The organism is Acidovorax lacteus (assembly GCF_039540375.1).
GTDB classification, from domain to species: Bacteria; Pseudomonadota; Gammaproteobacteria; order Burkholderiales; family Burkholderiaceae_C; genus Acidovorax_G; species Acidovorax_G lacteus.
The window spans coordinates 1-57,671 of the sequence record NZ_BAABEX010000002.1; the positions used below are offsets into that span (position 1 = coordinate 1).

At 64.3% G+C, this 57,671-nt stretch carries 48 protein-coding genes and 2 tRNA genes (1 of these 50 running past the window's edge); 26 read left to right on the plus strand and 24 right to left on the minus strand.

The features are described 5' to 3' along the window. Positions 1–50 precede the first annotated feature (50 nt). The 3 genes from ABD866_RS00870 to ABD866_RS00880 form a co-directional block, all read right to left on the minus strand. Positions 51–127: transfer RNA gene (locus ABD866_RS00870), tRNA-Pro, on the minus strand. Positions 128–196: 69 nt separating this feature from the next. Next, positions 197–454 (minus strand): translation initiation factor IF-1, encoded by a 258-nt coding sequence (infA, locus tag ABD866_RS00875; RefSeq protein ID WP_345060283.1) that lies wholly within the window; start codon positions 452–454, stop codon positions 197–199. Positions 455–698: 244 nt separating this feature from the next. Continuing rightward, positions 699–1,175: a MerR family transcriptional regulator gene (locus ABD866_RS00880; protein WP_345060284.1), complete on the minus strand. Its 477-nt coding sequence runs from the start codon at positions 1,173–1,175 to the stop codon at positions 699–701. A gap of 92 nt (positions 1,176–1,267) precedes the next feature. On the opposite strand from ABD866_RS00880, the gene ABD866_RS00885 reads away from it, so the two are divergent. From ABD866_RS00885 to ABD866_RS00935, 11 genes are all read left to right on the plus strand, one after another. After that, positions 1,268–1,948, plus strand: coding sequence for a cation efflux transmembrane domain-containing protein (locus ABD866_RS00885; RefSeq protein WP_345060286.1), 681 nt, complete (start codon positions 1,268–1,270; stop codon positions 1,946–1,948). Further along, positions 1,935–2,336, plus strand: coding sequence for a DUF3703 domain-containing protein (locus ABD866_RS00890; protein WP_345060288.1), 402 nt, complete (start codon positions 1,935–1,937; stop codon positions 2,334–2,336). The genes ABD866_RS00885 and ABD866_RS00890 overlap by 14 nt, the downstream gene beginning before the upstream one ends. Before the next feature lie 68 nt (positions 2,337–2,404). After that, on the plus strand, positions 2,405–3,040 hold the full coding sequence (locus ABD866_RS00895; protein ID WP_345060290.1) for a YitT family protein: 636 nt from the start codon (positions 2,405–2,407) through the stop codon (positions 3,038–3,040). Positions 3,041–3,427: 387 nt separating this feature from the next. Beyond that, complete coding sequence (locus tag ABD866_RS00900; RefSeq protein WP_345060292.1) at positions 3,428–3,550, plus strand: hypothetical protein; 123 nt, start codon at positions 3,428–3,430, stop codon at positions 3,548–3,550. A 96-nt stretch (positions 3,551–3,646) separates the two neighbouring features. After that, complete coding sequence (locus ABD866_RS00905) at positions 3,647–4,087, plus strand: hypothetical protein (RefSeq protein WP_345060294.1); 441 nt, start codon at positions 3,647–3,649, stop codon at positions 4,085–4,087. A gap of 23 nt (positions 4,088–4,110) precedes the next feature. Continuing rightward, positions 4,111–5,556, plus strand: a complete 1,446-nt coding sequence (locus ABD866_RS00910) for a TolC family protein (protein WP_345060460.1) — start codon at positions 4,111–4,113, stop codon at positions 5,554–5,556. Between the two features lie 111 nt (positions 5,557–5,667). Beyond that, on the plus strand, positions 5,668–7,056 hold the full coding sequence (locus ABD866_RS00915; RefSeq protein ID WP_345060296.1) for a multicopper oxidase family protein: 1,389 nt from the start codon (positions 5,668–5,670) through the stop codon (positions 7,054–7,056). Between the two features lie 14 nt (positions 7,057–7,070). Then, positions 7,071–7,580 carry a cupredoxin domain-containing protein gene (locus tag ABD866_RS00920; protein WP_345060298.1) on the plus strand — a complete coding sequence of 170 codons (510 nt, stop codon included), beginning with the start codon at positions 7,071–7,073 and terminating at the stop codon, positions 7,578–7,580. A 145-nt stretch (positions 7,581–7,725) separates the two neighbouring features. Next, complete coding sequence (locus ABD866_RS00925) at positions 7,726–8,187, plus strand: DUF411 domain-containing protein (RefSeq protein WP_345060462.1); 462 nt, start codon at positions 7,726–7,728, stop codon at positions 8,185–8,187. Positions 8,188–8,218: 31 nt separating this feature from the next. Then, positions 8,219–8,653: a copper-binding protein gene (locus ABD866_RS00930; protein ID WP_345060299.1), complete on the plus strand. Its 435-nt coding sequence runs from the start codon at positions 8,219–8,221 to the stop codon at positions 8,651–8,653. A gap of 76 nt (positions 8,654–8,729) precedes the next feature. After that, a complete protein-coding gene (locus ABD866_RS00935) occupies positions 8,730–9,740 on the plus strand; it encodes a P1 family peptidase (RefSeq protein ID WP_345060301.1) in 1,011 nt (336 codons plus the stop codon). Positions 9,741–9,808: 68 nt separating this feature from the next. Here the strand turns inward: ABD866_RS00935 and ABD866_RS00940 are convergent, their stop codons facing one another. From ABD866_RS00940 to ettA, 3 genes are all read right to left on the minus strand, one after another. After that, complete coding sequence (locus ABD866_RS00940; RefSeq protein WP_345060303.1) at positions 9,809–12,130, minus strand: DUF1631 family protein; 2,322 nt, start codon at positions 12,128–12,130, stop codon at positions 9,809–9,811. A gap of 189 nt (positions 12,131–12,319) precedes the next feature. Continuing rightward, entirely contained in the window at positions 12,320–14,740 is a 2,421-nt protein-coding gene (locus tag ABD866_RS00945) for a DUF1631 family protein (protein ID WP_345060305.1), read from the minus strand. Between the two features lie 53 nt (positions 14,741–14,793). Beyond that, positions 14,794–16,455, minus strand: coding sequence for an energy-dependent translational throttle protein EttA (ettA, locus tag ABD866_RS00950; protein WP_345060307.1), 1,662 nt, complete (start codon positions 16,453–16,455; stop codon positions 14,794–14,796). A 238-nt stretch (positions 16,456–16,693) separates the two neighbouring features. On the opposite strand from ettA, the gene ABD866_RS00955 reads away from it, so the two are divergent. The 8 genes from ABD866_RS00955 to ABD866_RS00990 all read left to right on the plus strand — a co-directional run bounded on the left by ABD866_RS00955 (position 16,694) and on the right by ABD866_RS00990 (position 32,963). Then, a complete protein-coding gene (locus tag ABD866_RS00955; protein WP_345060309.1) occupies positions 16,694–18,412 on the plus strand; it encodes a DEAD/DEAH box helicase in 1,719 nt (572 codons plus the stop codon). A 476-nt stretch (positions 18,413–18,888) separates the two neighbouring features. Then, a complete protein-coding gene (locus tag ABD866_RS00960) occupies positions 18,889–20,367 on the plus strand; it encodes a M14 family zinc carboxypeptidase (RefSeq protein ID WP_345060311.1) in 1,479 nt (492 codons plus the stop codon). A 698-nt stretch (positions 20,368–21,065) separates the two neighbouring features. After that, complete coding sequence (locus ABD866_RS00965) at positions 21,066–22,616, plus strand: class I SAM-dependent DNA methyltransferase (RefSeq protein WP_345060314.1); 1,551 nt, start codon at positions 21,066–21,068, stop codon at positions 22,614–22,616. Between the two features lie 139 nt (positions 22,617–22,755). After that, a complete protein-coding gene (locus ABD866_RS00970) occupies positions 22,756–23,949 on the plus strand; it encodes a restriction endonuclease subunit S (RefSeq protein WP_345060316.1) in 1,194 nt (397 codons plus the stop codon). A 38-nt stretch (positions 23,950–23,987) separates the two neighbouring features. Beyond that, positions 23,988–24,767 carry a hypothetical protein gene (locus tag ABD866_RS00975; protein ID WP_345060318.1) on the plus strand — a complete coding sequence of 260 codons (780 nt, stop codon included), beginning with the start codon at positions 23,988–23,990 and terminating at the stop codon, positions 24,765–24,767. Positions 24,768–25,036: 269 nt separating this feature from the next. Then, the gene (locus ABD866_RS00980; RefSeq protein ID WP_345060320.1) at positions 25,037–28,492 is read left to right on the plus strand and encodes an AAA family ATPase; all 3,456 of its coding nucleotides are present in this window, start codon (positions 25,037–25,039) and stop codon (positions 28,490–28,492) included. Then, positions 28,489–29,841, plus strand: coding sequence for an McrC family protein (locus tag ABD866_RS00985; RefSeq protein ID WP_345060322.1), 1,353 nt, complete (start codon positions 28,489–28,491; stop codon positions 29,839–29,841). The genes ABD866_RS00980 and ABD866_RS00985 overlap by 4 nt, the downstream gene beginning before the upstream one ends. Then, entirely contained in the window at positions 29,838–32,963 is a 3,126-nt protein-coding gene (locus ABD866_RS00990) for a type I restriction endonuclease subunit R (RefSeq protein WP_345060324.1), read from the plus strand. Before ABD866_RS00985 ends, ABD866_RS00990 begins: the two co-directional genes overlap by 4 nt. A 242-nt stretch (positions 32,964–33,205) precedes the next feature. On the opposite strand, the gene ABD866_RS00995 is transcribed toward ABD866_RS00990, so the two are convergent. From ABD866_RS00995 to ABD866_RS01020, 6 genes are all read right to left on the minus strand, one after another. Next, complete coding sequence (locus tag ABD866_RS00995; protein WP_345060326.1) at positions 33,206–33,775, minus strand: DUF6998 domain-containing protein; 570 nt, start codon at positions 33,773–33,775, stop codon at positions 33,206–33,208. Between the two features lie 538 nt (positions 33,776–34,313). After that, positions 34,314–34,997, minus strand: a complete 684-nt coding sequence (locus ABD866_RS01000) for a hypothetical protein (protein ID WP_345060328.1) — start codon at positions 34,995–34,997, stop codon at positions 34,314–34,316. Further along, positions 34,972–35,301, minus strand: coding sequence for a hypothetical protein (locus tag ABD866_RS01005; RefSeq protein WP_345060330.1), 330 nt, complete (start codon positions 35,299–35,301; stop codon positions 34,972–34,974). Before ABD866_RS01005 ends, ABD866_RS01000 begins: the two co-directional genes overlap by 26 nt. A 188-nt stretch (positions 35,302–35,489) precedes the next feature. Further along, the gene (locus tag ABD866_RS01010; RefSeq protein ID WP_345060332.1) at positions 35,490–37,904 is read right to left on the minus strand and encodes a DUF3987 domain-containing protein; all 2,415 of its coding nucleotides are present in this window, start codon (positions 37,902–37,904) and stop codon (positions 35,490–35,492) included. 210 nt (positions 37,905–38,114) lie between these two features. Continuing rightward, entirely contained in the window at positions 38,115–38,432 is a 318-nt protein-coding gene (locus tag ABD866_RS01015) for a helix-turn-helix transcriptional regulator (RefSeq protein ID WP_345060334.1), read from the minus strand. 861 nt (positions 38,433–39,293) lie between these two features. Next, positions 39,294–39,974, minus strand: a complete 681-nt coding sequence (locus tag ABD866_RS01020; RefSeq protein ID WP_345060336.1) for an SOS response-associated peptidase — start codon at positions 39,972–39,974, stop codon at positions 39,294–39,296. A 151-nt stretch (positions 39,975–40,125) separates the two neighbouring features. Between ABD866_RS01020 and ABD866_RS01025 the strand changes: the two genes are divergently transcribed. Continuing rightward, entirely contained in the window at positions 40,126–40,602 is a 477-nt protein-coding gene (locus tag ABD866_RS01025) for a LexA family protein (protein WP_425549525.1), read from the plus strand. A 22-nt stretch (positions 40,603–40,624) separates the two neighbouring features. Further along, on the plus strand, positions 40,625–41,929 hold the full coding sequence (locus ABD866_RS01030; protein ID WP_345060340.1) for a Y-family DNA polymerase: 1,305 nt from the start codon (positions 40,625–40,627) through the stop codon (positions 41,927–41,929). A gap of 136 nt (positions 41,930–42,065) precedes the next feature. On the opposite strand, the gene ABD866_RS01035 is transcribed toward ABD866_RS01030, so the two are convergent. From ABD866_RS01035 to guaB, 5 genes are all read right to left on the minus strand, one after another. Beyond that, entirely contained in the window at positions 42,066–43,094 is a 1,029-nt protein-coding gene (locus ABD866_RS01035; protein WP_345060342.1) for an LPD3 domain-containing protein, read from the minus strand. Positions 43,095–43,540: 446 nt separating this feature from the next. Beyond that, positions 43,541–44,782 (minus strand): tyrosine-type recombinase/integrase, encoded by a 1,242-nt coding sequence (locus ABD866_RS01040; protein WP_345060344.1) that lies wholly within the window; start codon positions 44,780–44,782, stop codon positions 43,541–43,543. Between the two features lie 175 nt (positions 44,783–44,957). After that, positions 44,958–45,034 (minus strand) — tRNA-Arg (locus ABD866_RS01045). 134 nt (positions 45,035–45,168) lie between these two features. Further along, positions 45,169–46,788 (minus strand): glutamine-hydrolyzing GMP synthase, encoded by a 1,620-nt coding sequence (gene guaA, locus ABD866_RS01050; protein WP_345060346.1) that lies wholly within the window; start codon positions 46,786–46,788, stop codon positions 45,169–45,171. Positions 46,789–46,855: 67 nt separating this feature from the next. Further along, positions 46,856–48,325 (minus strand): IMP dehydrogenase, encoded by a 1,470-nt coding sequence (gene guaB / locus ABD866_RS01055; protein ID WP_345060348.1) that lies wholly within the window; start codon positions 48,323–48,325, stop codon positions 46,856–46,858. 104 nt (positions 48,326–48,429) lie between these two features. Between guaB and ABD866_RS01060 the strand changes: the two genes are divergently transcribed. Next, positions 48,430–48,951: a DUF4124 domain-containing protein gene (locus ABD866_RS01060; RefSeq protein ID WP_345060350.1), complete on the plus strand. Its 522-nt coding sequence runs from the start codon at positions 48,430–48,432 to the stop codon at positions 48,949–48,951. A gap of 54 nt (positions 48,952–49,005) precedes the next feature. On the opposite strand, the gene ABD866_RS01065 is transcribed toward ABD866_RS01060, so the two are convergent. After that, the gene (locus ABD866_RS01065) at positions 49,006–49,455 is read right to left on the minus strand and encodes an RnfH family protein (RefSeq protein WP_345060352.1); all 450 of its coding nucleotides are present in this window, start codon (positions 49,453–49,455) and stop codon (positions 49,006–49,008) included. Then, a complete protein-coding gene (locus ABD866_RS01070) occupies positions 49,358–49,798 on the minus strand; it encodes a type II toxin-antitoxin system RatA family toxin (protein ID WP_345060354.1) in 441 nt (146 codons plus the stop codon). The genes ABD866_RS01065 and ABD866_RS01070 overlap by 98 nt, the downstream gene beginning before the upstream one ends. Before the next feature lie 121 nt (positions 49,799–49,919). Here ABD866_RS01070 and smpB point away from each other — a divergent pair, with 121 nt between their 5' ends. The 4 genes from smpB to ABD866_RS01090 all read left to right on the plus strand — a co-directional run bounded on the left by smpB (position 49,920) and on the right by ABD866_RS01090 (position 52,401). Then, positions 49,920–50,393: an SsrA-binding protein SmpB gene (gene smpB / locus ABD866_RS01075; protein WP_345060356.1), complete on the plus strand. Its 474-nt coding sequence runs from the start codon at positions 49,920–49,922 to the stop codon at positions 50,391–50,393. 108 nt (positions 50,394–50,501) lie between these two features. Beyond that, positions 50,502–50,906, plus strand: a complete 405-nt coding sequence (locus tag ABD866_RS01080; protein WP_345060358.1) for a hypothetical protein — start codon at positions 50,502–50,504, stop codon at positions 50,904–50,906. Between the two features lie 41 nt (positions 50,907–50,947). Continuing rightward, the gene (locus ABD866_RS01085) at positions 50,948–51,505 is read left to right on the plus strand and encodes an RNA polymerase sigma factor (RefSeq protein ID WP_345060360.1); all 558 of its coding nucleotides are present in this window, start codon (positions 50,948–50,950) and stop codon (positions 51,503–51,505) included. A gap of 41 nt (positions 51,506–51,546) precedes the next feature. After that, positions 51,547–52,401 carry an anti-sigma factor family protein gene (locus tag ABD866_RS01090; protein WP_345060362.1) on the plus strand — a complete coding sequence of 285 codons (855 nt, stop codon included), beginning with the start codon at positions 51,547–51,549 and terminating at the stop codon, positions 52,399–52,401. A gap of 58 nt (positions 52,402–52,459) precedes the next feature. Here ABD866_RS01090 and ABD866_RS01095 read toward each other — a convergent pair whose 3' ends face one another. From ABD866_RS01095 to rbfA, 5 genes are all read right to left on the minus strand, one after another. After that, entirely contained in the window at positions 52,460–53,554 is a 1,095-nt protein-coding gene (locus ABD866_RS01095) for an enoyl-CoA hydratase/isomerase family protein (RefSeq protein WP_345060364.1), read from the minus strand. Beyond that, complete coding sequence (locus ABD866_RS01100) at positions 53,551–54,390, minus strand: DMT family transporter (RefSeq protein ID WP_345060464.1); 840 nt, start codon at positions 54,388–54,390, stop codon at positions 53,551–53,553. Before ABD866_RS01100 ends, ABD866_RS01095 begins: the two co-directional genes overlap by 4 nt. Before the next feature lie 88 nt (positions 54,391–54,478). Next, positions 54,479–56,308: a translational GTPase TypA gene (gene typA / locus ABD866_RS01105; protein WP_345060366.1), complete on the minus strand. Its 1,830-nt coding sequence runs from the start codon at positions 56,306–56,308 to the stop codon at positions 54,479–54,481. Continuing rightward, positions 56,305–57,366: a tRNA pseudouridine(55) synthase TruB gene (truB, locus tag ABD866_RS01110; RefSeq protein ID WP_345060368.1), complete on the minus strand. Its 1,062-nt coding sequence runs from the start codon at positions 57,364–57,366 to the stop codon at positions 56,305–56,307. Before truB ends, typA begins: the two co-directional genes overlap by 4 nt. Positions 57,367–57,369: 3 nt before the next feature. Further along, positions 57,370–57,671, minus strand: the 3' portion of a protein-coding gene (rbfA, locus tag ABD866_RS01115; protein ID WP_345060370.1) for a 30S ribosome-binding factor RbfA. The gene runs 70 nt beyond the window's last position; 302 of the gene's 372 nt are visible here — the last part of the coding sequence; its start codon lies off the right edge, out of view — the gene reads right to left on this strand; it ends in the stop codon at positions 57,370–57,372.

Genomic DNA, 57,671 nt, shown 5'->3' on the forward strand with positions numbered 1-57,671 from the left:
AGTTAGACAAAAGGCCTGCAGGGGAAATCCTCTGCAGGCCTTGTCATTTATGGTCGGAGCGGCGGGATTCGAACTCGCGACCCTCTGCTCCCAAAGCAGATGCGCTACCAGGCTGCGCTACGCTCCGAAGCCTCACATTCTACCCTGCGCAAACGGGGTTTTCCGAAATACGCAGCGTTTTATCGCGTAATTGCCCTCAGCGGTTGCCACCAGAATTGGGACCCGGACCACGACCGGCCAAGTGGCGGAACGTGATGCGGCCCTTGGTCAGATCGTAGGGAGACATCTCGAGCGACACCTTGTCACCCGCCAGAATGCGGATGTGGTGCTTGCGCATCTTGCCGCCGGTGTAGGCGATCAACTGGTGCCCGTTGTCCAGGGTTACGCGGAAACGCGAATCCGGCAGCACTTCTGTCACGCTGCCCTGCATCTCAATCAGTTCTTCTTTGGCCATGGTTCCTCGAATCTTCCAAATATGCGTTCTGTGGTCGGCCCCAACACCCTTGCAAGGGCACGGCACGGGGCGTGCCTGCGGAGTCCCGTCGTGGGACACCCGTGCGTAGTGAAGCGGTGGGGGTCACTGCACCCGAGGCGCAGATCAGGCAGACGGCCGCGAAGGCTCCATCAGCAGCAGGCGTTGCGCTGCGCTCGAACCCGTGATTGTATCGCGGCGGCACCGTACTTGTATTGCAAGCCGCTCAGACGTGGCGTCCCCCGGCACGGCCACCCGGGGCCACAGGCTCGGCATCGGCTCGTGCGTGCAGCGCCTCGATGATGCCGCAGCGCCCTCCAGTTCCATCGCAGTGGTAGCGCAAGGCTTGCAGGTCCTGCTCCAGCGTTTGCAGCTCGGCCAGCCGATCTCTCACATGCTGCAGGTGCGCATCGAGCGTCGTGCGCGCTGCCTCGCAGTCGCTGCGCCGCCCCCAATCAAGATCCAGCAGCGCCCGCACCTCTGGCAGCGACATGTCCATGGCCCGGCACAGCCGGATGAACCGAAGCCTGTGGACATCGGCCTCGCTGTACAGCCGGTAAGCGTTGTCGGCGCGACCGGCTCTCGGCAACAAGCCCTCGCGCTCGTAGTACCGGATGGTGTCGGTGCTGACTCTGCTGTGGCGCGCGGCCTCGCCAATGCGCCAGATAGCGGTTTTTGAACGCAGATCGGCAGAGGATGGCATGGCTTGACCTTGGAGTGGCTTTAAGGTTTCCAATGATGCCATGCCCACCAAGGCCCTGCGCCGTTGGCCCCACCCGCACTCTGAGGATTGCCATGCACGACCACGCACTGCACGCGGCCCCGCCCGCCTCCCAACCACACCGCGATGGCTGTGGTTCACACTGCCACACAGCGCCCTCGGCCACTGCAGACCCGCGCTACCGGCGTGTGCTGTGGGCCGCCCTGATGGTCAACGCGCTGATGTTCGGCGTGGAACTCTGGGCCGGTGCGCAGTCCGGATCGGCGTCGCTGCTGGCCGATGCCATCGACTTTTTGGGCGATGCAGCCAACTACGCGGTATCGCTCCTTGTGCTCTCCATGGCCCCGGCTTGGCGCGCCCGCGCCGCGCTGCTCAAGGGCGCCACCATGCTGGCGTTCGGCCTGTTCGTGGTGGCACGGGTGGCCTGGGGTGCCTGGACTGGCGCGGCGCCCGAGCCCATCACCATGGGCACTGTGGGTCTGCTGGCGCTGGCGGCCAATCTGGGCGTGGCCGTGCTGCTTTACAGATGGCGCCAGGGCGATGCCAACATGCGCGGCGTGTGGATCTGCACCCGCAACGATGCGCTGGGCAATGTGGCGGTAATGGGCGCAGCCCTCGGGGTGTTCGGCACTGGCACGGCCTGGCCAGACCTCGTGGTTGCGGCCGTCATGGCCGGGCTGGCGATATCAGGCGGCGCAGCCGTGATGCGGCAGGCCCGCGCCGAACTGCGGGAGGCACGCCATGAACCTGAATGAACCATGGCGCACAAACGACCCGCAGGCGCACACGCGCGCCGTCGAGTGGCTGCTGGCCCAGGGCCGTGCGACCGATAGCCCGGCCGCCGAACGCTGGCGATGGCTGGAGGCCGCGCACGTGCTCGGTCAGCCGGTGTGGCGCCTGCATGCGCGTACCCACGCCGCGATGGCCCGGCAGGCGTTTGCAGACCGGGACGCGCGGGAATGTGGAGGCCAGTGGCTGCGCTGGATATTGACCGTCCCTGGCCACGCCCTGCGCAGGCTCCCCGCAGGCAACCTGGGCCGCGCCCGGATATCGCCGTTTGCGTCCATGGAGGTGCCTGCGGAGCTGACAGACCGCATCCGCCAAGCACTGGTGGCCGCAAACGCCGTCCCGCCATCGGCTTGACGCACAGCAAGACGGATGCCCTGTGGGCATGCTCCAATCGGCGCTCGCCTCCTTCGCCCGCACACCGCATGTCCACCTCGCCCGCCCCATCGCCCGCACTGCCTGCGGCCACGGTTCCCCACTCTGTGACGGAAGACCTGGTCGCGCTGTTCAGTGGCGTGATGTTGATTTCCGTCGGGGTGGCCTTCTTCACGCAAGCCGGGCTGCTCACGGGCGGCACGGCCGGGCTCGCGTTTCTGTTGCACTACGCCACCGGCTGGGGCTTCGGCAAGATCTTCTTCGTGCTCAACCTGCCGTTCTATTGGCTGGCCTGGCGCAAGCTCGGCCGCTCGTTCACGGTCAAGACCTTTGCCGCGGTCTTGCTGCTGTCCGTCATGGCGGAATGGCAGCCGCATTTCCTGTCGCTCGGCACGATTGCGCCCGCCTATGCGGCAGTGGCTGGCGGCTTGATCACCGGCACCGGGTTTCTCGTGCTGTTCCGGCACCGCAGCAGTCTGGGCGGCGTGGGCATTGCCGCGCTGTACCTGCAAGACCGCTACGGCTGGCGCGCAGGCACAGTGCAGATGGCGGTGGACTGCGCCATCGTGCTGCTGGCGTTGTGGACGGTCGAGCCTGTGCGCGTGGCCTGGTCCATCCTGGCGGCTGTTGCCTTGAACCTGGTGCTGGCCATGAACCACAGACCCGGCCGCTACATGGGGCAGTGACCCGACTGCGCTTGGCCCTACGGACTGGAACCTTTGCGCACACAGCCTATCATCCACACCATGCGGCGCTTGCTTTCGTCTGGCCTGGTGCTCCTGCTGGTCCTGCGCGGGCTGGTGGGCAGCGCCATGGCGGCTGGCATGGTGCCCATGCTGCCATCCACATCGCCAGATGTTGCCAGTTTGGCGGCGCAAGCGGCAGCACATGCACATGTATCGCACGGAGGGGCGCATGCGTCGCATGATGCCCACCCGATGGGCCGCGCGGCGGCCTCGGGCCATCACCCCTGTGCAGACGCTGCATCGGATGCGACACCATGCCCGGCCCTCGCAGCCCATGGCGAACATGCGGGCGGCGGCTGCTCGGCCTGCGAAATCTGCCATTCGGCCATGCTGACCCCACCGGTGCTCAGCCTGGCGCTGCCAAGCTCGGAGCACGCAGGCCCCCTGCGCCTGCCTGCGCGCTTCTCGAGCGCTCCGATGGCACCGGCCATCAAACCTCCCATCGCCTGATCTCCCTCGCACGCACCGTGCGGCCCGGTGGCCGTTGCGCCTGATGGCGGCGCAGCGCTGCCCGGCTGCGTCCGATTCGTTTTCACGGAGATCGACATGTTCTTGTCCCGATCCAGGGCCCTGCGCCCTGCGGGTTGTGCCGCCGCTATCGCGCTGGCCTGGATACCCCAGGCCTCTGCGGCCGATGCGACGCCCGCGCAAGCCCCGGCGGCCGACGCCCGGCACGCAGGCGCCCCGCTCGCGCACCGCCCCCTGTCCCCACGCCCACTGCCCAACGCGCAGCCCACCGACAGCGACTGGCACGCCGCCAACGCCTCCGTTGGGGCGTTTCCGCGCGGGCATGCCGACATCGTGGCCTGGGAAGCACAGCACGGAGCCACACCCGCCGAGCCCCCAAAGGCGGCATCGCACTCGCACACACCAGCCGCCCACCCGATGCAGGGCCACGGCCACCACCAGCACCACCGCCCGGGCGGCCACACCACGACTGCGCCCGGCATGCCGCCATCACACGCCCCGGCAGGAGATGCACGATGAACCGCTACCCCATCGCAACGCCGATGCGGCGCCGCTCTGTCGCCCGCCCGCTGCGCATCGCGCTGGCCAGCCTGGCGGCCGTGGCACTGACCGGCTGCGCCACAGTGGCCCCAGACGGCCTGCGCTCGCAGGTCGCCTCGCATACGGCCGGGCGCACGGCCGGGGTGGCGGCTGCGTTGCCCGCCACCGACCCCGCTGCGCGCGCCGCCGCCCAGCAGCAGATCCAGGCCTGGCTGGCCGAACCCCTGACGGCCGACCGGGCTGTGCGCATTGCCCTGCTGCAGAACCCGGGGCTGCAGGCGCGCCTGGCCGGCCTGGGCATGGCCGACGCCGAGCGTGTACAGGCCCTGACGCTGCCCAACCCGCACCTGTCGCTGGCCCGGCTGGTGAGCCCGCACGAGCGCGAGATCGAGCGCAGCCTCGCGTTCGGCCTGCTGGACTGGATCACCCTGCCCTGGCGCAGCCGCTGGTTGGGCCAGCAAATGGAGGCCGCCACCCTGGAGGCCGCACAGGACGCCGTACGGCTGGCCGCGCAGGCCCGCCGCGCCTGGGTGCGTGCCGTGGCCGCCGAGCAGGTGGTGGCTGCGCACGAACGCATGCACGAGGCCGCCGAAGCGGGTGCCGAGCTGGCGCGGCGCATGGCCCAGGTCGGGAACTGGAGCCGCCTGAAGCACGCCCAGGAACAAACCGTGCTGGCCGATGCCGCAGCCCAGTTGGCCCGCGCCCGCCTGGCCGCAGCCCTGGAGCGGGAACAACTGCACCAGGTGCTGGGCATCTGGGGTCCGGCCACGGCTTACCGGCTGGCCGACCGCCTGCCCGACCTTCCGGCCACCCCGCAAGCGGCCGACGCGCTGGAAACCACCGCCTTGCGCGAACGCCTTGACGTGCGCGCCGCGCGGCTGCAACTCGACACCGACGCCGAGCGGGCCGGCTGGGCCCGTGCCAGCGCCGTGTTTGGCGACATCGGCCTGGCCTACCAACGCCACACCAAGACCGCGCGCGATGGCAGCCACCCCGAGGTCACCCGCGGCTGGGAGCTGGAGCTGCCCCTGCCACTGTTCGACTGGGGCAGCGCAGCGCGCACGCGCGCGCAGGCCCAGGTCGAGCGCCAGGCAGCGATGCTGCAAAGCACGGCGCTGCAGGCCCGCACCGAAGTGCGCAGCGCCTGGCTCACCTACCGCACCGCCTACGACCTGGCGCGCCAGCAGCGCGAGGAGGTCGTGCCCCTGCGCCAGCTGATCGCCGACGAAACCACCCTGCGCTACAACGGCATGCTGGCCAGCGTGTGGGACTTGCTGGCCGCAGCACGCGCCAGCACCCAGGCTGTGGCCCAGGCCACAGAGGCACAACGCGACTTCTGGCTGGCCGAGGCCGACCTGCAGCTCGCACTCACCGGCACCAGCGGGGCCGCACTCTCGCGCCTGGCCCCTGCCGCTGGCGGTACCGCCGATGCCGGCAAGGGGCACTGACATGCGCACTTCGAAGCCCTCGCCCCTGCCTGCCACCGCTGCGGCCAACGTCGGCCGCCCGCTGTCCCCCCTCGTCACCCACGCCCTGCGGGGCGTGGCAGGAGACACCCCATGAACCGCCGCCATTTCTTTGCCGGTGCCGCCACAGCAGTGGCGGCCACCAGTGTGGCCCGCGCCGCCATGGCCGCGCTGCCCGAACCCGTGATGCAGGCCTCGGCCGACACCGCCGCACCGCTGTACCCCGCGAGCGGACGCCCCTACCAGCCCGTGGTCACCCTCAACGGCTGGACCACCCCCTGGCGCATGAACCAGGGCGTCAAGGAGTTCCACCTCGTGGCCGAGCCCGTGGTGCGCGAAGTCGCGCCCGGCTTTTTCGTCAACCTCTGGGGGTACAACGGCCAGAGTCCGGGACCGACGATCGAAGTGGTCGAAGGCGACCGCGTGCGCATCTTCGTGACCAACCGGCTGCCCGAGCACACCACCATCCACTGGCATGGCCAGCGCCTGCCCAACGGCATGGACGGTGTGGGCGGCCTCAACCAGCATGCCATCCCGCCCGGCAAGACCTGGGTGTACGAGTTCGAGGCCAAGCGCCCCGGCACCTTCATGTACCACCCGCATGCCGACGAAATGGTGCAGATGGCCATGGGCATGATGGGCCTGTGGATCACCCACCCACGCGGCACGCATCCGCACATTGCGCCGGTGCAGCGCGACTACGCGTTTCTCATCAATGCCTTTGATGTGGAGCCCGGCAGCCGCACCCCGCGCATCAACACCATGCTCGACCACAACATCTGGGCCTGGAACAGCCGTGTGTTTCCGGCCATCAGCCCGCTGGTGGCGCGGCTGGGCGACCGGGTGCGCGTGCGCATCGGCAACCTGACCATGACCAACCACCCCATCCACATCCACGGCATCGAGTTCGAGGTGACGGGCACCGACGGAGGCCCCGTGCCGCGCAGCGCCCGCTGGCCCGAGGTGACCACCGACGTGGCGGTGGGCCAGATGCGGCAGATCGAGTTTCTGGCCGACGAACCCGGCGACTGGGCCATGCACTGCCACAAGAGCCACCACACCATGGGCCCCATGGGCCACGACGTGCCCACCATGATCGGTGTGGACCACCGCGGCCTGGTGGGCAAGATCCAGAAGATCGTGCCCGACTACATGGTGATGGGCGAGCGCGGCATGGCCGACATGGGCGCGATGGAGATGCCCCTGCCCGACAACACGCCGCCGATGATGACCGGCAGCGGCCCTTACGGCCCCATCGAGATGGGCGGCATGTTCACCACGCTCAAGGTGCGCGCAGGCCTGGGGGCCCGCGACTGGAGCGACCCGGGCGACTACGCCCAGCCGCCCGGCACGCGCGCCTACGAATGGCAGGGTCCGGCCGCCCAGGTGCCACAAGCCCCCCGCACCGACACCCCGGGCACCGCGCCCGGGGCGCCATCGGCGCGCAAGCCCTCGGCGGCCAGCGGTGGCCATCAGCACTGAACCCCGGAGCGACCATGCGAATCACTACATTTTTGATAGCAATATCTTCAGCTTTGACAAGCACAAGCACTGCTTTTGCCCATGGTCCCCAGGGCCATGGCAGCGCTGCGGGCAGCGCACACCACGCCAGCGCGGTGCGCGAGCAGAAGGACTGGGGCATCGCCGGCGAGGCCAGCGCCGTGCGCCGCACCATCACCGTGCGCATGACGGACGACATGAAGTTCGCCCCCGCCACCATCACCGTCACCGAAGGCGAGACCCTGCGCATCCGCGCGGTGAACGCGGGCCAGGTGCTGCACGAAATCGTGCTCGGCACACAAGCCGAGCTGGACGCGCACGCCGAGCTCATGCGCAAGCACCCGAACATGGAGCACGACGAGCCCTACATGGCGCATGTGGAGGCTGGCCAGCGCGGCGACATCGTCTGGCAGTTCAACCGTCCGGGCACGTTCGCCTTTGCGTGCCTGATTCCCGGCCACTACGAGGCGGGCATGCGCGGCACGATCACCGTGCGCCCGCGCTGAGCCACCAAGCTTCGACACAGAGCCTCCTTTTTTGCTGGATGGAGCACTTTCTATGCACCCCCTTGACCCTTCTCGTCACAGCGCGGCTCGCGCTTCGTCAACCGCCCGGCTCGACCGCCGCCGCTGGCTGGGCGCCAGCCTGGGCATGACCGCCCTCGGGCTGGCTGCGGCGCTGGGCGCCCGCCCCGCGCTGGCCCGCAGCGCCCCGGTGGCGCTGGAAGTCTGGAAAGACCCGAACTGCGGCTGCTGTGGCGACTGGGTCCTGCACCTCGAAGCCAATGGCTTTGCCGTGAAAGTGCACGACGTGGGCAACCAGGCCGTGCGCAAGCGTCTGGGCCTGCCCGACCGGCTGGGCTCCTGCCACACCGCCCTGGTCGGCGGCTACCTGATCGAAGGCCATGTGCCTGCCGCCGACATCCACCAGCTGCTGCGCGACAAGCCGCGTGCGCTGGGCCTGGCCGTGCCGGGCATGCCCATTGGCTCACCCGGCATGGACGGGCCCGCATATGGCAACCGCCGCGATGCGTACGACGTGCTGCTCGTGGCACGCGACGGCAGCACCCGGGTGTTTCGCCACTACCCCGGGCAGGCTGCGCCCAAGGCCTGACCACCCCCGCTCCAACCCCACCAACTGCACCATGCCGATTCGCACTCTCTTCCCGCACAACGAACACCCGCAGGCGGCCACGCCTTTGCCCGCTGCCTGGGTGGCTGCCGCCGTCTGGGCGCTGACGACTGCCGCCGCCCAGGCCCAAACTGCTGCGACGCCCGATGCCCACAGCGCCCACGCGGGCCATGCCACCGCCACCGCCACCGCCCCTGCGCCAGGCGCTGCAACCGCCACCGACGACGGGCTGAGCGACGCCGAAGTGCTGCGCTGGGACGCACGCACCGGCCGCGCCACGCTGCGGCACGGCCCCATCCGCAACCTCGACATGCCGCCCATGACCATGGTGTTCCGCGTGCCCGACGCGGCACTGGCCGCGCGCATGCAGGCGGGCACCAAAATTCGCTTCAAGGCCGAACAACAGCAAGGCGCGTACGTCCTCACCCACGCCGAGCCTGCGCCCTAACGCCCGATGAACGCACCGCGGCGGGCTGGCGCCACCGAGACCGGCGCGCCGTGTGCGGGCTCGCATAATCGGCGGCATGCAACACCTTCCGACCCCTGAAGACCCTGGCAGCATCACCCGCGTGGCGGGCATCGAGGTGGGCCACTTCACCGACACCCGCCGCCCCACAGGCTGCAGCGTGGTGCTGGCCCGCGCGGGTGCCGTGGCCGGTGTGGACGTGCGCGGCGCAGCCCCGGGCACACGCGAAACCGACCTGCTGCACCCCTCCAACCTCGTGGAGCAGGTGCACGGCATCGTGCTCGCTGGGGGCAGCGCCTGGGGTCTGGAGGCCGCCACCGGCGCGGTGCGCTGGCTCGAAGAACGTGGCGTGGGCTTCGACGTGGCCGTGGGCCGCCTGCCCATCGTGCCTGCAGCCGTGCTGTTCGATTTGCTGGTGGGCGACATGCGGGTACGCCCGGACGCCGCTGCGGGCTACGCCGCCTGCGAGGCCGCGAGCATGGCCCCGGTGGCCGAGGGCAATGTGGGTGCCGGCGCGGGCGCGGCCGTAGGCAAGATCTTCGGCATCCAGAACGCCATGAAGGGCGGCATCGGCTCCGCATCGGTCACCGTGAACGGGGTCACCGTCGGGGCCTTGATCGCCTGCAACGCGCTGGGTGATGTGGTGCACCCCGACACCGGAGCCGTGCTGGCCGGCTCGCGGACCGACGACGGCCAGGCCATGCGCGACACGCGCCGCGCGCTGCTGCGCGGCGAAGCGCCCCGGCCGCTGCTCGCCGGCACCAACACCACCATCGGGGTGGTGGCCACCGATGCCGTGCTCACCAAGGCGCAGGCGCACCGGTTGGCCGTTGCGGCGCACGACGGGCTGGCCCGCAGCATCAACCCCGTACACACCATGTCCGACGGGGACACATTGTTCGCACTGGGCACTGGGCTCGCGCAACGCAACCCCGGGATGATGCTGCTGGCTACCATGGCGGCCGAGGCTGTGGCCCTGGCCACCGTGCGCGCCGTGCAGGCTGCCAGCGCGCTGACCACCGCCGAGGGACTGCACCTGCCCTGTGCGCGGGACTTTGCGCGGCCCTAGCGCCTGCCCGGATCTGCCCAGGCCCACCTCGCTGCGAGCCCGGCGCTGCGCAGCGCCTGCCGCACTGGTCAGCCGCGGGCGTCGCCTTCGGGGTCGAGCAGGCGCACCGGCACGTCCAGGCTGTTGAGAATGGCCGCACGGGCCACTGCGTCGAGCGCGCCCGTCACCACGGGCTCATGCGCCACGACGCGCAGCCGCCCCTCGGCCAGCAGGGTGTCGCGCATCCGGCGGGTCATGGAGCAGACATTGCCGTCGCCCTGCTTGAACAGGAACAAGGTGCCATGGGGGCTGCACCAGGACAGCTGCGAACGCACCCATCCCTTGTCGGTCTGCAAGTCGATCCAGGCCCCGACCTCCCAGCCGATATCGGCTGCAGCGCCGTCCCCCTCGTGGGCGGCGTCGGCGTCCTCGGCCTCGGCTGGCAATTCCTCTGTGCCAATGCTCATGAACCCCGACGAACGCGCCTCCTGCGGGCCCAGCCACGCCTCGCCGGGCAAAGATGGCCAGGAGGAATCCGTGGGCACCGTCTGCTCAGAGACCGAACCTGCCGGGCTCGCACCGGCCGCAGGAGACGGCTCGGCAAGCACGCGGGCATCGGCCTGCATGAGCCCCATCAGACGCTCTAGAAACGCGCTGGTCTGCCGCGCCGGGTAATCGATGGTGCGCAGGCCTTGCCGCAGACCGGTGAGCAGCCCGGGGGTGATGCGCGTCAGCCGCGCCGGATTGGCCTGCCCCGCCCCCGGTGTTGCGGCCCACAGCAAAGACCCCACCAGGGCGTGATAGCCACCGGGGTCCGCATCGCCGCTGCGGTCGGCCAACCGCGCTTCGGCCAGGACCTGGGCCCAGGGCCCCTGTACGAAATCGCGCACGTCCGGCGGCACTTCGGCCATTGCCGGCAGGGCGTGGAGCTCCGATTGCAGGCGCTGCGCGAGCAGGTTGCGCTGTTCTGCATGCTGCAGGGCCTGCACCGCGGCCTCGCGCTGGCGCAGTTGCTTGTCATGCTGGTCTTGCCACATCCGGTAGATCTGCACCATGGCCGAGTGGAAATGTGCGGCGGACACCTCTTGTAGTGCCGACAAGGCCTTGAGCGCCTTGTACACTGGCTTGAAGAACACGGCGAACCCAGGTCCGTCCACGTGGTCCCAGGCCAGGCTGCGCTCGGTCACCTCGTCCATGAAGCGGCGCGCCGGATGGTCGCGGTCGCTGAAGAATCGGGCGTCGTGCTCGACCAGCTTCAGCAGCACGGGCTCCAACTGGCGCAGCCCCTGGCGCACCGGCAGCAGCAGCCGCTCATCGCGGCACAGGTTCTCGATCATCAGCACGACGACCTCGCGCGCCACCGCCTGACGGGTGCCGTCGGCGTCCTGGTGCATGCGCTCCGAGAACACGGCGCGGGCTTCGGTGCGCTCGCGCCCCTGCTGCACTGCAAGGCGCTGCAGAACCTCTTCCACATGGTCTGTCTGGTCCAGTGCCTCCAGCGCCCCGGGCAGCGTGGCCGGAAAGTCCGATGGTGGCCCGTCTTCAGCCCCCGCAGGGTCAGCGGCTTCAAACTCCTGGGCAAAGCGCTGGGCGAAAGCCGCCAGGCGAGAGGGCACAGGCTGCGGCACCTCGTCATGCACCAGCAAATCGTGCAGGTTGGCGGCCGTCAATAAGGCCGGCGCCGGCGCTTCGGCGGCCTCCGGAAGAAAGTCGTTGCTGGCATGGAAACCAGCCGCCGCCGGGGCGGCTGTCGCACCAGCCCTCTGGTAACCCACGGGCTGCACCCCCTGCTCTCGCAGGCGAACGATCAGGCGCTGATAGAAGCCTTCCAGCTCACGGCCCAGCAGCTCGCACATCTGCAAGGTCCACAGCATGCGAGCGCCAGCGGGCACGCCCGCACCCGTCATTACCTCCTGGAGCACACGCAGGTACACCTGCGGATGGACAGGGTTGCGCTCAGGCTGCACGCTGGGCAAGCCCGCCAGAGCGCACATCAAGGGATTGAGCTCCGCCAGCACGGCCTCCACGTGCAGCAGCGTCATCTGCTGGGCCCGCGCCACCTCCACATGGTCTTGCACCTGCCCGGCATCCAGCAGTTCCAGGTCTTCAAAGCGCAGTTCGGTCAAGGCCCGGGCACGCGTGGGTGCCTCGGCGCGCAAAGCGCCGTCAAAGGCCTTGCGCAGCGCCGTCGGAAACGCCTCGACCATGCTGCGCTGATGCCGCTGAAGCAGCGCCACCGCTTCGGCCATAGCGCGCCGATCGTCCTGATGGCGGACCTCGGACTCTTTGCGCTGCAGGTGATAACGCGTGTAGTCGAGCAGCTTCTCGATCAGCCATCGGCCCTCGGCGGCAGCGTCATCAAGACACTGCTGGTAAAGAACGTCGTAGCGGGTCTGAGCCGAAGATGTCATGAAAATCTGCACCCAAGGAGCAGGTAGCGATGGCGCCCCCATGGCGCCGTGGCCTGCTCGACGGGGGCTATTGTTCCAGCTATGGACGCTTCGTGCGCATCCGCGCAAGCAAAAACTGCGCACCGCTAGGCCCTGGCGGTGCAAGTGTCAGCATGGCGAACTGCGCCGCAGCCAACCTCAGCCCGGGCATCAGGCCGACGCGCTGCCCGAACGACCGAGGCGGGCAGCGCCGGAGGGTTTCTCGCCCGACGTGGCAGAGGGCACCAGCTTCAACTGACCGTCGGCGATCATCTTGTCGCGTACTCGCCGCGTCATCGACTGCGTGCTCCCATCCGGGGCAGTGAAAAGGAACAGGGTCCGCTGGGGACTGCACCAGGTCAACTGCGTGCGTACGGCCCGCTGGTGGCTGGTGATCTCCACCCAGCAGCCGATGCGGAACGCTTCGTCCGACGCCGCCTCGTCACGTTCGGTGGTACTGGTCGCCACGGGCGCCTCAGGCTCAGGATGACCGGCCGGTTCTGCAGGCAACAGGTGCTCTGCAAGCTCTTCGGGATCGATCAGTTCCTGCAGCGCGTCGCCATGGCGGGACGATACAGCCTCGAAAGCCGCTTGATGCAGGGCTACCAAGCGTTCGAGAAAAGCGCTGGACTTGGCCACCGGGTATTGAATGGCATCGAGCCCCTCCCGCAGGCTTGCCAAGAGCGCTGGAATGGTGGCCGACAAACGTTCGGTCTCATGCCGTGTGCGCTCGGGCTGTGCACTCCACAGCAAGGTCGACACCAGAGCCAGATAGCCCTTGGGGTCTTCCTCCATGCCTTCGTCCGTAACGTCGGTGACCGCAAACTGCGCCTGATAGGCGTGGGCTGCGGCTTCTAGCCAGGGCCCCGTCACGAAGGCGGCCACATCCTCCGGCACCTCTGCGAGATCAGGCAAGTCCTGCAGACGCTCTGACATACGGGCGATGTAGCTTCGCCGACGCTGCTCCTGCCGTTTGGCCCGCTCTTTGGCCAACTGGTGCGCACGAAGGCGTTGCTGCTGCGTGTCCCAGGCGTTTTGCAACGCCTTGAGTACCGTATCGAAAGGCCCGGCGTCCTGAATGTCCACCTTGGTGAGGTGAGCCACCGCCTCGTCCATGAGCTTCATAAACTGGCTGAAGCCTGGCGCAGTCTCCGAAGCGAACCCCAGGCTGCGCTCGGTCATCTCATCCAGGAGTCTGCGCGCGGGATGAGCCGCATCGTTGAAGAAGCCGAGATCATGGCGCACCAGTCGTTGCAGCGCGGGCGCCAAATTCTGCACCGCGCGCAGCACTGGGGGCAAAAGCCGGGTGTCCTGCGCAATGTTCTCCATCATGCGAGCCACGACCTCGGCCGCATGCGCCGGGGATTCTGTGGCGGCGCCCATGGGCACGGTGTAAACGCGCGGCGCTGCCGCTTGCGGCGTACCGCGCCAGCCCGAGAGCGGCGCGCTCGACGAAGGCGTCGAGCCGGACAGGCGGCCGACAATGCGCTCCAACTGCGCAATGTCCTCCATGGCCTCGGCGGCGGCCTGCGGCAAGTAGGCCGCGGACAAGCCCGCAGCGCCCGTCGCGGGCACGGCACGCGACTCGCTCCAACCAGGCGCGCGCCCTGCTGTCGGGAGGCCTGGCGCGGCTGCCACCACCGTCGGCGCCACCGGCCCCGCCAGCACCCGAGGGTCGAACGGATCGCCCCCGCCCGCCAGCATCTGGCGCAGGATGCCCACCGTCAGCAGGGCCTCCTCGGCCTCCGCCGCGAGCTGGGCTTGCTGGGACTCCCCTGTCCAGCCCGGGGCGGCCGTCGCGCCGGCCCGGCCATACATACTCGCGCCGTAACCGCTGAGTGGGGCGGCACCCGATGCACCGTACCCACTGCCCGGCCCGCCGCCATAACCTCCGGTATAGGCGCCGCCATACACCGAGCCATAGCCACTGCGACCACCACTGCCCGCAACGGCGTAGCCGACGGGCTCCACCCCATGCTCTCGCAGGCTCCGGATGATGGTGCGGTACTCGTCGGCCAACAAGGGGCCGATCTGGTCGCGCATGCGTTCAAGCCAGACCTGACGCACTTCACCCGGGGCCCCGGTTTCGCCCGTCACGCGCTGCAAGGCACGGATGTAGGACTCCGGACGCAGCGGATTGCGCTCAGGCTGCACGCTGCGCAAGCCTTGGGCAGAACTCACCAGCGTGTTCAACTCCGACAGAACAGCGTCGGTTGCGTGCACCGCCAGTTGCTGGGCACGGGAGAGTTCCACCTGGTCCTGCATGGCATGGTCGTCCATGAGGGTGAGCTCACCGAAGTCCATGCCCGTGTCTTCCGACACCCGGCCCTTGGACAGGGACGGGCCCTCCGCAAAGATCTCCAGCAGCGCCATGGCGTAGCCCTTGACGAGGGCCGACTCGTGCTGCTTGAGCAACCGCATCGCATCGCTCAGCAGGTTGCGGCGATAGATGTCACGGAGCTGCGATTCCTCGCTGGCCAGAGCACCCTGCGTCAGTTGCACCAGGCGCTGCATCAAGGACTCGCCGCCGCGCACCGCATTGACCACGCAGGCGCGGAACACGGTGCGGGAACGCGACGTGGTTTGAGACATGGCAGGCAGGGACTGCGGCAGGGTTTCTGGCTTCCATCCTAACGGACAGGCGCTTACTTGAGTGCCTTATAGCGCACTCGTTTCGGCTGAGCGCCCTCCTCACCCAGGCGCTTTTTCTTATCAGCCTCGTACTCTTGGTAGTTGCCATCGAAAAAGGTCCACTGGCTGTCGCCTTCCGCAGCCAGAATGTGGGTGGCAATGCGGTCAAGGAACCAGCGGTCGTGGCTGATGACCAGCACGGTGCCCGCATACTCGAGCAGGGCATCTTCAAGCGCGCGCAGGGTTTCCACGTCGAGGTCGTTCGACGGTTCGTCCAGCAGCAGCACGTTGCCGCCCTGGATCAGCGTCTTGGCCAGGTGCAGGCGTCCGCGCTCGCCGCCGGAGAGCATGCCCACCTTTTTCTGCTGGTCTCCGCCGTTGAAGTTGAAACGGCCGCAGTAAGCACGGCTGGCCATCTGGAACTTGCCGATGTTGAGCATGTCGAGTCCGCCCGACACATCTTCCCAGACCGTTTTTTCGTCCGACAGCGCATCGCGCGACTGGTCCACGTAGGCCATCTTCACGGTCGAACCAATCACCACCTCGCCAGTGTCCGGCTTTTCGCGACCGGCGATCAGCTTGAACAGCGTGGACTTGCCCGCGCCGTTGGGGCCGATGATGCCGACGATGGCCCCAGCCGGAATGCTGAATGAGAGGTTGTCGATCAGCACGCGGTCACCAAAGCTCTTGGTCACGTTGTGGAACTCGATAACCTGGGTGCCCAGGCGCTCGGCCACCGGGATGAAGATCTCCTGCGTCTCGTTGCGCTTTTGGTATTCGTAGTCGCTCAGTTCCTCAAAGCGCGCAATGCGGGCCTTGCTCTTGGCCTGGCGGCCCTTGCTGTTCTGGCGCACCCATTCCAGTTCCTTCTTCAGGGCCTTGGCCCGGGCTTCTTCGCCCTTTTGCTCGGATTCAAGGCGGGCCTGCTTCTGCGTCAGCCATTCCGAGTAATTGCCCTTGTACGGAATGCCATGGCCGCGGTCGAGTTCGAGAATCCACTCGGCAGCGTTGTCGAGGAAGTAGCGATCGTGGGTGATGGCCACCACGGTGCCCGGAAAGCGCTGCAGGAACTGCTCCAGCCAATCCACGCTCTCGGCGTCCAGGTGGTTGGTCGGCTCATCAAGCAGCAGCATGTCGGGTTTGGATAGCAGCAGGCGGCACAGGGCCACGCGGCGCTTTTCGCCCCCCGACAGCACGCCGATCTTGGCGTCCCAGGGCGGCAGGCGCAGGGCGTCGGCGGCGATCTCGAGCTGGTGTTCGGAATCCGTGCCAGCGGTCGCAATGATGGCCTCCAGGCGTGCCTGCTCAGCGGCCAGCGCGTCGAAGTCGGCTTCCGGGTCGGCATAGGCTGCGTACACCTCGTCGAGCTTGGCGCGGGCGGCAAACACCTCACCCATGGCGTCTTCCACGCTTTCGCGCACGGTGTGCTCGGGGTTGAGCTGCGGCTCCTGGGGCAGGTAGCCGATCTTGATACCGGGCATCGGAATGGCCTCGCCCTCGATCTCCTTGTCGACTCCGGCCATGATCTTGAGCAGCGTGGACTTGCCGGAGCCGTTCAGGCCCAGCACGCCGATCTTGGCACCGGGGAAGAAACTCAGGGAGATGTCCTTCAAGATCTGCCGCTTGGGCGGCACGGTCTTGCTGACACGGTTCATCGAATAGACGTATTGGGCCATTGGTTCTGGAGAGAAAAGAGGACGCGGGACATCCGCATGCAAACCGCGATTATCGGTCCATGCGACAATACAGGGGTTGTAGACGCCAGTTGTCTGCAGCGTCAGCAGTCTGCTGGGGACGATGGACCGTCGCGTCCGGGCTCCCACCTTTGAACCCGTCTTGCCTGAGACTGGCTCGGCCACCCGCGGTGGCCTTGACAGGCAGACCCTGCGCCCCGGACGGGCGCCTCCCTCATCCATGAAATTTGAAGAATTGAACCTGGCACCGGCCATTCTGAAGGCTGTGCTCGAACAGGGTTACGAGAGCCCCACCCCCATCCAGGCCCAGGCGATTCCCCTGGTGCTGCAAGGGCATGACCTGCTGGCTGGTGCGCAAACCGGCACGGGCAAGACCGCCGCCTTCACGCTGCCGCTGCTACAGCGCCTGTCGCAAAGCGCTGTGGCGCGCAGCAAGTTCGGCGGCAAGGGCGTGCGCGCCCTGGTGCTCACCCCCACCCGCGAACTGGCCGCACAGGTGGAGGAATCGGTGCGCGACTACGGCAAGTATCTGGACCTGAGTTCCACCGTCATCTTCGGCGGTGTGGGCATGAACCCTCAGATCGACCGTATCAAGCGCGGCGTGGACGTGCTGGTGGCCACGCCAGGCCGCCTGCTGGATCTTCAGCAGCAAGGCTTCATGGACTTGTCCACCGTGGAGGTGCTGGTGCTGGACGAGGCCGACCGCATGCTGGACATGGGCTTCATCCACGACGTCAAGAAGGTGCTGGCCCTGCTGCCGCAAAGCAAGCAGAGCCTGCTGTTCTCGGCCACCTTCAGCGACGAAATCCGCGACCTCGCGGGCACCTTGCTGCGCAACCCGCAGAGCATCCAGGTCACCCCCCGCAACACCACGGTGCAGCGGATCTCGCAGGTCATTCATCCGGTGGGCCGCGGCAAGAAAAAACAGGTGCTGCTGCACATCATCCAGGAGCACAACTGGAGCCAGGTGCTGGTGTTCACGCGCACCAAGTTCGGTGCCAACAACGTGGCCGACTTTCTCAGCAAGAACGGCGTGAGCGCCATGGCGCTGCACGGCAACAAGAGCCAGAGCGCCCGCACACAAGCGCTGGCAGGCTTCAAGAGCGGCGACATCCGCGCCCTGGTGGCCACCGACATTGCCGCACGCGGCATTGACATCGACGACCTGCCGCACGTGGTGAACTATGAGATTCCCAACGTGCCCGAAGACTACGTGCACCGCATCGGCCGCACGGGCCGTGCGGGCCGCGAGGGCCATGCCGTCAGCCTGGTGTGCATGGACGAAGAAGGCTTCATGATGGACATCGAGCGCTTCACCAAACAGGAAATCCCGGTGCAGGTGCTCGACGGCTTCGGCCCCGAAGCGGGTGAGAAGGCCGAGCCGATTGCCATGGGGCGTCAGACCATCTGGGGCGGCGCAGGCAAACCTCCGAGCCGCGAGGTGATGCAGGCCGCGGCCAAGGCCGCCCGCGCTGAAATGATGGAACGCATCCGCACCAACAAGGCAGCCGGTGGTGGCGGCGGCGGTGGTGGCGGACGATCGGCCCCCAAGGCGGCCGAAAGCCAGGGCGGCCCAGCCCGTTCTGCAGGGCCTCGCAACGGCCCGGGCACTGCGCCGCGTGGCCCTGCCGCCAATGGCAACCGCGGCGGCCAGGGCGCGGGCAACCGCCATGCCAAGGGTGGCCGCCCGGCGCATGCTTCGGGCGGATCGCGCCTGGACGACCAACCCCCGCGCATGAATGCCCACCTCGGCACCCAGGCTGGGCTGAAGATGCAGCCCGACCGCGGCGGTCGCGGCTCCGCGCAGCCCGACCCCATGCGCACCAGCGTTGACAGCATGGCCGAACGCGGCCGTCGTGGCGGTGGTGGCGGCGGCCGCAGTGGCGGCTTCGGTGGCGGGCGCTCCTCGGGCGGTGGCCGCGGCTCTTACGGCCGTTGAGCACCGTCCTGAGCCGATCGCGCTGGCGTGCTACGCCGCGCGACCGGTGCTCACAGGCTGAAACACTTTGCCCCGCCGATGTCACTGGCATCGCATGACGGGGCACAGGTTCCGCGCACAATCGCCGGATGGCCATGCCGGCCCGTTGTCCTGAGGAATCTGCACCCATGTCCCGCCACCGAGCCCTTGCCTTCCGCCTGACGCCCTGGCTGCCACGTGCCCTGCCCCCCGCCCAGACGGAAATGCGGGCCGCGGGCGGAGCCGCAGCACTGGCGGCTGTTGCCTTGCTCGCAGGCTGCACCAGCACCCCACTGCCCCCCTGGCCTGGGGGCCCTGTGCTGGGCAATGTCTCCAAAACCATGCCAAACGCCCCTGCGCCGCGCCCCCAGCAAGCCGCGGCGTCGGCTCCCCGGCCCTTGCCGCCCGCAGCTGCCCCAAGCCCCAAGGCGCCCCCCGCCGCAGCACCGCAGCCGGTGGTGACCCCGATACCCGCCGCTGTGGTTCCCAGCATGGCCGCCAGTGGCGACCCGCTGGCGGCGCGATTCCCGGCGCCAGCCGTCGTCTACCAGACCCCGGGGCTCGCGCCCCATCGCCGTGCGCTCACCACCCTAGCGGAGTTGGCCGACTGGATCGCCCGCCTGGGGGCCTTGCCCGAAAACGCTCGCGGCACACGCGCCCATCCCCTTGCGCTGGGCAACAGCGCGCGGGGGGAGCCCATCGTGGGGGTGCTGATCGGCCGCGTGGCGAACGCGTCCCCGGCTTCGGTCGATGCCACCGGCAAACCCGTGATTGCCCTCGTGGGCCAACAGCAGGGCACCGACGGCGCCAGCGCCGAGGCACTGCTGCACCTGGCCCAGGAGTTGGCGCGTGGCGAGTTGGAGCCACTGCTCGATCGCATCCACGTCCTGCTGGTGCCGCGGGCCAATCCCGATGGCGCAGCCCACAACACTGCGGGCACATCCAGCAGCCCCCCGCTGGACGCCGACCATCTGGCGCTGCAGACGCCGGAAGCCCGCGCACTGGCGCGCGTTCTCGGCGACTACCGGGCGGCCGTGCTGGTCGAGAGCCGGGAATACGATGCGTCCCAACCGTACCTGGAGCCCTGGTCGCTGGTGGGCCGCGCCGATGCCCTCGTGCAATACGCAAGCCCGGCCAACTACCCCGAGTTTCTGCGCAAAGCTGCCGCCGAGTGGTTTGCGCCCGCGCTGCAGCAGGGCCTGCAGGCAGAACGCCTGAGCAGCGACCCGTTTCACCGGCTGACCGGTGCCACGCCGCAGGCCCCTCTGGACTCCGACCATCTCAACCCAGCCCGGCTTGCCAACGCGCAGGCGCTGCGCAACAGCATCGGGCTGGTGGTGGCCAGCCGACGTACCGCTGACCCGATGCAAGACCTGCAGCGGCGCGTACACACCCAGGTCGTTGCGCTCACAGCCGTGCTGCGGCAGGCGGCGGAGCGCGCAGCATCACTCGAACAGGTGCGCACCTTCGTTGCGCGTGAGACCAGCGCCCAAGCCTGCCGTGAGCCGGCCGTGCTGCGGGCCGAGGCCCGGCGCGAGCGCCGCGACCTCACGCTGCTGGACCCGCGCACCGGGGCAGAGCAGACGGTGTCGGTGGAATGGGACAACGGTCTTGCACCACAGGCCCGAGAGACCCGCACCCGTCCCTGCGGCTATTGGCTGGCGGCCGACAACCTGCGCGCCGTGGAACAGCTGCGCGCCCTGGGGCTGCCGGTGCTGCGCATCGCAGAGCCCGGGTCGGTGCTCAGTGAAGGCAACGGCCTGCAGCGCCGCGCCATCGACACCCCGGCCGGCAGCTATTACGCCCCGCTGAACCACGGCTTGGCTCTGCTCACCATGGCCGCCGTCGAACCGGTGGGTGATGCGCCGGGCAACGCCCCTGCCGGTGTGGCTCGCGTGCTCAGCCCTCCGGCGCTGGTGTTCGACGAAGCGCCCTGACGGGGTGAATACGGCCTGATCCCCGCGCACGCCCGGCCTTCGGAGCACCGCCAGCACCGCCCAGGGCCGCCATTGGTGCAGCATGGAGCGGGCACGTGCGCCGTCTTGCAAGTCTTACTTGCTATCAATTTATGAGCTGCTCGTGCTTGATTCATAAGCACGAGCAGCCCAAAACGTCTCAAACCCTTCGCACAGGCATTAAGGCTTCTGAAAGACGCCTGGCCCGCGCTACCAACGCCCCACGGAACGCGTTCGAAGGGACCAAGGGGCGCGAGAACACCGCACGAGGCCGCAAAAAAACCCGCAACGCCAAGCAGCGTGCGGGTTTCGAGAGGCGGTGAGCCTTGGTGAGATGAAGTTTTGGCCCCCGGAGGAGTTCACACAACGCCACGAAAGCCCCGTAGATACTGGATTTAGGCATTTAGAAAAACAAAAGTACCATCAAAAGTACCATCATTTGCCGCCGCTTCATCGGTGTGGCGTTGATCAGACGATGTGACACGTTCTGCGCAGCAATGATTGTTCGAGCGGTCTCCGACGGGGCCAGCCCCCTACTTCGCCATCGAAGGTCGCACAGAACGGCCCGGCGCGACCGCCGTAGTATCCCAACTCGTTAAGCGCGCACCGTCAGACCATTCTTTCATTGGCGCCTCCACGCGCTTGTGAATAATGCAGCGGCCGCTTTCCGTTGCTTTTACATGCTCGACGACATCAAAAAAACCCTCTGGGCCACCGCCGACAAGCTGCGCGCCAACATGGACGCCGCTGAATACAAGCACCTCGTGCTCGGCCTCATCTTCGTCAAATACATCTCTGACACCTTCGCCGCCCGCCGTGCTGAGCTGACGGCCCGTCTGACCAACCCCGACGACGAATACTTCTACGGCGACGCCGACCCCGCAGACATTGAGGCCGAGCTGGAAGACCGCGACTACTACAAAGAGGTCAACGTCTTCTGGGTGCCCGAAGGTGCGCGGTGGGAGGCGCTGCGCAACGCCGCCAAGCAGCCCGACATTGGCAAGCGCATTGACGACGCCCTCACGCTGATCGAGGCCGAGAACCCCAAGCTCAAAGGCATCCTCGACAAGCGCTATGCCCGTGCGCAACTGCCCGACGGCAAGCTGGGCGAGCTGGTTGATCTGGTTTCCACCATCGGCTTTGGCGAAGACGCCGCCATTGCGCGCGATGTGCTGGGCCAGGTGTACGAATACTTTCTGGGCATGTTCGCCAGTGCCGAGGGCAAGCGGGGTGGGCAGTTCTACACGCCTGCCAGCATCGTCAAAACCCTGGTCGCCATCCTGTCCCCGCACGAAGGCAAGGTGTACGACCCGTGCTGCGGCTCAGGCGGCATGTTTGTGCAGAGTGAGAAATTCATCGAAGCCCACGGCGGCAAGCTGGGCGATGTGAGCATCTACGGCCAAGAGGCCAACCCCACCACCTGGCGCCTGGCCGCCATGAACCTGGCCATTCGCGGCATCGACTACAACCTGGGCCGCGAGCCTGCCGACACCTTTACCCACAACCAGCACCCCGACCTGCGGGCTGACTACATCCTGGCCAACCCGCCTTTCAACATCAGCGACTGGTGGCACGGCAGCTTGGAAGGCGACCCGCGCTGGGAATACGGCGACCCACCCCACGGCAACGCCAACTACGCCTGGTTGCAGCACATGCTGCACCACTTAAAGCCCACGGGCCGCGCTGGCATCGTGCTGGCCAATGGCTCCATGAGTTCCAGCCAGAACAACGAGGGCGTGATCCGCGCTGCCATGGTCGATGCCGACGTGGTCGAAATCATGGTGGCCCTGCCCGGCCAGTTGTTCTTCAACACCCAAATCCCCGCCTGCCTGTGGTTCCTGGCCAAGCAGAAAAAGCGCAAGGGCGAGGTGCTGTTCATCGACGCCCGCAAGCAGGGCCGCATGATCAGCCGCGTACAGGCCGAGCTGACCGACGACACCATCGCCCGCATCGAAGCCGTGGTGGCCGCCTGGCGCGGCGAGCCGGGCGCAGGCAGCTATGAAGACGTAAAAGGCTTTTGCCGCAGCGTGCCCCTGGCCGAGATCGCCCAGCACGGCCATGTGCTCACCCCGGGCCGCTACGTGGGCGCGGAAGAAGTGGAAGACGACGACGAAGCCTTTGCCGACAAGATGCAAAAGCTCACCGAAAAGCTGGGCGAGCAGATGGCAAAGGGTGCGGAGCTGGATGCGGTGATACGGGCGAAGTTGGGGGGGCTGGGGTATGAGTTCTGAGATATCCCCGTTCTTTCAAACAGTCCCTTGTAGTTCGTACTGCTTGCGTGTTGCGGATGGGACTCATGACAGCCCAAAGGAATCTCCAAAAGGCAAATTGCTCGTCACATCAAAAAACGTAAAGGACGGACGACTCGTTATGGAGTCTGCCTATCTGATTTCTGACGAGGACTACGCCGAGATCAACCGGCGTAGCAAGGTAGATCAATGGGATTTGCTGTTGACGATGATCGGCACAGTGGGTGAGGTCTGCATCGTTGAGCAGACGGAACCATTATTCGCTATCAAGAACGTTGGCCTATTGAAGTGTGGGTCAGAACTCAGAGCGAAGTGGCTCTACTATTTTTTGCGATCGCCTCAAGGCCAAGCTCTCATCGAGCAACGGAAAAAAGGCTCAACACAGCAGTACATCTCGCTGACGGAAATTCGGAACTTTCCTGTTTCGTATCCAGTCGATGAAGAGGAGATGCGAGCAGCGGTTTCGTTACTGTCAATGCTTGACGACCGCATCACCCTCTTGCGCGAAACCAACGCCACCCTCGAAGCCATCGCCCAGGCCCTGTTCAAGTCCTGGTTCGTCGATTTCGACCCCGTGCGCGCCAAGATGGAAGGCCGCACGCCCGAAGGCATGGATGAGGCTACTGCGGCGCTGTTTCCCGATGGGTTTGAAACGTCGGAGTTGGGGGTGGTGCCGAGGGGGTGGCGGGTGATGCCCGTTGGCGATGCCATTGAGGCGGTTGGGGGCGCTACCCCAGACACCAAAAATGAAGCGTTCTGGGACCCTCCCACCCATTGCTGGACATCGCCGAAGGATCTGTCTGGCATTGCAGCACCTGTGCTGCTCGATACAGAGCGAAAGATCAGCGGGCAAGGGCTGGCAAAGATTGGCTCAGGCCTTCTGCCGCCTGGCACGCTGTTGATGTCGTCACGGGCACCCATTGGCTATCTTGCACTGGCCCAAGTGCCGCTGGCGATCAATCAAGGCTATATCGCCATGCTGCCCGGTCGTTTGCTGCCACCGCTCTACATGTACTTCTGGTGCCGTCAGAACATGGACAACATCAAAGGCAGAGCCAACGGATCTACTTTCATGGAGATCAGCAAGAAGGCATTCCGCCCCATTCCAGCCTTGGTGCCCACCAACGGTCTGGTGATTGCATTCACAGAGGCTGCGGAAGCGCTGTTTGCACGCTTGACCGCAAACGAACAGCAAGCCCAAACCCTCTCCACCCTCCGCGACACCCTGCTCCCCCGCCTGATCTCCGGCCAGCTGCGCCTGCCTGAAGCACAGGCCGCCACCGAGGCTGCTTTAGGCGGTCCATTGCAGGCATGACGGAATTGGCCGGAGGCACTGCGTCACCAGTGTGGGACATGTCACGCACCCGTGAACTGGTGCGCGCACGGTGGGGCGATCAGGAGTTAGAGGCCTTGCGCCCCGTACTCCGAGCAGTGACCGCCCGGCTTATCCATGCGCGTATTCATTTTCAGGACTACCAGCGGTTGGTGGATGAACACCTGCGCCAGCCCCTGGAAGCGGGCACGCCCTGGTGGGATCTGATGTGGATGGATGAAGAGAAGGGCATCGGCGCCAGCAACTACTTCTTCGTAGCCGCTGAGGGCTATGTGTATGCCAGCGTGCAAGCGCAGCATGCGATTGCAGACAATCTGGCGCATGTCCTGTACTACAGCCTCGGGTGGAACGTGGACCAACGAATCCCCTTGGGCAAGGTGTCGCTGGGCACGGTATGCGCCCAATTGGCGCGAGAAGCGACAACGGTGCCAGAACTCGCCCCAATCCAGCAGGCCTTAGCGGCGTTGAGCTCAGCCCCCGCATACCAAGCGCTCGCGGATGTGACGAACCACATCAAACACCATGGCGGCCTGCCAGTCAGGGTGGGATGGAGCGTGTCTGAGCGAACGCCGTTTGAGGTGCTGTTGAGCGCTTTTTCACGCAAGCAACAAGCGCAGCCGCCACGGGAGATTGCTGCGTTTCTGGACGAGACCTACGACACCATGAGCCGCGCGGTAGTGACTACGGGTCTGGCCTTGAATGAATGGCTAGAGAGCAGCGTCGCCTCAACGCCTCCGCGCAATCGCCCCCTCCCGGATTCGGAGCCGGGCGGACAAGTGCTGCATCCAAATGACCCATAAGTGCGGGTGTGGGATGTACTAAATCAACGACGCGCTGTTAGCTGAGCCGGTGAATTGTCGATGGCATCGACACATCTTCTGAATGCGTCGATTTTTGATTGAAGAACAAATATGTTTGAGACTCGTGTCGATGATGTGAACACCATCACCCGCTACAAAAACGCTCCTTTTTTTATAGCTTTTAGCACCTACCGGTCAAGCACGAGAGGCACTTTTCGCCCAAATACTAAGCCTCCACGGGCGGCGCGACGCTCAAGGAGTCAGGGCTGATGAGAGCGCAACGCAATGCCGCGTTTGACAGCCTGGTGGCCGAGTTGCAGCGCCTAGGGCCTGAGGCCCAGCAGTCGCCCACGCAGGACGCAGACTATCAACGCTTCTTACAGCGCTTTCCGGCAGCGGCGCTGATCGATTTGTCGATGGATGGCTACTGCGTTGGCAAGGGAGACGGAGCGTCCTTTTGTTGGTGGCTTGAGCAGGGTCTGAGGCCCGTACTGGGGAGCTACTCGCCCGGCAGCTCTCGCGGGCATCTCTTGTATTTCGCCAAGGATGGCACCGTATACAAGCCCCGCAAGCTGGCCGACCTGAGCGACGCCGAGGCGCTGCGCTACACGCTGAAAGTGCACGCTGCCATTGCCCGCGCGGATCCCATGCAAGACCTGCGCTGGGTGGATGACGATGCGCAAATCTACGAGCGCGCGGGAGTCGCACCACGCTTGACCATGGGTAAAGGACGCAAGCTGCGCTTGCTGGCGGCGTACTGGCCCGATGCAGTGTTGCCCATCAGCTCGTCGGACCATCTGGCCCACTTTCTGCGTGCGCTGGGTTGCCCGGTGGCGGATATTCCCCCGGCGCACAAGCCCGTGGCGCGCATGCTCAAGCTCATGGCGTACTTCGAGGTAGCGCGAGAGCTGTGCCCCGGCATCACGCCGCAGGGGTTTGTGAAGGCCTTGTACGCCCCCGCACTGGGCCTAGCGCCCCCACGCGATGTGGATGAGGTGCTGGAGCACTTTGCGGCTGTACCTCAACTGGCTGATCGACTGAGGCAGGCCGGGCAGACTGAGGCGTTTTGTCAACTGGTGTTGGCGCTGCACGAGTCGGACCTGGACTGGTGGGTGACCCAAAACCACACCATCCACGCGGGCCGCACCGATGACCCGCAGGTATGGACGGCCACCAAGGTGCTGGTGATGGAGTGCACGCCGCAAGGGGTGCGCGCCAGGTTGCATCAGCCTGGTGTGTCTGCCGTCGGCGCTGCCGAAGACGCGTTGACATCCAGCCCAACGCCAACTGAAGCGGATGGCTCTGCGGGGCTTGCTGATGATGCCACCCCCTGGCAATTGCTGGACGCCGATGTAGCTGCACGGCTTGCTGACGGGGCAGCCGCCGACCCGCGCGTGCCCGCATTGCAAAGCCGCGAGGCCTGCTGGCCAGATGACTACGACGGCTCGAAAACGATGCTGAGCGTAGTGCTCTCGCAAGGCGATATTCGCAGTGGATACCTCAAGGTACCCAAACTGCAGGCGCTGTTTCCGCCCGAGTGCATTTCGCCCGATGAGAAGGCCACGCCGCAGCTCAAATTCACACTGGCGTTGCCCACTGGCGAGTCCATCCAGACATGGGTGCAGGCCAATCGCAACCGGCTGCGGGAACGTTTCGGCGGCCTGTTCAACAGTGCGCAGTTAAAAGCAGGGGATCGGGCCGTGATCCACAAAGAAGCAGACGGCGCCTACCGCTTGAGTTTTCAACGCCAAGACGGCACTACGACGGACGCACTGCCGGTACCTACCACCGCTGCGTCAATCGCATCTATTCCTTCGAAAGAGCAGCCCATGAGCGAGCCTTTGAACCAAATTTTGTTTGGCCCCCCAGGCACGGGCAAGACATACGCCACGATTGATGCAGCGCTGAAGATCTTGGACAGGGCGTTTTGGGAGCAGAACCAGGGTGACCGCGAGGCACTGAAAAAGCGCTTTGATGCGCTGGCTCATGCGGAGCGCGTGCGGTTTGTGACTTTTCACCAGAGCTTTAGCTACGAGGATTTTGTGGAGGGCTTGCGCGCCTCCACCGACGAAGAAACCAAGCAGCTGCGATACGAGGTGGAAGATGGGGTTTTCAAAGCACTGTGCGACACCGCCCGTGCGCTGGCAGCCCCGCAGCTGCAATCGAATCTGCCCAGCATTTCTGTGCAGGGGCGCAAGGTCTGGAAGATGTCATTGGGCGATACCCAGGGGCCCGATGCCGAGGTATACGACGAATGTATTGAGGGTGGCTATATCTTGCTGGGCTATGGGGCACAGGTGGACTTCACCGGCGCGACCACTCGGCAAGCCATTGCAGACCGCTACGGGCAGGCAGGGGTCATCATTGACAACGTACAGCACGATTACGGCGTAAGGAGCGTGATGACGTTCGTCAACCAAATGGACGTTGGGCACCTCATCGTGGTGACGGATGGGAATTTGAAGTTTCGGGCGATCGGCGAAATCGTCGGCAACTATGAGTTCAAGCGACACGAGACGCTGGAGGGATACAGCCAAATGCGGCGCGTGCGCTGGCTGCGTAAGTATTCGCCGTCCCTGCCGTACACCGAGCTGATGAAGAAGAAGTTCAGCCAGATGACGCTGTACCAATTGCAGCCGAGTGCGGTTGACGCAGATAAGTTGCAGCGGCTACTGGATGGCGCAGGGTCGGTGCCAGGCATTGCGCTCTCTCTGGGGCCCGTTGGCAATACTGACTACGTCGTTACGAAAGTCACGGATGAAGTGGTGATGCTCACCAAACCAAACGGCAACCAACTCCCTTTTGCGAGGACCATGCTGGATGTCTTGACTCAAGCGGTGCAAGATGGGGTGATCACCATCCAAAACATCAAAGACAAAGAAGCGATTGGGAAACTACCAGGCAAAGGGCTTGAGCCCTATCTAGTGAACGGCTATCAGAACATCTTGGCGCCTCTGGTGCAGCAGCTCGTGGAACGAGGCTCTGCCAAGCCGACAGAAGTAGTACCGAAAGAGGCTCGCGTTCTCATCATCGACGAGATCAACCGGGGCAACATCGCGCGCATTTTTGGTGAGCTGATCACGCTGATCGAACCCTCCAAACGAGCAGGCGCTGACGAGGCTTTGGAGGTGGTTCTGCCGTACTCCAAAACGCGCTTTAGCGTTCCGCCAAATGTGTACCTGATTGGCACCATGAACACGGCCGACCGCTCGTTAACGGGGCTTGATGTGGCATTGCGGCGGCGCTTCGTGTTTCATGAGATGCCGCCGCGCCCTGACCTGCTGGACGATGTGACGGTGCCCGGCTTGGAGGGAGTGACCGTGGGCCAGTTGCTCCGCGCGATGAACCAGCGCATTGAGGCGTTGCTCGACCGCGACCATTGCCTGGGGCATGCGTACTTTATGCCGCTTCGCAAGACAGCAACCATGGAGCAATTGGGCAGCATCTTCCGCAATCAGGTGCTACCGCTGCTGCAGGAGTATTTTTTTGATGACTGGCAGCGCATTCAGTGGGTATTAAATGACCATCGCAAAAAAGCCAAAGAACATCAGTTTGTGCAGTCTGACAGCGTGGACACAGCGAAGCTGCTAGGGCCAGACGTGAACGTTGCACGCAGCCCGCAAACCTGGCGCATCAATCCAGAAGCATTCGCTCTTCCGCAGAGTTACCAGGGCATTGTGCAGAGCACGCCCGCTGACAGCACGGCCGCCCCCCACGCAGCATGACGCAGCGCCCCAAGCCCGTGCGGGTGCGCGAGCATGCCTGGCTGTGCACCGAGGCGGTCGCGCCGTCGCTTGACTGCGCGCAGATCAGCCCCTCGGCCTTTGATTACCTGTGCCAGTTGAGCGAACGATTTTCTCGCGGCGGTGCCCGCCTGGCGCAAGTAGAGGGACGGCGGCAACTGAAGCTGGACAACTATGTGGGCGTGCTGCAAACGCCCTGCGGCACGGTGATCGAGATCGTGCCCAAACACCATGCCGAAGGCGGCACCCTACAAGAAGCCCGAGCACTACTGCGCAAGCTGCTGCTGGCTTTGCTGGACATGCCTACGCGTGAAGCGGGTCCAGCCGCGCTGCAGTTGTTTGATGCGCCGCTTTCTGAATGGGTGATGCATCAGTTTTTGCAGGAGCTGGATGTACTTTTGAGCCGCGGCCTGCGCATGGACTATGCGCGAGTGGAGGAAGAACTTCCATATTTACGGGGGCAGGTCAACCTGAATGCGCAGTTGCGACAACCGCCCGGCAAGGGACATCACTTTCACGTGCGCCACGATGTGTACGGGCCGGACCGACCTGAGAACCGCTTGCTCAAATTGGCGCTAGAGCGCGTTCGCCAAGCTACGCAGTCGCCTGAAAACTGGAGGCTTGCGCAGGAGCTAAGTGTTCGACTGCACGAGGTGCCCGCTAGCCGCCAAGTTGCTCATGACTTTCGGGCCTGGGGCACCGATCGACTGCTGGCTCACTACCGGGCGGTGAAGCCGTGGTGCGAATTGATCTTGCACCAGCATATGCCGCTGGCAGTGTCGGGCGATTACCAAGGTCTGAGCTTGCTGTTTCCGATGGAGAAGCTGTTCGAGCGCTATGTGGCCCGCTGGCTGCGGCGCGCGTTGGCCCCAGGTGTGGAGATGCGAACCCCGGCACGCAGCCAGTCGCTGGGCATGCACGATGGTTCCCCCATTTTTCAGCTGGAGCCAGACATCTTCATCACCCAGAGTGGAAAGCGCTGGGTACTAGACACCAAGTGGAAGCTACTGAACGAGGCGGACCAGCCGGGCAAGTACGGCCTGAGCCAGTCGGACTTTTACCAACTGTACGCCTACGGGCAAAAATACCTGGGCGGCGCTGGACGTATGGCGTTGATTTATCCACGCACCGAACAGTTCACGCAGCCACTTAAGCCCTTTCATTTTGATGAGCGGTTGTCCTTATGGGTGCTGCCATTTGATTTAGATGCCCCGCTGGATGAGCAAGCGTTGCTTGGAGGTGAGCATCTGGACATGCCGTACGCCATGCCCAATGGAACAACGCATGCGCTCGGTACAGATAAAAAAATCATCGAGGGAATCGCACCATGACGGAAGACCAGCTCGAACAAGAAACCCTGACATGGCTGCAAGACGTGGGCTACACCCACCGCTACGGCCCCCACATCGCCTTCGATGGTGCTTCGCCCGAGCGTGCCGACTACCGCCAAGTTGTCCTGCCCTTCCGGCTCCGTGAAGCCATCAACCGCCTGAATCCTGGCATCCCGGTAGCCGCCCTTGAAGACGCCATCAAGCAAGTCACAGATCTGGGCATCCCGTCCCTGCTGTCGGCCAACCGCGCATTCCACAAGCTGCTGGTGGGCGGTGTTCCCGTCCAGTATCAAAAGGACGGCGAGACACGCGGCGACTTCGTTCGCCTGCTCGACTGGGCTCACCCCGAGAAGAACGAATGGTGGGCCATCAACCAGTTCACTATCAAGGGCCCACACAAAACCCGCCGCCCCGACATCATCCTGTTCGTCAACGGCCTGCCGGTGGTGCTACTGGAACTCAAAAACCCCGCCGACGAGAACGCCAACATCTGGAAGGCCTTCGACCAGATCGAGACGTACAAGGAGCAAATCCCGGACGTGTTCCAGTACAACGAGGTGCTGGTGATCTCGGACGGCACCGATGCCCTGATGGGTTCGCTGTCTGCCAACGCCGAGCGCTTCATGGCCTGGCGCACGATTGATGGAGTGAACCTCGACCCACTGGGACAGTTTCAAGAACTGCAAACCTTGGTGCGCGGTGTGTTGTCCCCGCAGTATTTGCTGGATTACATCCGTTACTTCGTTCTGTTCGAGGACGACGGCCAACTCGTCAAGAAGATCGCGGGCTACCACCAGTTCCACGCAGTGCGCGCCGCCATCGAAGAAGTGGTGACGGCTTCCCGCCCCGGTGCATCCCGCAAGGGCGGCGTGGTGTGGCACACCCAGGGCAGCGGCAAGAGCATCACCATGACCTGCTTTGCCGCCCGTGTGATGCAAGAAGCCGCGATGGAGAACCCTACCATCGTGGTCATTACCGACCGCAACGACTTGGATGGACAACTCTTTGGCGTGTTCAGCCTGGCCCAAGACCTGTTACGCGAACAGCCCGTGCAGGCGCTGACGCGACCCGACCTGCGCGCCAAGCTGGGCAACCGCCCCTCGGGCGGCATCATCTTCGCCACCATCCAGAAGTTCATGCCGGGGGAGGATGAAGACACCTTCCCGGTGCTGTCCGAGCGCAGCAACATCGTGGTGATCGCAGACGAAGCCCACCGCACCCAATACGGCTTCAAGGCCACCCTCAAAGGCAAACCCGGCGAAGAGAAGTACCAGGCGGGCTACGCCCAGCACCTGCGCGATGCCCTGCCCAATGCCACCTTCGTGGGCTTTACCGGCACCCCGGTGAGCAGTACCGACCACGACACCCGTGCGGTGTTTGGGGAGTACATCCACGTCTATGACATGCAGCAGGCCAAGGAAGATGGCGCCACCGTGGCCATCTACTACGAGTCCCGCTTGGCCAAGCTGCGCTTGAAAGACGAAGACCTGCCCGCCATTGACGACGAAGTGGACGAGCTGGCCGAGGACGAGGAAGAAAGCCAGCAGGCCAAGCTCAAAAGCCGCTGGGCAGCCCTGGAAAAGATCGTCGGAGCCGAACCCCGCGTTGCCAGCGTGGCCGCTGACCTGGTGGCTCACTTTGAAGAGCGCAGTACCGCTCAATCGGGCAAGGCCATGGTCGTGGCCATGAGCCGTGACATCTGCGTGCACCTGTACGACGAGATCATCAAGCTGCGCCCTTACTGGCACGACCCAGACCCCGAGAAAGGCGCCATCAAGATCGTGATGACCGGCTCCGCCAGCGACAAAGCCCTGCTGCGCCCCCACATCTACGACAGCAAGGTCAAAAAGCGCCTGGAAAAGCGCTTCAAAGACCCGGCCGACCCGCTGCGCTTGGTGATCGTGCGCGACATGTGGCTCACGGGCTTTGATGCCCCCTGCGTACACACTTTGTACGTGGACAAGCCCATGAAGGGCCACAACCTGATGCAAGCCATTGCACGGGTGAACCGCGTCTTCAAGGGCAAGCAAGGCGGCCTGGTGGTGGACTACATCGGGATCGGCAACGAACTCAAAGCCGCCATGAAGGAGTACACCGCCAGCAAAGGCCGGGGTACCCCCACCGTGGATGCCCGCGAGGCGTACAGCGTCCTCATGGAAAAACTCGATGTCCTGCAATCCATGCTGCATGGCTGCGATTACAGCGACTTCCTGACCGGGGGGCACCAAACCCTGGCCAAGGCTGCCAACCATATCTTGGGCCTGCGGGAAGAAGGCGGCAAGGACGGCAAACGCCGTTTTGCCGACACCACGCTGGCACTGACCCAAGCCTTCTCGCTGTGCTGCACCCTGGACGAGGCCAAGGCAGTGCGGGAAGAAGTCGCCTTCATGCAAGCCGTGAAGGTCATCCTGACAAAGCGGGACATCACCGCCAAAAAACGTACCGACGAACAGCGCGACGAGGCTATCCGCCAAATCATCAGCAACGCCGTGGTGTCCGACCAAGTGGTGGACATCTTCGATGCCGTGGGCTTGGACAAACCCAACATCGGCCTGCTGGACGATGAGTTCCTGGCCCAGGTGAAGAACCTGCCCGAAAAGAACCTGGCCGTCGAACTGCTTGAACGCCTGCTCGAAGGCGAAATCAAGAGCCGCTTCGGCAGCAACGTGGTGCAGGAAAAGAAGTTCTCCGACCTGCTGGGCAATGTGATCAAGCGCTACCAGAACCGCTCCATCGAAACCGCCCAGGTGATGGAGGAACTGGTCGAGATGGCCAAGAAGTTCCGTGAGGCTGCGAGCCGGGGCGAGCTGCTGGGCCTGACCGAAGACGAGGTACGTTTTTACGACGCCTTGGCCACCAACGAATCAGCGGTCAAAGAACTCACCGACGAAACCCTCAAGAAGATCGCCCACGAACTGACCGAGAACCTACGCCAGAACCTGACGGTGGATTGGTCGGAGCGAGAAAGTGTGCGGGCCAAACTGCGGCTGATGGTCAAGCGGATCTTGCGCAAGTACAAGTACCCGCCGGACTTACAGGAAGAGGCAGTGGATTTGGTACTGCAACAGGCGCAGGTGATTGGGGAGAGCTGGGGTGGCCACTATCATGTTAAAAGCGCCTAGCTTTTGCCGTTCCTTTGAGTGCGGGCGCACTCATGCAGCTTACGCCACTACGCGGCATTTCGCTGTGAACATCACGGACTAACCACCCCTAACCGGCAGTATCGCCACGTTGTTGTCAGTCACGCCACGTTAGCAGGTGTCAGCAATGCAGGGTAAGCCGTTTATCTGTCGTGCGGAAACGAGCGACTGCAAACTGCCCATCATCTACCGGAAAGGCATCTTTCTCGACTCCAGTCACAGCGTCAGGGAAGTCGACCCTTGAGGTACTTGCCCGCGCCGCCACTCAACTGGCTGCGGTCGATAAGCTTGCCTTGGAACTGGAAGTGCCGATCAATCCGGATGATCAGCAGTTTCTCAAAGTTGCCTTGGCTCTTGACCATTACGTGGTCGCTGGCCTTTTCCGGTGAGATGGTCTTCACCTCAACCCGCTTGCCGTCAATCGTGCCGTCAGAGCCTGGCGCATGGGTCGCATGGCGGCGAAGACCGAATTTGATCTCTGCGTAGATTTCTCCCAGTTCGCCCCACACCTGAAGGTATCGGCCGGTATTCTCGAAATGCCGCTCGGCGCAGTCGACCAAGTCTAGGAAGATTTCCGTCTGCTCTAGGATACTGAACGGGAAACCTTCCCTGCTTCCTACAGGTTGAATCGAGGCGGCAGTGTCCTGTGGCTCACCCTCAAGTTGTTCCTCGGCCCACTGTCGGTCGATGTACTTGGCTTCCCAAGGTGCATAGCCGCAGGCCGCAGCAGCCGCTATGTCGTCGGCGCTGTATCCACGGTCGTGCATGTCGTGAAGAAAATCCCAATCGCTCATTCTGTTTTGCGCTCTTTGCTCGCTCGATTGTTGCGGCGTCGGTCCTCAGTTCGCGTTGTGACTCGGCAAACGGGGTGTCTATAGCAGAGGTAAGGGGCGTATGTCACGTTGTGTCAGATGGGCTCATAGGTTCGGGAGGGTAACATCCAAACGTCGGTACGCTTCTCTAAGCCGAACCGTTCGCGAACGACTGTTACCACCTTTCGTGCAGATGTCTAGCTCGCAGGTGTCGAACTTCCGCAATCAACCTGTAGCCGCCGCTGGCCCAAACGCCATTCTTTGTTTCGAGCATTTAATTGCGGTGAACTATCCCCCCGCCAGCCGCACCGATCCGAAGTTCGCGAAGTCCGTCAACCCACCCGGAGAATGACGGACATGAGGAAGAGCAGCGTCCGGTGAGACGCAGCTCTGCATAGCAGACTCCTAGAACTTATCAAGCCCACGCCGCAATTCGAGCAGGCATTGATCAAGGTCACGGGCCATATCACGCAGCTCCCGCCAATATCCGCCCTTGAATGCGTTGCGTGACACCGTCGCCTTACCGGCTGCGCTTTTCGGCCCGGTGGACTTGAGCCATGGCTGCTGCTCCCGGATGCGTGCCGCCTGCTGCGCCCGTCGCTCCGGCGTCCAGCCCTTGCTGCTTGTCATGGCTCAGCTCCTTCAGTTTGTTTTCTTCAAAAATTTCTTCCCGCGTGCCTGTGGGAGTCGTCGGTGGGCCATTGTTAATCTGCTGAGGGCCGGTGGTCACGTTGGCCTGCTTGGCATACACGACGGGCGGGTTCTTGATGTTGGCCAAGGTTTCGAGAGTGGCCCGGCATTGGCTTTGGGCCTTGAGCGCCAAGCGCAGCGCCGTTTCCTGCTGGCGCAGCAGGTCCGCCTGCAAGCCAGTCTCTGCCAATTTCACGAACAGCGACTGCAGGGCCATCGCTTGGTTCATCAGCATGGCTTCCGCTGACCGCAAATCGCCCTTGTGCACCGTCTGGGTCTGCTGGCGTAGCGCCGCAATCAAAGCGGGCGTATCAAGCTGGTCTATCAACTCGCGGCGTTCGCGATTGGTGATGACCCGGAAACTCGCCATTTCCGGCGAAATCATCAGGTTGGCGAAGTTCAGGGCGGTATCTTCTGGCGTTGCGCCATCAATACACAGACGAGCTTTGCGGTTCAAGCGCTGTGAAGGAGGGCCGCTGTGAGCGGCATCAGGTTTTTTGTTGGACTTGCTCATGGTCGTTTGCTTTACCGTGATAGGTGGTGAAACCAGCGCATCGCTGGAGCTGGCGCGTGAGGTCGCTTGCCAGGGTTGCATCGGCGGCACGCGAACCGATGCCGGCCAGCACTGCCTTACCGCAATACAAGCGCCCGGTGCCGCCGCGCAAGTGGACGCACTCCAGGCACAGATGCCGGTCATCCATCTCACGGTCGCGCTGGATTAACCCCTCTGCCATTGCCTCGGCATCAGCAAGGTTCAGCCCCTTGTCCGTGAACCGTGCGAGCCGCGCCATGAAGGTGTCGATCTCCGCGGTGTTCATCGCAGAGCTACTGGGCCAACACCAGCGGTCAAGGTTGGTGCTGATGTCGTTGGCTGGCAACTGCAGTGGGGCAACGAATTTTTCCGAGGGTGTTACCCGGCACGCTACGAAACCTATAAAACCCGGTTCTGTAGGTTTCGTAGCGTCACGATTTGAGCTTGTGGCCGATTTCAGGCGCTGCAGCCACTTCATCGCCGCCCCCCTTTCACCAGCATCGGGTGTAGGACGTAGCGCTCGCCGGGGCGGCCCCCCGCCGCACCACTGGGCGTGGCCTCGCGCACCAGCCAGCCGTAATCAGCCAGCAGGTCGGCCGCCTTGCGCACGGCATCTGGCGTACCCAGACCTGCCCAGTGCTTTACGGCTACCTGCCGTGGAGCGAAGGCATCCAGCAAAACCGCGTTGCTGTCAGTCAGCTTGCCTGACGTGATCTTGTCTAGCAGCTGCTTGGCTGTGCTGGTTTCAGGCATTACTGCAGCAGCGTACAAGCGCTCTGCATGCGTGCGCAGGTAGTCGGCCCAAGCCAGTGCACGTATCAGCTCACGCTCATGGATCAAGTTCTCGCTGTCCGGAGTGTCTACAAGGGCAAATATCAGCGCTAGGGCTGGGATCAGCTTGCGGTATTTGGCCAAGTGCGACACCAGAGCGGGGTGCAATTCATCACCACGCAGCTCCGTTTCAAATGGGATCAACCACTCCTCGAACAGGACCTGCGCCTTGGGCGTGAAGCGCCACTCCTGTGCGTCGCTGTTGGTGGCAGGCTGGAGTTGGCTCAGCCGCTCGAACACGGCCCATGCAGCCTGCTTTGCGGGGGTGTCGGGCCAACGATCCACGTACACAAACTCGCGGTTCACATCAGGCCACACTGTGAGCCCGAAGCGCTGTAGCAGACCATCATCACCTGCCCCGCCTGCCACGGCCTCGCGCACATAGCTCTGCACCTTGCCGGGTTGAATCCCGCCCAGCATTGCCAAACACACGCGGGGCACAAACGATTCACCACGCCCGATGCGGTCTACGGCATGTCCTTGGTTACCGTCGTAGCCAGTCAGGTAGAAACCTCGAGCCCCTTCTTGGCCCTGTTTGTCCATGCTGCACAACAAGCCGTGGATTTCATCGCGGTACACCAGCGTGCCCCACGGGTTCACAGTCAGCAGATCGGCCAGCTTTTCCACAGTGGCATCGTTGACCACGTAACGGCGCATGGTAGGGGCTGGGGTGAGGTTGTTCGCTGACTGGAGCAGCGCGCGCGCTTTGGCTGGATCCTTGGCGGCCTGGGCTTTAACCTGTTTTTCATTCGCCTTGGCGGCCAGCTCGACCACCTTGCAATCGAGTTGCCAGGCTTCGTGCGCTGCCTGCCACTGTTCCCGCTCCGTTTTTTCAAGGCACTGCAAAGGCTTCAATACTTCGCTCAGTGCAGGTGACTTCATCACACCAGGCCGGCCCACGATGGCGCCCCAAAGGTTGGGTGTCACTGCCCAGTCGTCGCGGGCCTTGGGCTTGACCACAGCGCGCGCACCGATCAGGCTAGAAAGCGCCACCAAAGCGCCTACTGCCGTAAAGTCAGGCGGGCACTGCATACGGTCCGCAATGTCAGCGACCCAATCGCGTAGCGCCTCGGGCAGCAGCTCTGCATCAAATGGGGCTACCGGCGGCAGGCCACTGGGCAAGGGTACGGGGTCTGCCCAGCCGCTGACGGTGGATGCTGTCACGACACCATCAATACATGCCTTCACTGCATCCAGCCCCAGTAGTTGGTGCAGGTCGTTGAAGTCCGTTGCCTTCTCTGGACGGTTGTCGCCAAAGTCAGGTTTTGAAAGGTCACCGCCGACCGCCTGCGCCGCCTCGGCAGCTTTGGTTAGGCCGGGGTTCCCATCGGTGCGCCAGTCATCGTCAGCGGCCACGATGATGCGCAGCGCCGGGTATTTGCCATGCAGCGCCTGGGCCACGGGCAGGAGGTTGCCAGCGTTGAAGGCCACTGCTACCGCGTGCCCCGTGGCTTCATGGATGCTTGCCCCGGTGGCGAAGCCCTCGCATACCACCAGCAGGCCCTTGGGCTTGCCCATGGAGTGATAGCAGCCCACCACACGCCCGCCGGGCATGAATCTCTTATCTCCGTCGGGCGCTATCGTCTGTAGGCTGTGCAGCGTGCCGTCAACGTCCCGCAAGGGGATCACAAGCCGGTACCCATCACACCGGGCACCGTGGGGCTGTATGCCCTTGCGTGCAAGGTACTCATGCTGCATGGCTGGTGCTGCAGCCTGCCACAGTGCCACCGCTGTTGTGCGGGCTTGTTGCTGGCGTTCGGCTAGATAGGCATTACGCTGCGCTCTCATTTCCTGGATGCGCCGGCCATGTGCATCGCGCTCAGCCTGAGTCATCGCGGTGTCGGGCTTGCTGCTCCAGGTTTGCGAAAAGCCATTACGCCAGCATCCAAAGGTGCCAGCCGGGACACCGTCACCATAGAGAACATACCAGCCGTCTTTGTTGCCTGGGGTGCCGTTGGTGCTAAATCGGTGCAGATTGCCGTCGTCCTGAATCAAGTCAGGCGGGGAAATGCCAGTGGCCGCCACTGCGGCATGGAACAGAGCTGCTGGGGTGCTCATGCTGCCCCCCTTGTCGTTCGGGCGGGCTCCGTCTGCGACGTTGCGCCGTGTGGAGTTGTTGCCAGCCAGCTCGATGGGGGCTACTAGGCTGGCAAACGTGTTGCCAGCATTGATAGTGGCCGACGCCGGCAAGACACCTGTGCAGCTCGCTTTGAAGCTTGAACTGCCGGCAGATTGGCTGTTGTCCGCTCTGTGCATGATGCCGTCCTTTCACTCAGCACCTTGTGCGGCGATCCATCTGCGTACGTCGCCCACACGCCATGCTGTGATCCGAGCGCCCAACTTCACTGGCTGGGGGAACGTTCCGTCTTTTACTTTGCGCCAAAAGGTGGCCGGTGAAAACGGCAGGGGCGTTGGGCGGGCGGGATACTTGGGGTCACGCACGAGCTGGGATTGACGTGCCAGCGCGGAATCAGGCAAGTCGTCAAAACTCGGGATAGCTGTTTCCAAGCGGGCGTTAGATACCTTCGGCAAGGGAGAGTGTGTCTCAGGCGCTAGAGCATTTGTAGCCTGTGTTGGTTTGGTCATTTGGTGACTCCTGTTGGGACCCAGCAAGCTGCCATGGCCTTAGGCGGCTCGCTGTGCGATGGCATGAAAGTGCGCACCTGACCGAGTCTCCAAATTCGTCTGCCGCTCGACAAACCCGAGGGGGGGGCTCACTCTTAGATTTTTTGAAACTCAGTGAGATAAAACACTTTAAAATCAATAAGTTGACCATCGAAAAATTCTTAGTTTTTCCCCATGCGCAAAGCTTCTGGAAAACGGCTTCCCCACGGGGCAACCAGTTCAATAGTGCTAGCTGCCATCTGGAAGCTGTACATGCAAACTGGCCGCCCAGTGCTCGTATCCAGGTCCGATTTGGTGAAAGACGTATGCTTGCCAGAGACTACCGTCGACAACCGATTACGCGTGCTGGTCCAGACGGGGAAGATCGAAAAGGAAGGGCACGGTCTGTACCGGCCCGTCCCTCAAAAGGTGAAACAATCTTTTGACAGGTACTGGCTTCGCCGCGGTTCGATGGGCTGGACCTAATCACCTCAAACGAGGTTAGATAGCGTCCCGAGAAAGAGAAATCGGGCCGGTGCCAGGCTCGCGACGCACTGTCCGGACGAGGTGGTTCCGATTGAATACTTCCTCGCGACTTCAGACCGGGCAGAACGATGGCTTCCGATTTCAGGGTACCGTTCTGTGGAGCGATCTCGCCTTATCTAGGCTTCAAGGGTTGAGGAATGCATGAGGGTGGCCCAGCACATGATGGCCGCCTACCGCATCTCCGGCGCCTCTTCATCTGAGCGTACGTTGGAGCGCCACCCGGTTACCACGCCGCTCCAAGTCTCTATTGCGCTGCATGTTCTAACGCAGCCAGCATCACCCCCATTGCAAGCCGCTTCATGCTTCAACCTCCCGGGTGCGCACCTTCAGTGGTGCAGGCTCCGCCACCAACTGATCGGCCGGATACGGATGCAGAAACTCCATGGCCGTTCTCGCATCGGCCTTGAGCCAATCAGCGTAAGCAGCTTCCGGCAGGATCACCACCATGCGTTTTTCATCGGTGGGCTTGTGGAACTGGCGCATGAGCGCATGCTGGTCGGCGTTGATGGTCAGCAGGGTGTAGCAGTGCAGCCAGGTGCCGTCCGGCTGCTTCCAGCGATCCCACAGGCCTGCTATGCCCATCGGGGCCCCATCGGCCCGGGTAATGCGTGTGGCCACGGCCTTGCCTGACCGCCAGTCGGGCTCGTAGATGGCCTCAGCGGGGATGATGCAGTGCCGCCCGCGGTGCCAGGCATCCCGGAAGCTGGGCTTGGTGGCCACAGTCTCGCTGCGGGCGTTGAAGGTGTGGCGAGCAAGCTTGAGGTCGGTGGCCCAGTGAGGCACCAGACCGAATAAACCCGGCAGGGCTTCGTACTCGGGTACGGCCTCGTCCCCCACATCGGCATGCGGATGGCGGCGCACAAAGCTGCCCAGGTAGCCAGGCCAGAGATCGGATTTGGTCGGCGCCTGCGGAGGCTCGGCTTTGAAGCGTTCGGCGTAGGTCTTGGGATCTTGGACCCCTTGGTAGTGGGAACACATGCTTGTCTCCGCTCTGTGTACTTTCGCTGTTGGGCCGTTTGCTGGCTGCCTAACGCAGCTTGCTTGAGCCCTGCAAGTGGCGCACCTGGTGCCCGACAGCAGTGCGGGTGCACCGGGTGGGCTGCGGGGGCCTGGGCAATATACTGTATTTATGTACAGCTCCTTGAGCCCCCAGTTTGCTGCGCAGCCCGTGCCGCTGGGCGAGGCACCTGTGTGGCTCCAGTATCTGTCGGGACAGGTGCGCGCAGGCTTTCCGTCCCCGGCCGAAGACCTCGGGGCCCAGCGCATCGATCTGGCCTCCATCCTGATCCGGCATCCCCAAGCCACCTTCTTGCTGCGCGCCCGTGGTTTGTCGATGACTGGTGCCGGGATCTTTGACGGTGATCTGCTGGTGGTGGACCGGGCCGAGCGCCCGTACTCCGGGGACATCGTCGTGGCCGTGATTGATGAGGAGTTCACCTGCAAGGTGCTGCGCAACCGCGGCCGACAGATGCGGCTGGAGGCCCTGAACCCGACGTTTCCTGACATCGTTCCGCGCGAGGGCCAGACCGTGTTCATCTGGGGGGTCGTCGTGAGCTGCGTGAAGCTGTTCACACGCCGGCCGCAGACAACCCGGCGCGGGAAGTAGGACTGGCACGGCAGGAGTGGCCATGTTTGCCTTGGTTGATGGCAACAACTTCTACGCCAGCTGCGAACGGGTGTTTAGGCCCTCGCTGATCGGCAAGCCTCTGGTCGTTCTCTCCAACAACGACGGTTGCGCCATCGCCCGGTCGGAGGAAGCCAAAGCCATGGGCGTGCGCATGGGGCACCCCTGGCATGAGATCCGGCATCTGGAGCGCCAGGGCCTGGTGGCGCTGTCGGCGAACTTTGCGCTCTATGGCGATATGTCCGACCGCATGATGAGCCTCATTGCAGGCTTGGGTCACACGCAGGAGGTCTACAGCATCGATGAGTCCTTTGTGGACCTCTCGGGCATCCGGGGGAACCTGCAGGCCCGCGCACTGGCCCTGCGAGAGCGCATCCTGCAGTGGATCGGCATTCCCACCTGCGTGGGGATTGGCGAGACCAAGACCTTGGCCAAACTCGCCAACCATGTGGCCAAGGATGCGGAGCGTAAGGGCTGCTACCCCGCCCATCTCTCTCAGGTGTGCAACCTGGCCAGCCTCACTCCGGGCGAACGCGAAGCGCTGCTGGCGAGCATCCCGCTCAAGGAAGTGTGGGGCATCGGCCCTCGCCTTGCGCAAGACATGCAGGCCCAAGGCTTGAAGACCACGCTCGACCTGGTGCGCATGGACCCCGCCACAGCGCGCCAGCGATGGTCGGTGATCGTGGAGCGCACTGTGCGGGAGCTGCAGGGAGTGCCTTGCATCGCGCTGGAGCACGAACCAGCACCCAAGCAGGAGATTGCCTGCACACGCAGCTTTGGCAGACCCGTACAAGGCCTGCGTGACCTGGAAGAGGCCGTCTCTGAGTTTGCGACCCGGGCGGCCGAGAAGCTGCGGCGTCAGGGCAGCGTGACCGGACAGGTGCTGGTGTTCGTGCGCACGAGTCCGTTTCGGAAGACCGCGCAGTATTCGCGCTCCATGGTGGTGCCGCTGCTCCGCCCCACGGACGATACGGCCGTGATCGTACGCGCAGGCCTGGCGGGCCTCAAGGCGATTTACCAGGAAGGATTCGATCTCACAAAGGCCGGGGTGATGTTGCTCGATCTGGCCAGCAAAGACCAGGTGCAGTTCGAGCTGGGCCTGGACGCGCACGAGAGCGACAAACGCCAGCCCGAGGCCCGGGGACGGCTGATGCAGGCCATGGATGCGGTGAACGCCCGCTGGGGTCGGCACACGGTGCGGGTGGGGACGGTGGCTGCAGCCGGGAGCCAGCGGGACTGGCGGATGCGCCAGGAGAGGAGGACACCGGCGTACACGACCTGTTTGGAGGATGTGCCGGAGGTGCGGTGAAGTGAGGTGTGTACGCTGATCGCGTGCTAATCCATCCCGTCCAGTAGCGAAGAGCAAAAACCCACTCAGCACATCTCAGCGGAAAGGTCATGTTGTCCTGCCGCCAGGGTTTTCGCTGCTCCGCTTGGGGAGCATCTCAAATCTCGTAGCGGTTTACAGGATGCCCGGCAAATCGAAGGTTTGGGCTGCTACCCGCAGGGCATCTCTGTGGATTGCCGGCGATGTCCGTATCCCTCACAATAAGTGCGGTGCCCGCTCCCAGGTCGTTACGCGTAGGTGTAGGGGCGATCTGCGTAGGCCCAAGGGAATCAAATCCTTCCCTTGGGTCGCCGGGCACACTTGCAGTGCCCTCTCTGGCCGCGGCCACTTCGCCGTCGGCTTGGCGGCTGTGATTGACACGGCCGTCCTCGGATTCGAGGTCTTGACCCGTACCGCGTTCAAGACGGCCATTTCGAACATTCCCGGTATCGCTGCGAGCGTTGGACGGCAGGACGCCATTCGCAATGGCATCGAAGTCCGTCGAACCGGGGTACACACACAGCGGCTCGCCGGTCTGTGGGTCCACCACCTTGGAAACAGAATCGGGGTTGACACGCTGCAGCGGGCAGCGTACAAGGTCGGAAACCCCGGTATTGGCCGAAGTGGCGCGTTCCCCAGCGATGGGGGTATCCCTCGGAGAAGCTACCGGGGTTTTCTTTTGCCCGTCTTCCAATGTGACGGTGTTGAAGTCCTGCACACGCTGCGCTAGGCTTCTTAGGTCCCCCGCAGAGCGGATGGAAGTCGGGTCAAGCTCATCAGCTTGAACAGTCGAGTCCACCCATTGAGCTGCGGGGGATTTTTCGTTGAACTCTACCGATTCCACGGTGTACAGCGGATTGGGCTGATCGGCGCGAACCGTTTCCTTCACCGTCATCTTGGCCAGCATGACCTGACCGTTGACGTTCAGCGGGGCAGAGAACCGATGAATCGCCCGGATGTTGGGGTTACCGTCGCGGTCAGGCTTGCTCCGGCCTAGCACAGCGGATTCAAACAAGGCATCCAGATTCGCCACCGCCGCGGCATGTGCTACGGGCGGCTCAGACTGGCCCGCCGCCTTGCTGCTGAGCATCTTGTCCAGCGCATTGCGTGACACACGCGCGACGATGCCGCTGACATGGTTGGTCAAGCCCTGCCCCCTGGAACGCCGCTGCGGCTTCTCGGGCCTGGTCAAAGGTAGAGGCGGTGCGCTTGACTTGCCTGGCCACCTCCCAATCCCAAACCACCGCTGGAAGTTCGGCGTGCGAACCTGCACCCACTGGCCGTAAGCCAGCTTCGTGCGGCCTGCAGCCTTGGCGCGCTCGTAGGCCTCACGCCCCCCGTAGGCGCGCTCGGTTTCGCGGACTTGCGCATCGCCGGGCGCTCCTGCATCCCCTGCATTGCAATTGGCCGGGCAACGATTGAACGCCAGTATCGCCCGCTGCAGTGACTGCTCGGGGGTCTCATCGGAAAGGGTCGTACACCCGCGCGCCGGCGACAGCAAAACCCCAGTGATGACGAACCAGACAAGGGCCTGGGATGGACACGCCGAAGCTACGGTTAGTACAACTTTGAATACCGATTACGTGTTTTGACTCATGCCGTTCTCAACCGGATCACGTCCGCACCAGTACGTAACTTATCTAAATAGTCGGCCCACACATTCATCATCCTACGCCGCTGCTCCATGAATTCAGCGCGGTCGTAGGCTGCCCCCAGCGGCCCCGATTTGCCATGCGCCAGTTGAGCTTCGATCACCTCGGCCGACATGCCGTGTATGCGCTCAACCATAAGCGTACGCGCCATAGCTCGGAACCCGTGAGCGCTCATTTCGTCGGATGCAAAACCCATGCGCCGCAGCGCGGCGTTGATGGTGTTGTCACTCATCGAACGCTCACCTGTACGCAGGCTGGGAAAAACGTAGCGGCCATGACCAGTGAGGGGTTGCAGCTCTCTCAAGATGGCGATGGCCTGCGGGGCCAGGGGCACAAAGTGTGGCCTGCCGTTGATCTTTTGCGCCAGTCGCCGCTTCATGTCCTGAGATGGAATGGTTAGCATGGCTTTTTCAAAGTCGATCCACGCCCATTCCATCTGCCGGATGTTGCCCGGTCGTTGAAACAGCAGAGCAGACAAAGCCAGTGCCGCCTTTGTCATCGGTTGACCGGTGTAGCCGTCAATGGCCCGCAGGAGCTCTCCTGCCTTAGCAGGCTCCAGCACGGCAGCCATGTGCTTAACCACGATGGGCTTCAGTGCACCGTGCAGGTCTGGCACAGGGCTGCGCTCGCAGCGCCCAGTTTGCACCCCGTAACGGAAAACCTGCCCGGAAGTCTGGCGCAGTGTATGGGCGGTTTCATTGGCACCACGCTTTTCTACCCTACGCAGCGCATCCAGCAGCACGGGGGCCGTAATGTCTGGCAGCGTCAGCTTACCGATGTAAGGGAATAGGTCCTTCTCCATTCGCTCTATCCAACGCGTCGCATAGCGCGGACTCCAGCCGCTGGCCTGGGTGGCATGGAATTCGCGCGCTACCGCTTCGAAGGTGTTGGCTGCGGCAACTCGGATTGCTAGTTTCTCTGCCTTCTTTGCTGCGCCGGGGTCCAAGCCTTCGGCCAACATCTCGCGGGCCTCTTCGCGGCGTTTGCGAGCCTTGGCCAGAGAGACCACCGGATACACACCAATCGCGAGAGTTTTCTGCTTACCAAGATGACGGTAGTTCATGCGCCAATACTTGCCCGCCGGTTTAACGTGCAGGTACAGGCCGTACCCATCAGCATACTTCTCCCCCGTGGCAGAGCCGGTTGGCTTGACGTTTTTAACAAATGTATCTGTAAGTGCCATGCGCCTCCCTGTTGTTGGTATCTACTGGGCAGGCGTGTGGAGATACCAGCAGACATACCAACAGTGTGTTGGTATGTCATGCTAAGCAACGGAATGGCATGAGACAAGAAAAAACCCGCAACACCAAGCAGCGTGCGGGTTTCGAGAGGCGGTGAGCCTTGGTGAGATGAAGTTTTGGCCTGCCCGGAGGGACTCGAACCCCCGACCTATTGCTTAGAAGGCAATTGCTCTATCCAGTTGAGCTACGGGCAGACAAAGAAACAAGCCGCGCTGAACACAGGGGCTCAAGACAGCGCGCGAATCATACCCTCTGCACTGGCGCGGAACCCCGCTTGCAAGGACCCGCGCCGCGGCTGCCGCGCCACCGTGTCAGCAGGTGCCCCATGTCACTCCCACTCGATGGTGGCGGGCGGCTTGGAACTCACGTCGTAGGTCACACGGTTGATGCCGCGCACCTCGTTGATGATGCGGCCCGACACCCGCTTGAGCAGGCTGTAGGGCAGTTCGGCCCAATCGGCGGTCATGAAGTCGCTGGTTTGCACGGCACGCAAGGCCACGACGTAATCGTAGGTGCGGCCATCGCCCATCACGCCCACACTCTTGACCGGCAGGAACACCGTGAAGGCCTGGCTGGTCAGGTCGTACCAGCTCTTGCCCGAAGCCGGGTCGACGGCGGCGCGCAGCTCTTCGATGAAGATCGCGTCGGCGCGGCGCAGCAGATCTGCGTATTCCTTCTTGACCTCACCCAGAATGCGCACGCCCAGGCCCGGGCCCGGGAACGGATGGCGGTACACCATGTCGTGCGGCAGGCCCAGCGCCACGCCGAGTTCGCGCACCTCGTCCTTGAACAGGTCACGCAGCGGCTCCAGCAGCTTCAGACCGAGTTGTTCGGGCAGGCCGCCCACGTTGTGGTGGCTCTTGATGGTGACGGCCTTCTTGCTCTTGGCGCCGCCCGACTCGATCACGTCCGGGTAGATCGTGCCTTGCGCCAGGAAGGTCGCTCCGCGGTGCCCCTGGCCGCTGGCCTTGAGCTTCTCGGCCTCGGCCTTGAACACGTCCACAAACAGCCGGCCGATGATCTTGCGCTTCTGCTCCGGGTCGCTGACCCCTGCCAGCTCGCGCAGGAACAGCTCGCTTGCGTCCACGCGAATCACTTTGGCATGCAGCTTGCCGGCAAACATGTCCATCACCATGTCGCCTTCGTTCAAACGCAGCAGGCCGTGGTCCACGAATACGCAGGTCAGCTGGTCCCCGATTGCGCGGTGGATCAAGGCCGCAGCCACGCTGGAATCCACGCCGCCCGACAGGCCCAGGATCACCTCCTCGGAGCCCACCTGCGCGCGGATGGCTTCGACCGCCTCGGCGATGTGGTCGCGCATCACCCAGTCCGGCTGCGTGCCGCAGATGTTCAACACGAAGCGCTCCAGCAGCGCCCTGCCCTGCACGGTGTGCGTGACCTCGGGGTGGAACTGCACGGCATAGAAGCGGCGCACTTCGTCGGCCATACCTGCGATGGGGCAGCTGTCGGTGCTTGCCATGAGCTTGAAGCCCGGCGGCAGCTCAGTGACCTTGTCGCCGTGGCTCATCCACACCTTGAGCATGCCGTGCCCCTCGGGCGTGGTGAAGTCGGCAATGTCCCGCAGCAGCTCGGTGTGGCCGCGGGCGCGGACTTCGGCATAGCCGAACTCGCGCTTGTGCCCGCCTTCCACCTTGCCGCCCAGCTGCTGGGCCATGGTCTGCATGCCGTAGCAGATGCCCAGCACCGGCACACCCAGCTCAAACACGGCCTGGGGGGCCTTGTCGGTGGTCTCTTCATACACGCTGGCATGGCTGCCCGAGAGGATCACCCCCTTGAGCAGGCCGTCGGCCGCGTAGGCGCGCACCCAGTCGTCCGAGACATCGCAGGGATGCACCTCGCAGTAAACGTGCGCCTCGCGCACCCGGCGGGCGATCAGCTGCGTGACTTGCGAGCCGAAATCGAGGATGAGGATTTTCTGGTGTTGCATGGGACAGAGCAGGAAAGACAAAGGCCCGAACGCCTGGGAGGGGTTCGGGCCTGCGTTGCGGATCGCCTCAGTCGGCGCGGTAGTTCGGTGCTTCCTTGGTGATCTGCACGTCGTGGACGTGGCTTTCCCGGATGCCCGCGGTGGTGATTTCGACGAACTCGGCCTTGTTGTTCATCTCTTCAATCGTGGCACAGCCGCAGTAGCCCATGGAGGCACGTACGCCACCCGCCATCTGAAACACGATGGACACCATCGAGCCCTTGTAGGGCACACGGCCTTCAATGCCTTCGGGCACGAGCTTGTCGGCATTGGGGTTGCCGGTGCTCGACTCCTGGAAGTAACGGTCGGCACTGCCCTGCTGCATGGCACCGATGGAGCCCATGCCGCGGTAGCTCTTGTAGCTGCGGCCCTGGTACAGAATGACTTCGCCCGGCGCTTCTTCGGTGCCGGCGAACATGCCGCCCATCATCACCGTTGATGCCCCGGCCGCCAGGGCCTTGGCAATGTCGCCCGAGTAGCGAATGCCGCCGTCGGCAATCAGCGGAACGCCCGTGCCCTTGAGTGCCGTGGCCACGCTGTCGATGGCCATGATCTGGGGCACGCCCACACCCGCCACGATGCGGGTGGTGCAGATCGAACCCGGGCCGATGCCGACCTTCACGGCGTCGGCACCGGCCTCGACCAAGGCCAGCGCGGCAGCGCCCGTGGCAATGTTGCCGCCGATCACGTCGACCTGCGGGTAGTTCTGCTTGACCCAGCGCACACGGTCGATCACGCCCTTGCTGTGGCCGTGGGCCGTGTCCACCACGATGGCGTCCACACCGGCCTTGACCAGCGCTTCCACACGTTCCTCGGTGCCGTCGCCCACACCCACGGCAGCGCCCACGCGCAGGCGGCCCGAGGCGTCGCGCGCGGCATTCGGAAAGCTGGTCTGCTTGGTGATGTCCTTCACGGTGATCAGGCCCTTGAGCTCAAAGGCGTCGTTTACCACCAGCAGGCGTTCAAGCTTGTGCTTGTTCAGCAGGGCCTTGGCTTCGGCGGGCGTCGTGCCTTCGCGCACTGTCACCAGTTTCTCGCGCGGGGTCATGATCTGGCTGACCTTGACGTCGTACCGGGTCTCGAACCGCAGGTCGCGGCCCGTGACGATGCCGATCACCTTGCCGCCGTCGCAGACCGGAAAGCCCGAGATGCCGAGCTGCTCCGAGAGCTGCAGCACCTGCAGCACGGTGTGCTCGGGGGTGATGACCACGGGGTCGCGAAGCACGCCGGATTCGTAGCGCTTGACCTTGGCCACATGCGCGGCCTGCTCGGCTGGCGTGAGGTTTTTGTGCACGATGCCAATGCCGCCTTCCTGGGCAATGGCAATCGCCAAGCGCGCTTCGGTGACGGTGTCCATGGCGGCCGACACCAGCGGAAGGTTCAGCGCGATGTTGCGCGACAGGCGGGTGGCGAGGGAGGTGTCCTTGGGCAGGACCTGGGAGTACGCTGGCACCAGCAACACATCGTCGAAGGTGAGCGCTTTTCCGAGAAGGCGCATGTCAAAGCTCCAAAAAACGGATTGTACCCGCCCGTCTGTGGACACTGGCGCCCGCCGACTCCCGGACATTGGCAGCGCCCGGTGGCGCCCGCTACACTGCGCGGATGAACTGGTTCAAGCTCACATTGGCCGCGGTGGCATGCACCACCTGCCTGGGTGCTGCCGCGCAGTGGCAGTGGGTGGACAAGGATGGCCGCAAGGTGTTCAGCGACCGGCCGCCACCTGCCGATGTTCCGGCGAGCAGCATCCTCAAGCAGCCGGGCAGCCTCGCGCCTGTACCGCGCGCAGCGCCTGCGGCAGACGCCAGTACGGCGGCAGCGGCAGTCCCCTCTGCTCGCCCTGGTGCAAGCGCACCGGCCTCGGCAGGCAAAGACAAGGAGTTGGAGGCCCGCAAAGCGCAGGCCGAGGCCGCCGAGGAGGCCAAGCGCAAGGCCGAGGAGGAGAAAATCGCCAAACTCAAGGCGGAGAACTGCACCCGGGCCCGGCAGAGCAAAGCCCTGTTTGACGCAGGCAAGCCGGTCGCACGATCAAACGCACAAGGTGAGCGCGAGATCTTGGACGAAGCTGCGCGCAATGCCGAAGCCAAGCGTCTGGACGGCATCATTGCCAGCGACTGCGCGCGCTGAGCGTCCATGCGCTGATACCTCGCTGACGCCTTCACCGACAAGGCAAATTGCCCGTCAGTAACCCGCCTTGCCCCCAGGGCGCCGCCGCGAAAACAGCCCGGCTCCGCGGGCCCCCTGGCGCGTGAAGCGCTCACGTCTGGCCACCTTGGGGTCTACGAGCAAAGGCCGGTACAACTCGATGCGATCGCCTTCGCGCAAGGTTTGCTCTGGCCCTACCTTTCGCCCCCATATCCCCACCGAGAGGTTTGAGGGTGCATCCGAGGCATCGGACGGCTGAACGCAGGACAGCCCCAAAGTGTTCAGCAAGTCGGCCACTCGGGTTCCTGAGGGAACCTCCATGGACAGCTCCTGCACGGCGCGCGGCCCCAGACACTGCACCACCCAGACCACCAGCGGGTCGGCGCTTTCAGCCATAGACCTGCTCGGCGCGTTTGACAAACGCATCCACCATGCTGCCTGCGATCTTGTCAAACACAGGCCCCACCAATGCGGCCAGTGCCGCATTGTCGAATCCGTAATGCAGCAGCAGTTCGACCTTGCAGGCGCGTTGGCCGCCATCACCCACGGGGTGGAAATGCCAGTCGCCATCGAGCCGCGAAAACGGCCCCTTGACCAAGTGCATCTGCACACGACGGCCAGGCTCATGCTGGTTGCGCGTGACAAAGGTCTGTCGCAATCCCCCGAGAGAAATACCCACTTCAGCGGTCATGCCCTGATCGCTGCGCTCCAGAACGCCCGCATGGTCGCACCACGGCAAAAAACGGGGGTAGTGCTCGACCCCGGTGACCAGGGCGAACATTTCTTCAGGGCTGTACCAGATGAGGACGGACTTGTGGACGGTTTTCATGCAGCGGTCGGTGCGGGAGCCCGCCACCGGCGTAGCCGCCGGGGCCACTAGAATCGCAGGCTTCCCAGCGCGCATTGTAGGGAGGGCTTGAACCCTGCCGCAGGGCCGCATCTATATCCCCATGGCCAAGAAACCAGACACCTCCTCCCGCATCGCCGACAACAAAAAAGCCGCGTTCAACTACTTCTTTGAAGAGCATCACGAGGCCGGCATGGTGCTGCAAGGCTGGGAAGTCAAAGCCCTGCGCGAGGGCAAGGTACAGCTCACGGATGGGTACGTGGTGATCAAGGACGGCGAGTTGTTTCTGATCGGCTGCCAGATCAACCCGCTCCGAACAGCCTCCACCCATGTCAACCCGGAGGCCGCACGTACGCGCAAGCTGCTGTTGCACAAGGACGAGATCAGACGTCTGATCGGCAAGGTGGAACAGAAAGGCTACACACTGGTCCCACTGAATCTGCACTGGAAGAACGGCCGAGCAAAATGCGACCTTGCGCTGGCCAAAGGCAAGGCAGAACATGACAAGCGCGACACCATCAAGGACCGCGAAGGCAAGCGCGAGATTGAACGTGTCATGAAGAGCCGCCACCGCTGAAGCGACGGCGTGGTTTTTTTGCGCGGGACGGGAATAAAGGCGCGCTGCCCTGTGTTCTCGTACATGCGCGGCGTGCATCGTGCAGGCTGGCATCTACCGGAGACCCTCATGAAGACCCTGGCCCTCGCCCTCTCGTCCGCCGTTTTGCTGGCTGCCTGCGCCGCTCCCCCTTCCGTTCCCGTGCAGGCCAAGGACGGCGTACTGGTCGGCCCGAACGGCATGACGCTCTACACGTTTGACCGCGATACCGCGGGCAACGGCAAATCGGTGTGCAACGGCCCGTGTGCGACCAATTGGCCACCGCTGCTGGTCAAGGAATCCCGCGCCAGTGGTGACTACGGAGTAGCCACCAGCGCCGTAGGCGGGGAACCTTACAGCGTGGTCACACGCGACGACGGCAGCCGTCAGTTGGCCTACAAAGGCAAGCCGCTGTACTACTGGGCCAAGGATGCGAAACCTGGCGACCGCACGGGCGACGGCTTCAACAACGTCTGGCGGCTGGCGCGCCCCTGAGGCACAGACGACACGGCTGCTGGCTTCGCCTGTATTCCGCGGTGGACAGCATTCAGCTCAGCGACCATCTGCCCGGGTTGCGACGCTACGCGCGTCTGCTCACGGGCAATGCCTGGGCGGCCGACGATCTGGTGCAAGACACACTGGAGCGCGCGTGCCGCAAATGGCTGCTCTGGCGTACTGGCACCGATCTTCGGGCCTGGCTGTTCACTTTGATGCACCGCATTTACCTGAACCAGCAGCGTGGCCATCCTGGCCCCAACGCCTGGGTGGACCTGGACCCGCAAGACCTGCCCCTGGCAGCCACCGAACAGCCCACGGACCTGACACTGGACCTGGAGCGGGGCCTGCAGCGCCTGCCGCCCGAGCAGCGTGCGGTGCTGCTCCTGGTGACCGTGGAAGACATGCCGTACGCTGAAGCAGCCGCCGTGCTGGGCATTCCGGTGGGTACGGTGATGTCGCGCCTGGCGCGCGCCCGCGAGCGGCTGCGTGGCTTTATGGACAACACCGCCGGAACCGACGCACCGCTGGCCCCCACGCCACCGGCGGGCGTCTCTCCTGCCAGCGCTGCACGGCCCCGCCTGCGGCGATTGAAGTGACCTGTCCCACCACTGGAATGCGCCTGCCCCCTGAGCCCCCCATGAAGCCCTCAGATCCACCCCTTGACGATCCCTTGCTGCACGCATGGGCAGACGGTCGTCTGTCGCCGCAACAGGCGGCAAGGCTGTGGGCGAAGTGGCAGACCGACGGTGCAACCGCGCAGGAAGCGGCCGCTGCCTGGGCACAGCAACGCGCTCAATTGCGGGCACTGGCCGGTGCGCAGCCTGAGCCCACGCCTAGCGCACGGCTTGAAGAAGCAGCCAGGAAGGCGCAGCAGGCGCACACGCAATGGGCGCAGGCACGCCGCTGGTGGAACCGATCGGCCGTGGCGGCCTGCGTGGGTCTGGCGTTCGGTCTGGGCTGGCTGGCGCGCGAGGGGTGGCCCCCAGGGTCGGGGGCTGCGCCCACCATGGCCCAATCACAACGCGGCGCGCCTGCCACCCCGTACACGCTGGCGGCGGAGCCTCGGCGTTTTGCGCAACAGGCCTCCATGGCGCATGCCGTCTTTCAGCCAGAGGTGCGCCATCCGGTGGAGGTCACGGCCGCTCAGCAGGACCACCTGGTAGCCTGGCTCTCAAAGCGCCTGGGGCGGCCGCTGGCGGTGCCCAATCTCCAGCCGCAGGGCTTTGAACTGATGGGTGGTCGGCTGTTGCCTGGCGACAGCGGGCCCCGTGCACAGTTCATGTACCAGAACGCGGCCGGCGTGCGGGCCACGCTGTACGTGGGGGCTCTGGCGGCCCCCGGCGCAGCGGCCACCACGGCATTCGAGTTTCTGGACGAAGGTCCGGTGCCAGCGTTCTACTGGGTGGACCAGGGCTTTGGCTACGCGCTCAGCGCGCCGCTGCCGCGCTCCCAGCTCTGGACGCTGGTCAGCGCACTGCACCCGCAGCTCTGACGTGCAGGGCCGGTGCTGCCGCCGGCTGCGCCTGCGCCACAGCACAGGTGCAGCACAATCAGGCCAGCGTGGCCAGCGGATGTGCGTGGGCGGGCCAGGGGCTTTCAAAGAACGGGGCCACCATGTCCGGCGTCACGTCCTCAATGCGGGCGGGGTTCCAGCGCGGACTGTGGTCCTTGTCCACGGCCAGGGCGCGGATGCCCTCCACGGTTTCGCTTTGCCCGGGGCGCAGGTAGAAGCAGTGGCGCACCATGTCGCGCTCCATGCGGAGGTCGGCCGCCAGGTCCATGCCGCGGGCACGGCGGATCTGTTCCAGCACCACATGCAGCATCAGGGGCGAACGCTTGCGCAGCGTGGCCGCCGTCATCGGGGCCCAGGCGTTGCCTTCGGCGCACTCCAGCGAGCGCACGATGGCGGCCACGGAGTCGTGTGCAAAGTGGGCATCAATATCGGGCCTCGTGCTTTCCAACGCTGGCGGAGCAGCTACAAAATATGTAGCAACCAGTGCTTCGACGGCGGCGGCATCGGCAAAAGCCTGTGTGGCCAGCGCCTCCCACAGCGCCGCCTGCCGCTCGGACGGCACACAGCCATCGGCCAGACCGAACGCAATGGCATCCCCGGCGCCGATGGCATCGCCCGTGAGCGCCAGCCACTCGCCCACGCGGCCCGGGCAGCGGCTGAGGAAGTAGCCGCCCCCCACGTCGGGGAACAGGCCGATGGCCGTCTCGGGCATGGCCATCTTGGTACGTTCCGTGACGATGCGCACCGAGCCACCCTGGCTGATGCCCATACCGCCGCCCATGACGATACCGTCCATGAAGGCGATGTACGGCTTGGGGTAATGGTGGATCAGGTGGTTGAGGGTGTATTCCTCGGTGAAGAAGTCTTCGAGCTGCGGGTTGCCAGTGCTGCCCGCCTGGTGCAGAAAGCGGATGTCGCCGCCCGCACAGAACGCACCGAAAGCACCCTCGCGCCCGTTACCGCGAATGGCCACCGCCAGCACGCGGTCGTCGTGCTTCCAGGCCAGCAGTGTGGCCATGAGGCTGCGCACCATGCCCAGCGACAGCGCGTTCAGCGCCTTGGGGCGGTTCAGGGTGATCAAGCCTACACGGCCTCGCACCTCGGCCAGTACTTCTGCGGTTGTCTCCGTCATCGTTGTTCCTTCCATCCAAGCAGTTCGTTCAACACCAGCGCGCCGATCACGAGCACGCCGCCCACGAGCACGGCCTGCGACGGACGCTCGCCCGCGCCCACCCAGGCCAGCAAAATGCCGAAGATCACTTCCAGCAGGCCGAGCAATGCGATCTCGGGCGCCTTGAGCACCCGGCCGCAGTACACCACCAGCACGCAGGGGATGGCCAGTTGCACGAGTCCGAGCAGTGCCAGCAGGCCCAGGTCGTGCGCAGACGCCTGAAACGGCAGCGACAGCGGCAGCGTGGCCAGCGACGACAGCGCAGCACCGATCAGCACCGCGGGCACCAGATCCACCGCGTGACCATGGCGTTGCGAATGCTGCACCACCGTCCAGTTCGCTGCCGCCGCCAAGGGGACACCGGCCGCCACGAGCACGCCTGTCAGCGACACACCAGCGATCTGGGAGCCGTACATCCAGGCGATACCCAGCCCCGCAAGACCAATGGCACCCCAGGTACGAGGCGCGATGTGGTGCCCAATGAAAACCCGCGCCATGAGCGCTGTGAGCAACGGACCGGCTGCCATGGTGACCAGCACGTTGGCCACCGGCATGAGCAGGATGGCCACCATGAACGCGGTGAACATTACGCTCCAGCACAGGCCGGACAGCCACAACGCCACCCCACCGCGGCGCAGCGTGCCAAATACCGCGCGCCCTTGCAGCAGCGGCAACAGCACCATCAGCGACACCAGCATGAAAAAGCTGCGCCAGAAGGTCACCTCAAAGCTGCGGGCATGCTCCAGGTGGCGTGTGACCACCCCGGCAATCGACCACATCAGCGTCACGGCCACCATCAGCCACACGGCACGCCCGTGTGTGAGCCCGGCGAGAAAGCGCGGGCCACTCGCCCCCGGTGCTACGCCCGGGGCCTGTGTCCGGCGCTCAGGCGCCGTCACGGCTGGCGCGCTTGCGCTCGTGCTCCTTCAGGAAGCGCTTGCGCAGGCGGATGCTCTTGGGCGTGATCTCGACGAGTTCGTCGTCCTCGATGAACTCGACCCCGTACTCCAGCGTGAGCTCGATGGGGGGCGTAATCTTGATCGCGTCTTCCTTGCCCGACACGCGGAAGTTGGTGAGCTGCTTGGTGCGCGTGGCGTTCACCACCAGGTCGTTGTCGCGGCTGTGGATGCCCACGATCATGCCCTCGTACACCGGATCGCCTGCGCGCACGAACATGCGGCCGCGGTCGTCGAGCTTGCCCAGCGCGTAGGTGAAGATTTCACCGTCGTCCATGGAGATCAGCACACCGTTCTTGCGACCGCCGATGTCGCCCTTGTGCGGCTCATAGCTGTCGAAGATGTTGGAGATCAGGCCCGAGCCGCGGGTGAGGTTCAGGAATTCGTTCGAGAAGCCGATCAGGCCGCGCGCCGGAATGCGGTACTCCAGGCGAACACGGCCACGGCCATCGGGCTCCATGTTCACCAACTCGCCCTTGCGCTCGCCCAGGGCCTGCATCACGCCCCCCTGGTGTTGCTCTTCGATATCGGCCGTCACGAGTTCGATGGGCTCGCAGCGCTCGCCGTTGATGTCCTTGAACACCACGCGCGGCTTGGACACCGCCAGTTCGTAGCCTTCGCGGCGCATGTTTTCCAGCAGGATGGTCAGGTGCAGTTCGCCGCGGCCCGAGACTTCAAAAATGCCGTCTTCGTCCGTTTCCTTCACGCGCAAGGCCACGTTGTGCTGCAGTTCCTTCTGCAGGCGGTCCCAGATCTGCCGGCTGGTCACGAACTTGCCCTCACGCCCGGCCAGCGGCGATGTGTTCACGCAGAAGTTCATGGTCAGGGTGGGCTCGTCCACCTTCAGCATGGGCAGCGGCTGGGGGTTGTTCGGGTCGGTCACGGTCACGCCGATGCCGATCTCGTCAATGCCGTTGACCAGCACGATGTCGCCCGGGCCCGCCTCGGGGGTCTGCATGCGGTCCAGGCCCTGGAAGGTCAGCACCTGGTTGATGCGGCCCTTGGTGGACTTGCCATCCGGGCCTTCCATCACCACCACATCCATGCCGGGCTTGATCGTGCCCTGGCTCACGCGGCCCACACCGATACGGCCCACAAAAGTGGAGAAATCCAGTGCCGAGATCTGCAGCTGCAGCGGTGCCGCCGGATCGCCCGAATTGGCGGGCACGTGCTGCAGCACGGTGTCAAACAGCGCCGACATGTCGGTGCCCCACTGCTCGCCAGGCGCGCCCTCTTCGAGCGAGCTCCAGCCGTTGATGCCCGAGGCATACACCACCGGGAAGTCGAGTTGCTCGTCGGTGGCGCCCAGCTTGTCAAACAGGTCAAACGCGGCGTTGATCACCTTGTCGGGCGCGGCGCCCGGCTTGTCCACCTTGTTGACCACGACGATGGGCTTGAGGCCCAGGGCCAGCGCCTTCTTGGTCACAAAGCGCGTCTGCGGCATGGGGCCTTCTTGCGCATCGATGAGCAGCAGCACGCCATCGACCATGGAAAGCGCTCGCTCGACTTCACCACCGAAGTCCGCGTGGCCCGGAGTGTCCACGATGTTGATGTGCGTGCCCTTCCACGACACGGCACAGTTCTTGGCCAGAATGGTGATGCCACGCTCACGTTCGATGGCGTTGTTGTCCATCACCGTATCCACCACCTTCTCGTGGTCGGCGAAGGTGCCGGACTGGCGCAGCAACTGGTCCACCATGGTGGTCTTGCCATGGTCGACGTGCGCGATGATGGCGATATTGCGAATCTGTTTGCTCATAGTGTTTCCAATGTGCCGCTGGCATTGAGGCGCGGCGGTCCTTCCAAAATCTGTTGAATCTCCAGAGGGCTGAGCAAGCGGTCGGGGATCAACTCTCCCGCCGTCACATGCCCGACGCCCAGCAATGCACGAGGGCGTGCACCGAACACGGCAACCGCCGGAGCATCGGCCCATGCACCTCGGCGGCGAACCCCCGACAGGAAACGTCCGGCGGACGCTTCATCGAGCGTGATCGACGGATAGGCTCCGAGCAGACACTCAACCGGCTGTAGACAGGCCCAACGCTCCGCTTCGTTCATGGACTCCAGTGCGGCCAAGCTCACACAGCCCCCCAAGCCGATGCCACCGGTCTCGGTGCGGCGCAGCAGCGTCAAGTGGGCACCGCAACCCAGCGCAACGCCCAGGTCTTCGCCCAGTGTGCGGATGTAGGTCCCCTTGGAGCAGGCGACATCGATGAGCAGTTGGGCGGTGCCGTCCTCCAGCACCTCCAGCCGCAGATCGAGCGCGTGGATGTGCACTGTCCGCGGCTCACGTTCCACTTCAATGCCAGCACGCGCATATTCGTACAGCGCTTTGCCGTCTTTCTTGAGCGCGCTGTGCATGGGCGGCACCTGCTGGATCAGGCCCAGAAAGCGCTCGCGCACTGCAGGCAGCAAGGCGGTCACCACGCCCAGATCCACCGCACGACGCTCCAGCACTGCGCCTTCGGCATCTCCCGTGCTGGTGGTCACGCCGAGCCGAGCCACAGCGGTGTAGCGCTTGGGCGCTTCGAGCTGGATCTGGCTGAACTTGGTGGCTGCACCAAAGCACAGAGGCAAAACCCCGGTGGCCAAAGGATCGAGGGTGCCGGTGTGCCCAGCCTTCTCGGCCCGCAGCAGCCACTTGGCCTTTTGCAAAGCATCGTTGCTCGACAGACCCAGGGGCTTGTCCAGCAGCAGCACCCCGTGCACCGGGCGGCGCTGGATGCGCACCCGCGGTGCGCGAGCGGCCTCAGCAGGCCGTGCACCGGCCTCCCCCAAGGAGGCCAAGGCACCTTGGGGCAGCCCGGCGTCGTGCATCGCTCAGTCGTCCTTGGCCCGGGTGGCGATCGCCTTGGCGATCAGCGCGTTCATGTCCGCTGCGCGCTCGGTCGTACGATCAAAAACGAAGTGCAAGGTCGGCACCGTATGGATATGCAGACGCTTGAACAAGCCATTGCGCAAGAAACCTGCGGCCTGGTTCAGCGCGTCCTGCGTCTCCTGCGGGTCACCCGTCAGCAAACTGAAGAACACCTTGGCATGGGCGTAGTCGGGCGTGACTTCCACACCCTGCAGCGTGACCATGCCAACACGGGGGTCCTTGAGCTCGCGCGCGATCAGCTCCG

What these genes read in the sequence shown, in the direction of transcription:
- smpB (WP_345060356.1), top strand. Translation starts at nt 49,920, where the DNA reads ATGGCCAAGAAACCAGACACCTCCTCCCGCATCGCCGACAACAAAAAA.
- truB (WP_345060368.1), bottom strand. Translation starts at nt 57,366, where the DNA reads ATGCACGACGCCGGGCTGCCCCAAGGTGCCTTGGCCTCCTTGGGGGAG.
- ABD866_RS00910 (WP_345060460.1), top strand. Translation starts at nt 4,111, where the DNA reads ATGCGGCGCCGCTCTGTCGCCCGCCCGCTGCGCATCGCGCTGGCCAGC.
- ABD866_RS01080 (WP_345060358.1), top strand. Translation starts at nt 50,502, where the DNA reads ATGAAGACCCTGGCCCTCGCCCTCTCGTCCGCCGTTTTGCTGGCTGCC.
- ABD866_RS01100 (WP_345060464.1), bottom strand. Translation starts at nt 54,390, where the DNA reads ATGGTGGCCGTGACGCTGATGTGGTCGATTGCCGGGGTGGTCACACGC.
- ABD866_RS00890 (WP_345060288.1), top strand. Translation starts at nt 1,935, where the DNA reads ATGAACCTGAATGAACCATGGCGCACAAACGACCCGCAGGCGCACACG.
- ABD866_RS00920 (WP_345060298.1), top strand. Translation starts at nt 7,071, where the DNA reads ATGCGAATCACTACATTTTTGATAGCAATATCTTCAGCTTTGACAAGC.
- ABD866_RS01025 (WP_425549525.1), top strand. Translation starts at nt 40,126, where the DNA reads ATGTACAGCTCCTTGAGCCCCCAGTTTGCTGCGCAGCCCGTGCCGCTG.
- ABD866_RS00955 (WP_345060309.1), top strand. Translation starts at nt 16,694, where the DNA reads ATGAAATTTGAAGAATTGAACCTGGCACCGGCCATTCTGAAGGCTGTG.
- ettA (WP_345060307.1), bottom strand. Translation starts at nt 16,455, where the DNA reads ATGGCCCAATACGTCTATTCGATGAACCGTGTCAGCAAGACCGTGCCG.
- ABD866_RS00980 (WP_345060320.1), top strand. Translation starts at nt 25,037, where the DNA reads ATGAGAGCGCAACGCAATGCCGCGTTTGACAGCCTGGTGGCCGAGTTG.
- ABD866_RS00885 (WP_345060286.1), top strand. Translation starts at nt 1,268, where the DNA reads ATGCACGACCACGCACTGCACGCGGCCCCGCCCGCCTCCCAACCACAC.
- ABD866_RS00925 (WP_345060462.1), top strand. Translation starts at nt 7,726, where the DNA reads ATGACCGCCCTCGGGCTGGCTGCGGCGCTGGGCGCCCGCCCCGCGCTG.
- ABD866_RS01090 (WP_345060362.1), top strand. Translation starts at nt 51,547, where the DNA reads ATGAAGCCCTCAGATCCACCCCTTGACGATCCCTTGCTGCACGCATGG.
- ABD866_RS01015 (WP_345060334.1), bottom strand. Translation starts at nt 38,432, where the DNA reads ATGACCAAACCAACACAGGCTACAAATGCTCTAGCGCCTGAGACACAC.
- ABD866_RS00915 (WP_345060296.1), top strand. Translation starts at nt 5,668, where the DNA reads ATGAACCGCCGCCATTTCTTTGCCGGTGCCGCCACAGCAGTGGCGGCC.
- ABD866_RS01010 (WP_345060332.1), bottom strand. Translation starts at nt 37,904, where the DNA reads ATGAGCACCCCAGCAGCTCTGTTCCATGCCGCAGTGGCGGCCACTGGC.
- ABD866_RS00990 (WP_345060324.1), top strand. Translation starts at nt 29,838, where the DNA reads ATGACGGAAGACCAGCTCGAACAAGAAACCCTGACATGGCTGCAAGAC.
- ABD866_RS01070 (WP_345060354.1), bottom strand. Translation starts at nt 49,798, where the DNA reads ATGAAAACCGTCCACAAGTCCGTCCTCATCTGGTACAGCCCTGAAGAA.
- ABD866_RS00945 (WP_345060305.1), bottom strand. Translation starts at nt 14,740, where the DNA reads ATGTCTCAAACCACGTCGCGTTCCCGCACCGTGTTCCGCGCCTGCGTG.
- guaA (WP_345060346.1), bottom strand. Translation starts at nt 46,788, where the DNA reads ATGCAACACCAGAAAATCCTCATCCTCGATTTCGGCTCGCAAGTCACG.
- ABD866_RS00975 (WP_345060318.1), top strand. Translation starts at nt 23,988, where the DNA reads ATGTCACGCACCCGTGAACTGGTGCGCGCACGGTGGGGCGATCAGGAG.
- ABD866_RS00930 (WP_345060299.1), top strand. Translation starts at nt 8,219, where the DNA reads ATGCCGATTCGCACTCTCTTCCCGCACAACGAACACCCGCAGGCGGCC.
- ABD866_RS00970 (WP_345060316.1), top strand. Translation starts at nt 22,756, where the DNA reads ATGGAGTCTGCCTATCTGATTTCTGACGAGGACTACGCCGAGATCAAC.
- ABD866_RS00880 (WP_345060284.1), bottom strand. Translation starts at nt 1,175, where the DNA reads ATGCCATCCTCTGCCGATCTGCGTTCAAAAACCGCTATCTGGCGCATT.
- ABD866_RS01065 (WP_345060352.1), bottom strand. Translation starts at nt 49,455, where the DNA reads ATGCGGCACTGGCCGCATTGGTGGGGCCTGTGTTTGACAAGATCGCAG.
- ABD866_RS00905 (WP_345060294.1), top strand. Translation starts at nt 3,647, where the DNA reads ATGTTCTTGTCCCGATCCAGGGCCCTGCGCCCTGCGGGTTGTGCCGCC.
- ABD866_RS01095 (WP_345060364.1), bottom strand. Translation starts at nt 53,554, where the DNA reads ATGACGGAGACAACCGCAGAAGTACTGGCCGAGGTGCGAGGCCGTGTA.
- ABD866_RS01020 (WP_345060336.1), bottom strand. Translation starts at nt 39,974, where the DNA reads ATGTGTTCCCACTACCAAGGGGTCCAAGATCCCAAGACCTACGCCGAA.
- ABD866_RS01000 (WP_345060328.1), bottom strand. Translation starts at nt 34,997, where the DNA reads ATGAGCAAGTCCAACAAAAAACCTGATGCCGCTCACAGCGGCCCTCCT.
- ABD866_RS00995 (WP_345060326.1), bottom strand. Translation starts at nt 33,775, where the DNA reads ATGAGCGATTGGGATTTTCTTCACGACATGCACGACCGTGGATACAGC.
- ABD866_RS00895 (WP_345060290.1), top strand. Translation starts at nt 2,405, where the DNA reads ATGTCCACCTCGCCCGCCCCATCGCCCGCACTGCCTGCGGCCACGGTT.
- ABD866_RS00940 (WP_345060303.1), bottom strand. Translation starts at nt 12,130, where the DNA reads ATGACATCTTCGGCTCAGACCCGCTACGACGTTCTTTACCAGCAGTGT.
- ABD866_RS00900 (WP_345060292.1), top strand. Translation starts at nt 3,428, where the DNA reads ATGCTGACCCCACCGGTGCTCAGCCTGGCGCTGCCAAGCTCGGAGCAC.
- infA (WP_345060283.1), bottom strand. Translation starts at nt 454, where the DNA reads ATGGCCAAAGAAGAACTGATTGAGATGCAGGGCAGCGTGACAGAAGTG.
- ABD866_RS00965 (WP_345060314.1), top strand. Translation starts at nt 21,066, where the DNA reads ATGCTCGACGACATCAAAAAAACCCTCTGGGCCACCGCCGACAAGCTG.
- ABD866_RS01005 (WP_345060330.1), bottom strand. Translation starts at nt 35,301, where the DNA reads ATGAACACCGCGGAGATCGACACCTTCATGGCGCGGCTCGCACGGTTC.
- typA (WP_345060366.1), bottom strand. Translation starts at nt 56,308, where the DNA reads ATGAGCAAACAGATTCGCAATATCGCCATCATCGCGCACGTCGACCAT.
- guaB (WP_345060348.1), bottom strand. Translation starts at nt 48,325, where the DNA reads ATGCGCCTTCTCGGAAAAGCGCTCACCTTCGACGATGTGTTGCTGGTG.
- ABD866_RS01060 (WP_345060350.1), top strand. Translation starts at nt 48,430, where the DNA reads ATGAACTGGTTCAAGCTCACATTGGCCGCGGTGGCATGCACCACCTGC.
- ABD866_RS00985 (WP_345060322.1), top strand. Translation starts at nt 28,489, where the DNA reads ATGACGCAGCGCCCCAAGCCCGTGCGGGTGCGCGAGCATGCCTGGCTG.
- ABD866_RS01030 (WP_345060340.1), top strand. Translation starts at nt 40,625, where the DNA reads ATGTTTGCCTTGGTTGATGGCAACAACTTCTACGCCAGCTGCGAACGG.
- ABD866_RS00935 (WP_345060301.1), top strand. Translation starts at nt 8,730, where the DNA reads ATGCAACACCTTCCGACCCCTGAAGACCCTGGCAGCATCACCCGCGTG.
- ABD866_RS01040 (WP_345060344.1), bottom strand. Translation starts at nt 44,782, where the DNA reads ATGGCACTTACAGATACATTTGTTAAAAACGTCAAGCCAACCGGCTCT.